The sequence below is a fragment of the Sphingobium sp. LB126 genome (assembly GCF_002795205.1).
In the GTDB taxonomy this organism is placed as follows: Bacteria; Pseudomonadota; Alphaproteobacteria; order Sphingomonadales; family Sphingomonadaceae; genus Sphingobium; species Sphingobium chungbukense.
On record NZ_NETV01000004.1, the window covers coordinates 1 to 56,738 of the forward strand.

Genomic DNA, 56,738 nt, shown 5'->3' on the forward strand with positions numbered 1-56,738 from the left:
AACGCTGCGGGGGGAGCCAGCGCGATCAAGGCCGCCTTCGCTGCCGCTGGTGGGGGCGGTGGTGAAGGCGGCCAAACCGGGATGGGCGGCGGGCAACCGCTGTCGTCTGCGGGCGACATGCCGGGGGCGGCGACAACGGCGGCGCGGCGGTGGGGCGCGGGACGCCCCTTAGCATGGCTATGGGCGGTGATGGCGGTTCACCCCCGGCCAATGACAACAGCCGCCTTCAAGGCGGCTCGGAAGCCGCCAGCGCGGGCGCGGCACGGCTGCAAGCGCCGCTGCGGGCAGCGAGGCGGCCGATCGTGAAGACAGCAACGGCGGCGGCGCTGCCGGTGGGTCGCCTGCGGGGAGGGGGAGGCCAGCTCCGCCAGCTCGCAAGGTGAAGGCACGCCGCAAGTGGCGATACTGGCGGCACGCAACGCACCGGCCTTAGCCGGGCGGCGAAAACCGCAAGCATCCTCGGCGGCGCTGCCGCTGGCATGGCGGTGGATGCTTTGAAAGAGCGGGTGGGCAATACGGTGGGGGGGCGATTGGCGGCCAATATCCGCGTCGGCCGCGTCGGCATCGTCGGGAAGTGAAACGCTCGCTCCCGACCGGCGCGGGCAGTCCCGCCAGCTCGTCCGATTCATCGCCGCCGCCCACGGCGCAATTCGCGGGAGATACCATTTCGGCCGCCCGTGATGCGGGCGACATGGAGACGCCAGAGGATGAAGTTGCGGCCTTCGTCCAGAGAAGGGGGACAGCTAATCATGGCCGCTGATCTGCCTCCGGTTGTCATAGAAGAACGGGTGCAATGCTCGATCGCGGCGGCGCTGCGCTATAACATTCCGGCGAACGTCATGTTGGCGGTCGCGGAGCAAGAGAACGGGCGGCCCGGTGCGCGCGTCCAGAACACCAATAACACCGCCGATCTTGGCTCGATGCAGCTCAATTCCAGCTATATTCAATCGCTGGCACGCTACGGCATCCGGCCCGAATATGTGCTTGCGCCGGGGTGCTATCCCTACAACCTCGCTGCATGGCGTATCAGAAACCATATCCGGGATGACAAGGGCGACCTGTGGACGCGGGTTGCCAATTATCATTCCCGAACGCCGGTCCATAATGCCCGTTATCGGGCGCTGATTATGGCGAAAGGCGCGCGCTGGGAGGCGTGGCTTTCCTCGCGCTATAATACCTACAGCGTGAACGGCGTGCCGGTAAGCGGCGGCGCTCCTGCTACGCGATCGACCTCGATCCCGCTCACGATCACGATCACGGCAGCCGACGCGACGGGCGGGGGCCAGCTCGCAGCGCAACCGGCGATCGTCCAGCCCCAAGGCAGCGCCGACGCCTCGGCGGGCTATGTCGCCTCGATCTTGGCCGCTGCGTTCAATGCCCGCATAACCGATACGTGGCGGGCGCTGGAAGCCAATTACGGGGCCGCCAACAGCTTTCACAAATATGGGCAGGCGGTGGATTTCGTGCCGCGTGCCGGGCTGCACACGATCACGCGCGAGCAAATCCGCGCCGTGATGGCGCAACATGGTATTCGCGTGGCGGAGCTGCTGGGGCCGGGGACCGGGCCATGCCGATCATTGGCATCTGGCGTTCTATACCGGCGATCAGACTCGGCCGCTCGATCGCGCTCAAATTGTCGTCGCCAGAGCGGAACGCGGGGTAGGGGGCCTAACCTCGGCGGCCGTGCAGCCGATGGGCAGCTATGAGGCTGCGCCAGCTCCGCAAGCCCGCGTCATGGCGGCTCGGCCGAACGCCGCGCCTATTTCCGTTGCGGTGAATTTCCGGCGCGACATGCTGCATCCTTCGCCTACCGATCCACGGCGGACCCGCGCTTTATTCCGCGCACAATCACGCCAGCAATTGAAGCGACGGCGCGCTAGGCGCTCATTCGGCAAGCCGGTGTGGGCGCTGATCCCCATCCCGGCCAGCTCCTCAATGAGCCAGTCTCGAAAGTCCGAAATGGATTTCGCGCCTTCGGCCCTCAAGGCGGCAACGTCTTCCTCTTTGAAACTCAATCGTCCTTGCCGATGTGGCGCAGGGCGCGCCAAACGCAATGCTTCTGATAGCTGTAGATCGGCAACGGAGATACCCGCGAACGATCTTTTCCATAGCCGCATCGTCGTTGCGGTGGCGATCTAGCAATGCGTCAAGGTCGGCTATGGACGGATTGGGATCAAGCATGATCGGCCTCGATCTGTAAGCGAGCTGGGCGAGGCGATCGGCAGCAAGCAAGTCGTCGGCCGCTAGGTCGATAGCGAAGGGTTCGCCGGGTTCGGGCGGCCGTCGATCGGCGGCGAAAGCGGCAAGATAGGGTTGCGCCGCGTCGGTTTCGATCCAACGCCAGAAGGCAGGCCTTGGCCGAATAGCCCGGCCTCGAACATATCGAGCCGGGCTTGCGGCGAAATCATCGCACATTAGGCGAAGTGGATCACGGCCGATTCAGTGGTCCGCCCCTGCGGGCGCACGACAATATCGACCTTGCAGCCAAGCCGGGTGAGCATGGCTAGAAGCCGCTCAACCGAGACGCTGCGGAACTGGCCTCGCAGGATGCGCGACAATTCCGGTTGGGTAGATCCCGTAACCTTGGCGGCGGGATCTGCGTCAACTTCCGCTCCTGCATGGCTCGGCCACAGGGTAACGAGCTGGGCTTTCAAAGGTGGGTGTCGGGGTCGGCAAAGCCTAGATCGGCAAAGACATTGCCGCTGCCTTCTCAATGATTTCGTCCTGTGCGCTCATGCTGTGCCTCGCGGGTCTGGTGTTGCCGGTGATGCTCTCGGCGGATTTCAGCCGCGTTCGGATCAAATCCATATCGGCTGCGGCGTGGCTTGCCCTGCTTGGATTTCTTCTGGAAGGCGTGCAGGACATAGACCGCCTCCGCAAATTTGACCGTATAGCCGTGCGGAACGTATCGCTTGGTAGTCGTCGTATGATCTCGACCACGCCAGCGGCCGCCAAAGCCTTTCAAGGGCTTAGTGCTGGGGTGCTGTCGCGCCTGGCTGGGCGCGAGGTCAAGGGCATAATAGCCATTACGTCATGCACATCGTCCGGGAATCCCGAAATATCGCGCTTTGGACGATGCCACCCATCGAACGGCCGTTCAGTATCCATCGCGGCTATTATGCACAAATATACATAGCTCGCAAGCGGAATTATGCGCGTATGGTGCATACTGCGTGAGGCCGATGCTATCAGCGGAACGATTGTCGGCCGCCGCGATCGGGGCGGCTCAATCGAGCGCCCTACGCGACGAATGTATCAACGCCGGGGATGCAGGGCCGCAATTTTATGCTAGAGGCCGGCGCGGCCCACGCCCCCAATTTGTGCGGCCGGTCACTTCCGACGATGGCCGCAAGGACTCGCCATCGTCGGAAGACCAACAAACAATCTAGCCGATGCCACGCGCCGGCCCCTGTCCGGGCAGGCGAGGGATGCTTACCGTTGTAATAAAATTACTGTTCAATCTGGCCCTAGTTGCGCGTGCAATTGCCCTATTGTTGGTCATCGTCCCCCTACAGCGACCGAAAGGAGGACTAGGCTATGGTTGATTCTTCCAATATCTATCGAGAGCAACGGAAAGCGGTTGCCCTAGAGTTCATGGAAAAAGCTCTTGCGATACTCGTTGAGGTCGATGATTCAGCGCAGATTGTTATCTCCAACAATCAATAGATACGTGCATGGGTCACCGCGCATGACATTTCCCGAAGATGATTTTGGGATTGTGTTGATGAATTGCGCATTTGACCGATCGGTCTTGTTCCTGCATCGGCAGAACGGGCTTGCGATCGAGCAAATCGCCAAACGACTAGGCATCGAACAGAAAGAGGCGGCGAACGGCTTTCCGTTGGGCTTGCCTTGTTCGCGGCTCATTCAGCCTGATGGAACATTAATCGCCGGAATCGGGGGGAGGGAGCATCTTGCCGAGTGTGGCGACCAATTCACGGGGCATGTAGGGCTTGGCGATATAGGCAGCGCCGTTCGGCAATTCGCCTGCACCTGGTCGCACACGGCAGAGGTAACAAGGACCGGCATGGATGGCCATCGGTCGCGGACGGCAGCGGCCAAGGCGAGGCCGGTCATTCCGGGGCATTTCAATATCGGTGAATACCGCGCCAATGTCATCGCGGCGTCAGGATCGCCAGAGCGTCGGCCGCTCGCACGCCTCAAAGACGCGATAGCCGCGTCCATAAGAATGTCGGCCGCCATCGTCCTCACTAGGGGTTCATCCTCACAACCAGCACGGCGCGCTGCCCGATCCTAATCCCATTTTCCGGCTCCCCGTCCTTTTCGGCCTTCTCCTGTGCGCATCACGCAACATTCCCGCCCAGCAAGCGAGGATCAAACCTTCATCGGGTGCGGTTTCCCCGGTGATGACAGCGTAAATCCCCAGCACGTTGGAGGTTTCCTCCACCGTTGAGACGCCTTTCCCTTCCAGCAACCCGGCGAGGACCGCTAGCGCCCGCCCATCGCCCGCACCATTGCCGGATCGGAGAGCTTCGCGCCGGGGAATACGTCTTCATCTGGCGTCCCTCGTTCATGCGGCCTGCGCGCCTCCCTTGGGTGCGATCATCATTGGTTTCGGCCGCCTGCTTTGCGGCGTAAGGGCTTCATCGGCCGTTTGAGGGCCGCCCTTGGATCAGGAAAATCAAACACGTCCGCAATGCCAGCGGAGAATGTAATTTGGCCCAATGGTTCATCGTCTTGCGGTTTCGTAAGCGACGTTCGGCCATTTGTTCGCGCAAGCCGTCAAGTTTCTTATGCGCTTCGGACAGGCTGACGCCTCGGAACAGCATACAAACTCCTCTCCACCGTGGCGCGCTACATGGCAATTATCGTCCGAAATCGTAGCGAGCATTTCCGCGATAAGCCGAATGACCCGATCGCCTGCATCATGGCCGTGCGTATCATTGATGCGCTTAAAATGGTCTATATCGCAGAAAGCTACGGTCAGCGGGTCAAAGCTCGCTCTGGCGTCACGATATTCCGCTCTAGGACCGTCTCGAAAGCCCGGCGATTGGGAAGGCCGGTCATGTGGTCAATCTCCGCTCGCGCCGCGCCTGTTCCAGACTACGGCGGAGCGCCTTAGCCTCCTCCTCGCTGCGCCGCATGTCGGTTTCCAGCTTGCGGGTTCGCTCAAGCATCGCCTTCGCCAAATCGGCTAGGCTGGAAAGGATTTGCCCCGTTCCTGAACTGATCCAGCTCGGCCACATGCTGTTCCAGCTCGTCGGTATAATCGGCCGTCGCGCTGCGCGTGTCGTTGGCGTTCTTCGAGAAACTTTCAAGCGTCGTTTCCAACCTCGCCATGAGGTGCTGGATGCCATCGTGCTTGTCGATCGTCTCGTCTGCCGCCGTGATTTCGTCCAGCCATTCCTGTGTCACGGCTAGGCCAGCGGTCACATGCTGGGCGATCTTGCGCGCAAGGGCGGGATTGGACCCGGAAAAGGCTCCGTGCGCGGTGAGAAGATTATTGGGCGTCACGTCCAGCTCATAGGTGAGCAGGAAGGCCGCGATTTCATCAAGCAGATGGCGGCGCGCCTGCTGGAAGACATTGCCAGCGCCGTTTGCGAACGCCGGTTTCCCGTCCACGCTGCGCCCCCGCGCGCGCCGCGAAAACCAAGCCATTCCAGTATCGAGCAGAAGAATTTCCCGAATTGGTCACTTACCCCCAACAAGCAAACCGATGGAGCGACTCGCGCCATTTCCGAAACTGTGCTGTCGGGAGTAGGCCGGAAAGCCAGCGGCACGCCCCCATATTGGAGGCGTGCCCGCTTGGAACGGGTGTTGGAAACCTGATAATCGTCAGGCGCGAACGCTTTAAAGCCGGGTGGCTTCTGGACATGCGCGTCCGCCACCCGGTCGTTAAGCTCGACCGGCTCGATTATCAGAGGGTTTCCACGCCCCGCCCACGTCTCCGCAGGTAGTGCGTGGATAGGCCAAAAGTGCCTCGAAAAGCAATGAATCGTTACGCTAGAGGGACGGGCCGCGCGCTATCGGTCAGCGTCGGCGGGCGTCGTGGCCAGCCCGTCCTCGTAAGCGTCATATCCTCAATGACGCGGAGAATTTCGGAACCGCGCATATGGCACATGCGCCAGCGCGCGCCCGGCGTTGCACCTTCCGCGCGATCGGAAGCAACAATGCCGTCGAACATCGCGCACGCCTCGTCCAGCGTGGCAGTTTCGCCTATCAGGTGCCAACAGCCTTTCATTTGGCCCGCCATGCGGAAGTCCACCGAAAAGCGGTCGCCTTCCGATAATCGTCATACGCCATTTTCTTCGCCCCCGATCCGCTGCCTGCGGCCTCGTCCGCTGCACGTAGCGCCTCATAGAGCGGCGTCTTGCCGATCTTGAGCGCGGCGGCCGCCTGCCGCACCGTCAACCCTTATCCATCATGTCGCGCGCGCGTTTCAGCACTCCCGGCGTGACAACCGACCTACGGCCGCCCTTTCGGCCGCGCGCGGCGGCGACCTCCAACCCGGCTTTGTCCGCTCGCGGATCAGCGACCGCTCAAAGTCGGCCAACGCCGCGAATATATGGAAGATCAACGCGCCGCTGGGCGTCGTCGTGTCCATCCCGGCATCTGTCAGCGATCGGAAGCCTATGCCCGATCACGCAGATTTTCGACAAGCCCGACCAGATGGGGAAGCGAGCGGCCTAGCCGGTCGATCTTCCACACGACAAGCGTGTCTGACGGGCGAAGATAGGCCAGCGCCTCGGCCAGCCCGGCCCGCTCTGCCTTCGCACCGCCTGCAACGTCCGTGAAGATGCGGGCACAACCCGCCTTCTCTAGCGCGTCGATCTGCAAGCCCATGTCCTGTTCGGGCGTCGATACCCGCGCATAGCCGATCAACGCCCCGCCTCGGCGCTGCGCCTATTGAGCGTTCCGGGGTCTGGCGCGCCCATCATCGCCACCCTGCCAGCTCGCAACCGCACGGGGGCACTCACGCGCAACCCGCCCGTCCTGATCCCAACGCGCCACATAGACAGCCTGCCCGGCCTCGATCTGGCGGCATGAGAGGCTGCGCCCCTGCACATAGACCAACGCCAGCGTGCGCCCGTAGGGGTCAACCCCTACGCGCTCGATCGAAAGCGGCCCTGTCATGGTCCGCTGCAACGCCTCTTTGCTCGCCTCGGCCCGCTGCCGGTCGCAAATCGCGCCGGGCTTGGGCACCGGCCTGCACCGGCTGTTGCTCGGATCGTCGGGCGCGTCCACGCCAAGAAACCGGATACGCTCGTCCCGCATCTGATCGTGTCGCCATCGGTCACGGAACAACCCGCCAGCGCGGCGGCGGCGATGAACACCAAGGGCATCAAGTCAGCCTCTCCAACCGATAACCAGAGGCATGATGTTCGCTGGGGCTGGCCGTGGTGATGTAGCGATCATCCCACGGCGCGGCCCTGCCAGCGCCAAATCGACCGGCCCCCGATCTGTTTGGCGATACGGCCCGCCTTCGCCCGCGCGGCGCTATGGCTCGCCATGCGCTCGGTCGTAATCGTCGGTTGCGCCGCGATCACGCCGGATTCGTCCCCGCCATAGGCATGGAACTCGAATTGCAGCATGGGAGGAAAGCTAGTCTTACCCCCGCCCGTCGCGCCGAAAACGGCCGTGTGGCCCATAGCGTCACTCATCCCTTGATCCCCTTCGGAGCATCATTGCTCGCCATTCTCTCCGGCCTGCTTCTTCGCCGCGCGATCCCACTCCCACGCTTCATCAAGCATGATCGGGGCAGGCTTGCCCCCAAAGGCTTGCTCGATAGCCTTGGTGGCGGTGCCTCGATCGACGGCACCGGCATCGCCAGAATCGGAAGGCGGCCGATCGCCGGGGAAGCCCTGCTTCGCCAGCTCCTCGCCTATGATGATGCGGGCGCGGTCGCGCAGCTCGGCGGGCAAGTCGCCCATAATGGCCGTGAGGGCTTGCGAGGCGGCGAAGGCCCGCGCGACCTCGCCCCGCATTTCCGTGAGGGCCTTCGTCTCGCCAGATTCCGCAAGGCGGACATACAGCAAGCCGATTTCGCCCCATGTCGGCGTCAAGTCGATGGTTTCCATAGCAGGCGCTCCTTATCCGTGCCGCGTTTCCAGCTTGTCGGCTTCGGCCTTCGCCCCCGCCAGCTCGCTTTCAAGATTGGTGGTGTAGTCGCTCATCACGTCCCAACCTTCGTTGCCGTAGATGAAGCGGGCATAGCCCTGCCGCTCCATCTTCCCGGCCTCGTCGGGCTTCATGGCGAATAGATAATCCTCGTCGGTGGCGAACATGGCGGCCATGATCGCCTTAACGTCCGTGGACGCCTCCAAGGCGATTTCCTCGCCGTCATAGACCGACACGGCATAGCCGCCCGCAATCAGCCCCTCGGCCGCTTTCCGCGCAATCTGGCGCTCGATCGTCTGCCGCGTCTCAACCTTCATCGCTCTACCTTCCTTCGCCCTGTCTATAGGTCCAGCTCGCCTTGTCTGAACTCGGCGGGTTCCTCGCCCTCGCGCCCTGCCAGAGAATCTTGTCACCCGGCCCCCAGATGGTGACAAAGCCTTGCCCGCTGGGTCGATAGGCAGGCGGCGGCTTCGCCTCGTAGTTATAGCAACTGCTCCGGCCCATCGTGCCCGAAAATGAAAGCGGGCCTCCGGGCCTGTGCATCACGCGGAAGCAATGGCCGCTCGGCTCCTTCACGCGCCGCCCGCGCCCCGTCATTGCCCAATAGCGATAATCGGATTCCTCCCGCTCGCTGGGCGGCGTCCAATGGATGCAGCGCACGCAGGCGGCATCATAGGGCAAACGCGGCGGAGCTGGCGGGGTATCGTCCAGCGCCGGGCCTCCGTTGTGGCCGAAAGGCGGGCGGCCCGTCACGCGGCCTCCCTCTCCGCCAGCTCGCGACGGGCGCGGCGCTTTTCCAGCACGCGGCGCGCGGCGTGCGTCGACTCTAGATCGGGGTGGCCATTGGCGATTTCCTCAAGGGTCGCGCGAGGCGGTGCAATGATCGTTCCCGCGTCGATCGCCGCTTGATAGAGGCTCGCGGTCCTGCCTGCCTCGATCAACAGGCGGCGCGTTTCGCTCTCATACCATCTGCGGAAAGTCTTGGTCGTCGGCGCTGAACGCAACCCGGCGTGGATATGGCCCCGCGCCTCGGCCATCGTCACCAAGCCGCGCTCGCGGGCGAAGGCATCAAGGCTCTGGACGGGAACGGCCCGGTCGTGTCGCGGTCCACGGCAAGCCAGCGCCGCAACTGCTGCCGGTGGATGCCGATCCCTCCGCCGTCCGTCTCTGCGATGCTCGGATGCTGGCCGATCGCGCGGCGCATCGCGTCCCGGTAAATGGCACCCCCTGCGAGGAGGATTCTATCAGCGCCCCGCGCCGCTTCCGCGAAGGCCGCATGATTGGACGTTGGGAGCCGGAGCAATTCAGCGGCCCGGCTCGGCGTCATGCGCTGCTCATAGTCAGCGATCCGCATATCTGCCGGATGAAAGCCATAGCGGGCGGACAGGAACCAGATTTCGGGGCGGCAATCTTCCCCCAGCTCGGCCAGCGCCGCGCGCAGCGTGCGCCACATCGGACCATCATAGCGATCTATGGCGGGCATCGCCTCCTCGCCGGGGCGTTTGGTCGATGAACAGGCCATCACGATAAGCGCGGTCATGGTTGCGTGCCTCTTGTGTCCGTTTTCTGTCCGTAAATCTAATGTGTCCGTAAACTCATTGCAAGCAATAAAAGGCGGACAAAATGCGATTGTCCGTAAAAGGACCGTCTGACGGACAAGGACGCGGAAGGAGATAGTGCTTGGCGAGACGGCGACTGGTGAGCGCGGAAATCTGGGCAGGGCATTATGGCGCGCCGCTCGATGAGCGCGAGATTGCGCGGCACTATACGCTGACCGGTGACGACCTGGAAATTGTCGGCCGCCGTCGCGGCGATGCCACCCGGCTCGGCTACGCGATGCTCCTACTCTATATGAGATGGCCTGGCCGTGCGCTGGAAGCGGGTGAAGTCCCGCCCGCTCCTGTGCTCGCCTATGTGGCGCAGCAACTCGGCGTCGCGCCCGAAGCCTTCGCGGACTATGCCCATCGGGACCAGACCCGTCGCGAACATCTCGTTGAAATCCGACGATCGCACGGGTTCAGGATTTTCGACCGCAAGGCTTTCCACGAAGTTGTCGCATTCTCGATCCCGATCGCACAGACCATCGTCCACCCCGGCCAGATGGCGGGGGTCATCGTTGACGAACTTCGGCGCCGGCAGATCCTCCTGCCTTCTTCATCGGTTCTCGAAGCGGTACTCCGGCGTGCTCGCCAGCAGGCCGAACAGCTTACCTATGAAGTGCTCACGAACGGCCTGCGGCCCGATACGCTGCAGGGGCTGGACGATCTGCTGGCCCGACGAACAGGGCAAGCCGCGACATGGCTATCCTGGCTGCGCAATGCACCACAGTCGCCGGCAGCGCGCAACATCCTACGCCTGATCGAACGGCTCACTCATATCCGCGCGCTGGATCTCGATCGCGCCCGTGCCGACATGATCCCGGCTTTGACTTTTGACAGGCTGGCGGACGAAGGCAGCCGGATCACACCCCAGCACCTTGGCGAACTCAATGCCCTGCGCCGCCATGCGACGCTGGCGGCGCAGGGCATCCGTCTTGAGGAAAGCCTGACCGATGCCACCCTGACGATGTTCGACAAGCTGTTGGGCAGCATGTCGCGTCGCGCCGAGAACCGGACCCGTGACAAAGCCCTCAAGACGGTGCGCGAGTTGCAAGGCCATCTCCGGACGCTCACAGGGTCTTGCCGCATTCTCATCGAAGCGCGCACCAACGGTGTGGACTCTCTGGCGCAGATCGAGGCGCTGGATTGGCAGCGCTTCGCCGTGGCGGTCGCGCGGGCCGAAGTACTCGGGCGACCGGAAACCGTCGATCGCACCGCTGAATTGATCGAGCGGCATCGCACGGTGAAGCTCTTTGCCGGTGCCTTTCTCAACACCTTCGAATTTCGCGGCGCCGGTGCGGTGCAGGGACTCCTGTCGGCGCTTACCATCATCGCGGAGCTATACCGGACCGGCAAACGGCGCTTGCCTGATCGCGTGCCGCTGCGCTTTGTGCCCTCCGCATGGCGGCCGTTCGTCCTGCGGGACGGCATCGTCGATCGCGCCGCCTATGAACTATGCGCCTTGTCCCAGCTACGGGAGCGGTTGCGAGCGGGAGACATATGGGTCTCGGGAAGCCGCCAGTTCCGCGATTTCGATAGCTACCTCATCCCGCCGGCCACCTTCGACGCGCTTCGCGAGAAGGGGCCGTTGCCGCTCGCCATCGAAACGGACTTCGATCGTCATATCGAGGAAAGGCGCGCCAGGCTCGACACGGCGATCGAACAGGTGACGGTCCTCGCCCGACAGGGCGAGCTGCCCCAGGTCAGGCTTGACGAAAGCGGCCTTATCATCTCGCCGCTGAAAGCGGCAACGCCACCCGCCACCGAGATTGCCCGTCGCGCTGCCTATGACCGACTGCCGCGCGTGAAGATCACCGATCTCCTGCTTGAGGTCGATGCCTGGACCGGGTTCAGCGAATGCTTCATCCATCGGCGTTCGGGCCGGGAGGCCGACGACCGCAATGCGCTGCTCACCGTCATCCTTGCCGATGGCATCAATCTCGGCCTCACACGCATGGCGGAAACCTGCCGAGGCGCAAGCCTGCGCCAGCTCGCCCATCTCCACGACTGGCACATCAGCGAGGCCGCCTATGGTGAAGCGCTGGGAAGGCTGATCGACGCCCATCGCGCCATGCCGCTCGCCGCGCTGTGGGGAGACGGCACCACCTCGTCGAGCGACGGACAGCAATTCCATGCCGGGGGCCGTGGCGCCGCAATCGGCGACATCAACGCGCGCAGCGGCAACGAACCGGGCGTTGCCTTCTACACCCATGTCTCGGATCGATATGACCCCTTCGCGACCCGGGTAATCGCGGCGACCGCCGGCGAAGCTCCCTATGTGCTGGATGGCTTGCTGTATCAGCAGACCGGCCTGACAATCGAGGAGCACTACACCGATACAGGCGGTGCATCGGACCATGTGTTCGGCCTTATGCCCTTCTTCGGCTACCGCTTCGCGCCGCGCCTGCGCGACATCAAGCAGCGTCGTTTGCACCTCCTTCCCGGCCAGGAAGCCGGCCCCTTGCTTGCCGGCATGACGGCCGAACCGATCGCATTGGGTCATGTCGCGGCGCATTGGGATGAACTGCTGCGGTTCGCCACATCGATACGCACCGGCACCGCCACCGCTTCGGCGATGCTTCGCCGCCTGTCCGCCTATCCGCGACAGAACGGACTGGCCCTCGCGATGCGCGAGCTGGGCCGCCTCGAACGCTCGATCTTCATGCTCGACTGGCTGCGCGACATTGATCTGCGCCGGCGTACCCAGGCGGGCCTCAACAAGGGCGAGGCCCGCAACGCGCTCGCACGCGCGCTCTTCTTCAACCAGCTCGGCGAATTGCGTGATCGGCGGTTCGAGAACCAGACCTATCGCGCCTCCGGCCTCAACCTGCTCGTCGCCGCCATCATCCTGTGGAACACCCGCTATCTCGAAGTGGCGCTGGCTGATATCGGCACGCCCGACGAAATCGCACGTCACGTCGCGCCATTGGGCTGGGAACATATCTCGCTCACCGGCGACTATAGCTGGAATGTTGAAGATCGGCCCGATCCGGATGTCCTGCGGCCACTGCGCGCCATCAGTTCGTTGCTCGCCGCGTAACGTTCACCATACGTTCGCGCTTAGCGTGCGGATGCGTCACTTTCGTGTAGTCACCCCTTTTGGAGGCAGGCTTGAGCCGGGGCGATCTGACTGAAGCGGAATGGCGTGTTTTGAAGGGTTTGCTGCCTATTGAGCCAGCGAACCGAGGGCGCGGACGCCGTCCTGAAGAGAGCCGCGCGATCATCAACGGCATACTCTGGCGGCTTCGCTGCGGAACTCCGTGGCGTGATGTTCCGCCCAAATACGGCAACTGGAACACGATCTACCGGCGGTTCCGGCGCTGGAGTGAGGCCGGGGTCTGGGAGGCCGTCTCAGTGACGCTGGCCGAGATCATGGCCGACAGCGGCCACTACAGCATCGATAGCACAACGGTTCGCGCCCATGTCTCGGCAGCGGGCGGAAAAGGGGGGCTTGTCGACGAGCTCTTGGCCGCTCGCGGGGCGGGTTCACCAGTAAACTTCACTGTCTGGCTGATGGACGAGGACGACCGCTCGCGTTCCACCTGACTGTCGGCGAAGCTGCTGACTGCAAGGCTTATGACACCCTGATCGCCTTGCCGGAACAGGCACCCAAGGCGCTTCTGGCCGATAAGGGCTATGATGCAGATGCTATCCGCGTCGACCTTGCAAAACGCGACATACAGGCCGTCATCCCGGGACGATCCAACCGCCGCGTGAAGATCCACCACGACCGCGAACTCTACAGGCAGCGCAACCAGATCGAGCGCTTCTTCGGACGCCTCAAAATCAATCGCGCCATTGCCACCCGCTATGACCAACTCGCAGACAGCTTCCTGTCCATGGTCCATATCGCGTCAGCAAAATACTGGCTCAAATTTGTCCACGCCGCCTAGAGGCGCGTGGCGATCACGGCCTTGTCGCGTAAAAGCGATGACCTCCCCGTCGTCGATCGTATTTCTGGGTGACAATCACCCGATCCCGCCGGCTTTGCCGTTACCCAAATCCGATTCTATGATCGACAAACCAGTTTGTGTGCAGAAGATGATCATCAATTGGGCCGGAGCGAACAGACCCTATGCCAGCTTCGCCATGAGCCGCCCGGCGGCCCCCTGTTCGGCGGCGAGATTGCGATTGTAAGCGAGCGGCATGCGCGGGCTTTTCCAGCGCAGCGCGTCCATGATCCCGGCCAGCTCCTCACCGCTGACGAACAGATCCTGGTTCAGCCCCACCCGCGTCGAATGCGCGCTGATCCCCCGGAGCAACCGTGTCAGATCGTCGGCGGTGAGGTCGGGCAGCGCGCCGCGGTCGAACGCCCGGCGGATGATCGTGCGCCAGAGCGGCCCGATCGATCCGGGATGCAGCGCCGCCGCGCCAACATCATAGGCGGTGCGCGCCGGCTGCGCAGGCTTACCCTCCCCTCGCATCAGCACCAGCCTGCCTTCCGCGTTGAGCCGGGCGATCCCCTCCCCCGCCACCGCCGCGCGTGCCTTGATCCGCCGCACCTGCACCCGGCGAAACAGCGGCCCTTCCGCAATGTCCGCCGCCTCGAGCCAGGCGGTGATCGCGCGTACGCTGCGCGCGCTGAGAAATGCCGTCGCCCCCTCCCCTTCGGGATCGCCCTTCGAACGCGGGACCCGCAGCAGCCGCGCTTCGGGATCGGTCGCCTCGAGAAGGTGCTCGACCTGGATCGCGACCAGTTCGGAGGCGCGCAGCCCGGTGTCATAGGCGGTTGTGACCGGACAAAGAAGACTGCATCCGGCCCCATTTCCCCGTTTTGCCGGACGGACAGAATTCGCTGCAGCGGCCTCACTTTCTGACGCCCTTCAGCATGCGCGCCGCGGCGTTGGAGGACGGCGCCAGCTTGCGGCCATAGCGTAGAGCAGTCGCGGTAGAGGTCCAGCGCAACGCCTGCGCAATCGGCCCCGCGTCCTCGCCATTGGCGAACAGGTCCTGGGTCAGCCCGACCCGCAGCGAATGCGTGCTCAGGGCATTGATCGCCTCGGCCAGATCGGCTCCCATGAGATCGACCAGGCCCTGATCGGCGGCTGCGAGCGCCGTCCGCTTGATGATCAGACGCACAGCGGCGGGTGTCAGTGCGTCTTCCCCAATTTTGTATGTCGCGGTGGCAGCGCGCGCGGGCCGCGCGACCATGCGGTCGCGATCGACCTGGGCATGATAGGCCAGATCGCTGATGGTACGTTCGCGCCGGGCTTCGCTTGGCTTTGTCCTGGTCACCGCCACCCTGCGGAACAGGACGCCCGCGCGTATGGAGGCTGCCTCCCGCCACAAAGCCACACGCCGCATCGTATCGGGCGAGAGCCACACCAAGGCCCCTTTCCCGTCCTGGTCGGTTTTCGAGCGTGCCAGCTCGAGCAGAGCTGAGCCGTCCTCTTGCCCTTCAATCTGTTCGAGCGCGACCGCCGCCAGTTCCGACACCCGCAGACCGGCATCATAGCCCAGCGACAGGATTGCCGCATCGCGCAGTCCCACGACATCGCGCCCACAGGCATCAAGCATGACCGCAAGCGTGAACCCCTTGACCGGCTCCGGCCCGACTCCGTCGCCGAACCGCAAGGGGCCGGCCTGGCGCTGCCTGACCCCGGCCCGGCGCCGCAGGCCACGAAGGGCATCGCGGACCACCCGGCACCGACGAGATTGGGAACACCCAGAAGGTGATGGGCCACCGCCAGCGAAGACAGGCGCCGGGACACGGTGGCCGGCTTGAACTTACGCGTCTCGCAATAGTCGACATAGGCCACGAGCCGAGCTTCGCTGGCGGGCAAACCGATCCCGCCCTGCCCTGCCGAAAAGTGCGCGTAGCAATCCAGGTCGACCGCGAGCGCCTTGATGCTGGCGGGCGCCCGCGCCTCGAGACTCTTCTTGAAATTGAGTTCGACCAGACCAGCGCCTTCACCCGTCAGTTCCTGGAGCAAGGCGACGAGCTGGGCTTCGCGATTCCGCGCGGACCCGGAACGCCGACGGGGCAGTTTGGTCTCGCCCGGCGGCAGGATCGTCACGATCTCCCCGGCAACCGCCGCCTTCGGTTGTGCCAGGCGCGGCGCCGGCGCAGACATCGGCAAATCTGATTTCTTGCTCATGGGCCAACCCGGCCTGACGCTGCGGGACAGCCTCCGGCAGGCCAGTCCGGCGTTATTGGCAAGAATCCGGTGTTATTGGGAAAAAAATATCGCCCAAAACCGCGGGCAGCGTGGAGTCCGGTCTTATTGGGAAAACGACACATGGACGGGATTATAGCTGCGAAAATGTGGCTGTCACTATCGATAACAACTCATTATCGTTAGTTCGAAAAAAGGCTGATCAAGGCTGGTGCAGTTAAGTCGATTTAACTAGACTTGGTGGATGGCAGACCCCTCGCCCCCTTCCATCCGCTCCAGTCAGACGAGGATGCGCCCCTCGACGCGCTCATGGCGGCGCGGGTGCAGGCCACGCTTGCCTGGGGCCAACTACAAGGCAAATTATCACATGTGCCTCGCCAAGTGGCCCATCATTTTTGCGCCGCGCTCGTCCGCCTCATGCTCATCGAGGCCCTCGCCCAGTCTGGCTTTTCCGGCGCCGAGGGCTGGTTTTCCGCGTGGTTTTCCGGCCTCGCCCCCGTGCCTGACGTCACGACCCAGATCACCGCCCCGGCAGCGTTGGTCGCCGACACGCTGCTGTCTGAGCTATCCCTGTCCACCTGGGAACCGCTGGGGCAAGCGACCGCGCAGATCCGCGCCGCGGCGCGCTTCGATCAGGACAGGCACCATGCTGAGCCTGAAATCCCGCCGGCGTTCGCCGTCGAGGAAGCCACCAGGCTGTCCGAGTCCCTCGCATTGGGTCCCGAGGAAAATTGGCCGCTCGCCGCGCTGGATCGCCTGCACGACGCAGCCGCAGGCTCGCCGCATTTCGCGCCTGTCGAGCGGAACCGCCAGTTGCTTGCCCTGCCATCCGGGCCGATGGTCTTCGAGCAGGCAAGGTCCGCCATGCCGCTATGGGCGCTCGATCTTGTCGCCGGTCGTCTGATCGCGCAAAGCAACCCGGGCTCCCCTCCCCTCCCCTTACCCGGCACCGTGCGGGCCGAAGCGCTCCGGCCCGAATTGTGGCCGCGCGAGCGTGCCATTCTAGTGGCTGAGGCCGCCGGAAATGCCGCGCGCCGTGTGAGCGAACAACTGGATGCGGCCTATGCGCGGGTGCAGGTTATGCAGGCGGCTATTTCCCGCCTGCGCTCGACGTCGCGCGCGCCGCATCTGTACCGGCTGCTCGCCGGCTTTGGCCCGCTGCGCCCGCTGCAGATCGAGCAGGCCCTGGGCGTATCGAAAAACGGCGCGCGCGATCTTGTGGCAGCGCTCGTCAAAGCGGGCTTGGCCGAAACAACCGCTCCCCGACATCAGGCGGTCATTCGCGCCCTGCCGCCCCCACGCACTTATAATGTCCCGGCAGCAGAGGACGACGTCAGTGCCGACAGCCCTTATGCCGAACATGACGCGATCATGGCCGATATCGACCGCCTGCTCGCCCGCGCGAATGCCTCCTGTCGAGGAAATGATCTGGACGAGTGAGCCGGCTGCAAAACTCCAGGGCGAATGGAAATTTTCGCCTTGGATCCGCTGTTCAAGCAGCGTTGCAGGCCGCTCAGTCGGCAGATTTCAGGCAAATAATTGATTTTGAACCATAAAATAAAAGTGCCCGCAAAGGCCCCCTAGAGCGCGAAAACGAGGCTCGGATAGGCCAAGGGTGCTCGGAGACCTTCAACACGCCCTACGAGGCTCTGAGGGCAAAATTGAGCCAAATGTCCTGTGGCCGGCATGTGTCGGCCGATTTTTGCATCGTGCGGCAGCGCAAGCTCCGTGTCATGCGCCCTTAAACGTCAATCCTGTCAGAAACGCCGCCGCTTTCATCTGGATCGGCGCGAGGCACTGTGTCCCCTCCAAAGCGTCGAAGCCGACGGGAAGACTTGGCAGATGGAGCAGGACGCGAAAGTCTGGATCGGCGAAGCACGCGGCGAGCCGCGCCCGCAAGCGATGGACATCCTCGTGGCAATCGTCCCAGCGATCGCCATCGCAACGCGCGACAGGATCAGTACCGTCCGCCAACCCGGCTTCCTGCAGATACACCAGCGCCTCCTGGAAGCCCCGCAAACAGGTCTGCGCGGAAATCTCACCACCAGCCATCTCGGCGGCGCGGCGGAGACTCACCTCGTGCGCCAGCGCCGCACGGCCCTTTCGCCACACACCCTGCCAATGCACAAAGCTGTAGTTCTCCTTGGCCCGCTCCAGTCGCTTGCAGACCTTGCCCAGTTCCCGGCACTTGCGCTCAAGCTGCCGCAGGCCGATCCTCGCGATCGTCTTCGCGAGGTCCGGGAGTTTGGGGCCAGACGCGCCCCGCGCCCTGCCCGTTGGCGCGCCGCGTCCGGGCCGCGTCGTGAAGCCGAAAATCTGCTCCCATTGGCCGGCTTGGAGTCCGTCTTTACTGTGGAGGGCCGCCAAGAGCAGATGACGGGCAGGTGCGATATGGAAGCAGTTGCCGACCAGCGCCGCCCGATAGCGTGCCGGCATAGCCCCGAAACTGGGGTCACTCCCGCGAACATGGGCGCGCGCAATGGTCCCATTCCAGGCGAGGCGGGTTTTGACCAAGGTAAAGCGGGCCATTTGCGCCCGGGTCCGATCCACATTCTCCTCAAGCAGCTGCCGCGCCGCGTTGCCATGCCCCCGGACCATGATCCCCCGCAGATCGGTCAGCAACAAGGCATGGGTTTCGCAACAGGCGGTCACGCGCAAAATCCAGCTCCGCTCGATCCGCCATGGCTCGGCGGACGCCAACCAATCGCGCCAGCACTGGGCGCAGCCGATCGAACGCAGCGGCAAAGGCAACAGATCGGCCTTCGGGCAGCCCACGAACGTCCCGGAAATCGCCTTCTCCGGTACCATCGTCGCCCAAGCCAACCGCTCAACCATGGCGTGACGCGGTTCCGCCGCGCCAGCGGCTGAGGATGCCAGATCGCGATCGGCCAGCGCCGCGTCGATCCCGAGATGGCGAAACAGTGCCTTGGGAGTGGTGTCATGACACTCGGCCAAGCGCCGCAGCCAGGATTCGAAACATTCTTCGGGCAGCGGCTTCACCCGAAACGCCAAGGGTTCGATGTCCCGGCCGCTCATTCCGGGCTGTAGGGCATGAAGAGCTGCAACGCCTGGCTGATGTCGTCCTGCGTCACCAGCGCACGGTCATGCCGCTTGGCGACCTTTCCTGACCAGCGCAGGATCCGCTTGAAATTTCCGGTCACCCCGCCGCTTTCGCGCCAAATGCGCTCGGCAAAGGCGGGGTCGGCCAGATGGTCGGGCTCTTCCATCCCCATGCCGCGCGCCAGCGCCCTGATCAGGCGCTGCGAGGGCTCGCCTGGCTCCCATAGCGGCAATTTGAGCATGATCGAACGGTAGGCCAGCTCGACATCGTCAGCAAAGATCTGCCGGGCGACATCGAGGCCCGCCACGACCAGGGGCACATTGCCCGCGCTCATCAGGAAACGGAACGCATCGAGGGTGTCGCGCCGCGCGACGCCGCTGGCCGTCAGCATCACGTGGACATTATCGATTGCGACCAGCCTCGTACCCTGTGCGGCCAGGAGATCGACCACCTTCAAATCGGCGGTTTTGTGCGTGTTCGTGCGGATCGGCCAGCCCTGTTTCCAGAGCAAGGCGAGGTTGATCTTGAGCGAGGTCGGACTCGAGGGAATGACCGTCCGCAACACTGGTTGATAGCGCGCCTCGCCCCAATGGGCAGGCTCGGGAAAGGCCTCGGTCAGGCGCCGCTGGGCTTCGCGCAAGATCGAGGTCTTCCCCATGCCGGACTGGCCGGTGAGCACGATGCAGGTCGGGCGTTCCTCGGGGTCGTCATGGGCGACTTCGACAATCGTCTCCACAGCGTTGTGGGCTTCTTCGAAATCGATCCAGAATGGGGATGCGGGCGCCAAGGAAGGCGGTGGTGCAGCCACGCTCATGTCCGCTCCTGCAACCAGTCATCCTCGCCCAGGTCCGCGACCGGTTTCCAGTCAACCGGCGGCCGTTCGGGCTTTCGGGCAACGCGCAGGTCCGCCAGTGTCGTCCCCTCCCCTTCCCGGCGCTTGGCCTGGCGCCTCGCCTCCTTCGTGCGGGCGCGCGCGTCGTGGATTTCCTGGTTGGCGGCAGCAACCGCCCGTGCGGTCGCGGCGCGACCGCCATCGGCCTGATAGGCCCTGCCCAAGGCCCTGACCCTCGCTCTGCCGGCTTCCCAGTCCGCCTCCCAAACGTCTGGATACTGGCCGATGACCGGCAGTTCCACATAGCTGCCGTCCAGGTCGGCATAGACATGCTGGATCGTCCGCTCATCCCAACTGATCTCGACCTTTTGGCCGATTCGGGCGGCGAGCGCCTGATGCCAGTAATGGCGATATTTGATCCGAACGCCCTTGGCATGGACCGTCAAGGACGTCGACGGCAGGAACTGGCGGAAGAGCTGCTCCGCATCGACCGACAGGGGCAGCAGCCGGCCGCGTCTGGCCGCTTCCCGCTCCCACATCTGAGCGGGGCAGAGGCCGCCCAGCGCGCTGTGCGGCGTGTGGTGATAGATCGCGATCTGGCACAGGAGCCATCGCTCGAATTCAGCCAGCGTCATCGCTGCTTCCGCTTCGGCATCGTACCCGTCGCGCGCCGAGACGTTCGATCCCGTCGCACCGGGCAAAAGTCTCAGTTTTCCGACCATTGTGCCGATCAGCCGCTCGATATGCCCGCCTAGATGGGCAGGCCCAGGCTTGCGGACATCGGGGTCTATCCCGTTGCGCACACAGGCCCGTCTGAAGCCCTCCGACCGATGCGGTTTAGCCTGGTCCGCATGCAAGCGGCTGAACAGGCCATACATTGGGTAGCTGACGTCCACTCCCAGATGATTGAGGATCGGCTCCTTGGGCAACATGGCACTCGCAACCGCCCGCCCGCACCGGAATATCGAAGGGTCGCCGAAGCTGACATAGTAGCCGAGGATCGATCGGGTCCAGATTTCGATGAGGAAGGTGATCCAAGGTCTTCCGAGCTGTTCCCGCCTCAGGCTATCGACCAGGATGACATCACCCCTGGTATGATCCATCTGAACCAGGTCGAGAAATCCGTCGCTGCAATATTCGCCGGGGTGTGGCTCATGGGCACTTCTGGTCTTTGATCCCATCGTGGCTTTGGCCCAGACGCGGCTCGGAATTTCACACAGCAGCCGATCGATCGTTTTCTCGCTTGGGATCAGATCGGCGGAAAACCCGTGATTTCCATTATCCGCGTGCAACAGGCCCCATATCTGCCGCGCCGCTTCCGCCCGCGACGGCGACACCATCTTGAGCGCAATTTCCTCGATCAACGTCTCGATCGCAGCCATCACCTCCGGATCAATCCGGTGCGATCCGAGAGTGGGTCCCCGCGGTTTTGGAGCAAGCGTCTCCGCGACCGGATGCGCCCTAAATCGCGCAGCCAATGTCCGTATCTGCCGCTCCTTCAAGCCTGTTGCCTCGGCAATCGCCGCGACCTGAGCTGCCGTCACCGGGCCGGAAAGGGAGATATGTTGCCGGAAGTGCGGGTATAGCGCCAAACCCGCCTCGAGCGATTTGAGACTTCGTCGGGGCGCGGGAGACGGCTTGCGCTCAATCATGGATGGACTCCACAACGATTTCTGCGTCGATGAAAATGTAGCTTACTTTGTCGACCACCGCGACGGACAAATCGAGCGAGACAGAATTGCTTGCAGTATCGTCGCTATAACCTTTTGATTTGACGATGAAACAGCAAAATGCAGTCTACTTTGTCCGCTGACAACTTCTTGTTGCTCGCCGACGATTCCAGCGATCCCGTCGCCCGCGCCTCGCTCAATGTGCTGCGCACCTTGCTCGATGATCGCGCGCAGGCCGAGATGTGGGGCGGAGATGATCTGGTCCGGTTCGGACAGACGTTCAGAGAGGCCCGGAAGAGACTTTGCGTCCCATACCCCTCCCCTACCCTTCTATCAGTCGCTGAGCGCCTCCTGGCAGTCCACAAGGAGCTGGAAATCAGTCCGACGGAGGGTCGCAGCGTCACGACCATCGACGGGCGCACGCTCCACGTCGATCCGAGAAGCTTCGGAACGGTCTGGCTTCTCGCCTGCATGCTCCCCAGCGCGCTGGCTGCCGCTGGCTTCACGCTCCAGCATATTCCGTCCTTTGTGTGGCTCCCAAAGTTTCTGTCGAGCGGCCCTGCCGAGCTAGCGGAGGAACTCGAAGCCGCGCTCGGGCGCACAGCCGCGTTGGGGCTCACAGAGCTCGACAGGCTTGAGCGCATTGTAGCCACCCTGCCCTCAGACCTTGGCGTTACGCGGCGGAGCAAGTTGCCCACACTCATGCGCCTGGAGGCATCATACCCCGGACTGCGCGTGCCCGCGATCGCCCGCTTGCTCGGCATATCTCCACAAGGCGCGGCGAAACTGGCCGCGCAGGCTCGATCGGCGGTTACAGTCCGCTATTGAGGCCAATGCTGGTCCAGGAGGGATCGGATGGCCTCCTCAGCATCCTGGCGTGTCGCTCCGCCCCTGTTCAGCAAGGTTAGACGGACGCCCTTGCGGTCGGCACTCTCGATCCGGAGCACCGGCTTGCCGGCCGCGGTCGAGACCGTCTCGGCCTTTCCTGTCTTCTTGGGGGATCCTGTCTTCTTGGGGGCGTCGACCGCCAGGCTTAGCGCCTTGATAACATCAAGGATCGATTGGGCTGGAGCGCCGGCTTCCCGAGCATCCGCGATCCGGCCTGCTTCGGCGAACGCCCTCGCCTTCCGCTCATCCGGCTTTAGCAGGCCCTTTAGCGCTATGGCATTGCGGACTCCGAGGTCCTGTGGATTGGAAAATGCCCGCGTCAGTTCGGTAGGCAGTCGGGCAAGATCGAGATATCGGGTGAGCCAGCTTTCGCTCACCTTCAATCGCTCCGCCATCGTCCGCTGTCGCCCATCATAATAGAGGTCCAGCGCCCGGAGATAGTCCCTCGCCCGCTCAAGATCGGTAAGATCGTCGCGCGCCCGATTCTCGATGTCGGCCAGGCGAAATGCTTCCTCGTCGCCGATCTCCCGGATATCGACGAGGAACTTGAAGTCCGGATAATTGTGCGAGCGCAGCCAGCTAATCGTCCAATGCCGCCTCGCCCCGCAGATTACCTCGAAGTCATAGTCCGCGTGGCCGGACACGCGCCGCACGATCGCGGGCATTTCCTGGCGACCTTGCGCCTTCATACTCTCGATGAGATCGGCGCAGCGTTCTTCAGTGAGGAGCGCATAGTCGCGATTATGACCGATCCACATGCGACAGCGCGCAGGGTCCACCAACTCGTGGGTTCGGGTTACAATCGCCCCTGACGCGAGGTCTGACAGCCGGTTCGATCGGCCGGTCAGGACGTTTGATGCGATCCCGGTCCGGCGCTGCGGCGCAGGTTCATCCGACAGATCGATCCCTGCCGCCAGATCGGCCGCAAAGCCACTGTTTTTCCTGCTCAAGCGAGCCTCCCTTCACCGAAATTGCACGCGTGCAATTTTCTCCGTTCTTCCGATCTTGCACGCGTGCAATTCGGAATTTTCATGCCAGCGCAGCCCTTCGCAGAGCCGGTTGGTGGCTCGGCCACATCGACCGAATATCGACTTCGATTTCACTGTTTACGCCGTCGAGATAACCCAAGCATCGGTTACGAACGGCCGAACTGGTGGCCGGTCCGTCGAGCTCATAAACAGTCATGAGCCGTGCGGTCGCATTGTCAATCTCGGCCGAATCCTTGAGCGGCGTGCGGACCATCGCGTGGCCGAACAAGGTCCGCATCAACTGTAACAGCTCCTTCTGCATCGACTTGTTTTCGTCGACCTTCGAGGCAACAAATCGGAGGAACTGGAGCTGCGGCGCCATACCTCGCTCTGCAAGCTGTTCGATCGTCTCGTCGAGCATCGAAAGGAAGGCGGCGGTCGAGGAGAAGTCCATGACCGTCGGCGGGACCGGCACCACCAGCGCGTTCGCGGCGCGAAGCACGGACAGGGAGATCGCCCCGAGCGCGGGCGGTGGATCCATCACGATGACGTCGAAGCGATCGGCAATACTGTCGATACCGACCTTGAGGCGGTTCAACAGCGCATCGAACCCTCCCCTCGCCATCCTCGCAGCAAGCTCATACTCGGAATTGAACAGCCTCAGATTGGCCGGGATCAGCTCCAAACCGTCAAAATGAGTCTTGCGGAGCGCGTAATCGAGTGAGGTCCGTTCATCCTCCCGGAGGAACGGATAAAGCGTGTCATCTTCAGTCAGATCGAGGTCAGGCACATAGCCGAACAAAGTCGTCGCGGAGGCCTGGCTGTCACAGTCGACGAGCGCCACCCGATAGCCTCTGATCGCGAGATACTGGGCGAGATGGACAGCAACGGTCGACTTCCCGACGCCGCCCTTGAAGTTCTGGACTGCGATGACGCAGGCCGGATCTCCTGGTGCCCGATATGGCCGGGTCCCGAAGACCCCCCGCATGTCATTCAGCTGTGCCAGCGTATAGCGTTCACGCCGGTTATTATCGCCGCGCGACGGCTCTGGCAGGCGACCGTCCTTCTCTGCGTCGCGAATCGCAGCCGGTGTGCGGCCCACCAGTTCCGCAGCCTTGCTGATAGTGAAAGTCGGTTCACGCCGGTCATCAGCTCGAGCGCTACGCGCTGAATCCCTCAGCTTTTCCAGCACCGACGACGTTCGCGCGGCAAGCGTCGCAACCGAGACGAGACGTTCGGCTTCCTCAATATCGAGTCCGTTAGACACATGCCCACCTTTCGCAATCAAGCAGATGGTACTTCAACTTGCGCTTTTCGGTCAAGAAAATCGCGAATTGCGAAAGTGAGCATCCGCTATTCGTGTATTTTCGCCCTCCTGCGGCCCTATCCTGACTCGGTGGGGGCTACGGGAAAATTGCACGCGTGCAATTTCCTAGATCGGCCGTCCCCGGCGCGTAAGGAAGGCCTCGCAGAATCCCTTCCAAGACTTCTCGAGTTTCGACCCCGAGAGCGTGTTGAGACGATCCCCCATATGCTCACGGTATGCGTCTGCGATCAGGTCGACGTCCCATCCACCGCCGTGGCGCAACCCTATCTCGCGCGCCGCATTCTCGGTCACGCCGAAGTGCAGCTTACCCCGCGGGAAACGCGCCCATGGCTCAGCGTTCACCCCAGCGGAACTTTCTGGGGTGGCAAGAGACGCGGTCACGCGCTTGAGGACGTCAGCCACCGCCGCACTATCTACTGCGTCGCTGCGGGGGAGGGCGCTCTCAATGGCAACGACTTCTTCGACCGCATCCTCCCGGCGCGCCTTCCGCCCGGTTGAGTGCCGACCAAGTTCATCGACCGTCGCGATCTGCGCAGGCGCGTCCTTGGGCGCGAAACGGAACTCAATCTCGGTTACCGCGCGGCCGCGTCGGATCTCCTGCCACTCCACCGTGTAATGGGCGAGCTGATCGATTTCTGTCTTGGCAACGGTCAGGACCTTTCGCCGTAACTGGGCGAAGTCGCCGTATTTATCCGGATCGATCCCAAGCGCCGCACGCAGGCCGACCATATCGACCTTCCACACGGGTTGGCGCCGATGCAGACGAAGCGCACCCTCCTCGTAAAGCTTGAGCGCATAGGCCGACCGGAAACCCAGAACGGCCTGACGGTTCATCACCGCATAGGTTTCGGACTCCTGGATCAGGCGGCGAGCATCCGGCGTGAACTGCCATTCGATCCAGCCCGTCTCCTTACCGCCGTCTCCTGCTTCCTCGACTTCTTCCCAGGAAGCCTGGATCAGGTTGAAACGCTTGGTTGTCCGCTTCCCGCGCCAAGACTTGTCGTCCTCGGCAAACAGCGTGCGATGAAGCTCCTCAAGCATATCGCCGATGCGTTCGTTGCCCTTGTGGCCGCGGCGGATATCCGCCTTTCGCATCCGGTGGGTTATGTCTTGCCACGCATCGCCGCCCGCCGTCAGGATCATCAGCGCCAGCAGGCGCGAGGAGGTGAGACTGAGAGACTGGCCCTTGACGAATCGAACCTCGACGAGCCTACCGGGTTTGACGAACTCGTCGCCGCCTTTGCGGGCGAGGGCAGCGGCCACGCGCATAGACCGGGCGGTCGAAACTTCATCGCCGCCAACGTCTTGCTCGTTTTCCGCTGGTTCTCCCATGCGATTCACCCCAATCTGCGGGGAAAGTTGCCTGTCCTGACCTCGCTCGTCAAGTCAGGACAGGCTAATTGGCGGAAATCGCCCCCAGGAGGTCAGGATAGAATCGCTGTCAGACTCGGTCGAAATTCCAGCGATTCTGCTGAGTCGCACAATCCGAAGGGCACGCCCCAATTGGACAGGTCAAACAGCAAGAAAATACCCACATTACCGTGCCTGGAAAGGCCTCCCCCAAGAGGACAGGATAGCCCCCAAGGGGACAGGATAAGTCCCCCATGCCGACAGGATAAAGCCCCCAAGAAGGCAGCCAATTGCCCCCATCAGGTCAGGAATGACGTCAATTCCCTTAACAAATACAATCAGTTGCTCTCCCTGAATCTATGAATCATTAGAATCTGAGAATCACCCCGCCGCTGGCGCGCCGGGCGTTTTTCAAAATGTGATTTGAAAGAAGTGAGTCGGCGAACGCCTCCCCGACTCGCCCCACCTCCACGATCGCGCCTCAGGATAGGCCATGATGACCCCATGGCTCCAGATGGAAGAGAGGAGGGGGGCTGCCGTGGGCGAGCAAGGAGGATGAACCATGCCCCTCACAGCAAAGCGCCCGACCCAAGAACTCGTCGACCTTGTCGGAACCCTCGGCGGCAAATGGTCCGGCTATGTCGCTATGTGCCGATGCCCCGCGCATAACGACAGCGACCCAAGCCTCTCGATCAGACAGGGTGATCGCGGAATCCTCGTGACCTGTTTCGCAGGCTGCGCCCGTGAAGATGTGCTCCGCGAACTCAGGCGTGTACGATCAGGCCATCACTATCCGATTCCCGATGAAGGCCAGTACCACCGACCCTCGACCGGCGCGCGCATCTGGGACCAGGCTCTCGAGATTACCGGAACGCTTGCTGAGCGCTATCTGGATCGACGCAATCTGCTTCCGGCGCCGCCCGACGTCCGCTATCACCCGCGATGCCCCTATATGCCGAAGCCGAGAACGGTCTATCAACCGGCTCTGCTCGTCGCGGTGCGCGAAATCAGCCAGCTCGTCGCCATTCAGCGGATCTTCCTCGACCCCGCGTCCGCCGACTATGTGCGCAAGGTCATGCTTGGCGTCCCGGGCAGCGGCGCGTGGCGGGGCAGGGCAGGGGGTTCGATCCTCGCCATCGCCGAGGGCTTCGAAACGGCGGACGCCTTCAGCCGAATGCACGACATCCCGTGCTGGGCATCGCTCGGGGCCCGCCGCCTCGACCAACTGATTATTCCTCCCAGCGTCACCACGCTCCTGATTGCCGAAGACAACGATCTGGAGGGACGGCGAGCCGCGGCCAACGCTCAACAGCGCTACATCCGGCCAGGTCTCTCGATCGAACGTGCGCCGCCACCATCCATCTACAAGGATTGGGCCAAGGCGCTTGATGCTAACGAGCGGCTTCGCCGCATCTAGGCGCCGAGCGCCGGAAAAGGGGAGGGGGACCGGGAATGTGTCGCTGCCGAAGGTGCAGCCACGCAGGAGCCTCTAAAAATGTCCAATCTCTTCGACACGGCCGCCCAGGCTGATCGCGAGGCTGTCCGCCTCCTCCTTCCTCATCTCCAGTCCGGCGATCCCGTCCACCGCCGGGTACTAAACCAAGCGATGTCGGCGGCTTTCGGTGGGTCCGATGCCGATGGTCACTGGACCCAGCGCGATAGCTTTGAACTCCTCGAGCACGCGCTTTCCATCCATCTGCAGGCAAGCGGGTCAATTCTCTCCGGAATGGCGGATATCCGTCCCCTGATCGCCCTCTCCGAGCGCTTGCCGACCCAGACCGTCCGCAGCGAAAATCAGATCGAATGGCAGCAATTCTCGACCCCGATTGATATCGCGGGCATCCTCACTTTGCTGGCCGACGTGCAGCCGGAGGATGTCATCCTCGAACCGAGCGCCGGTAACGGGCTCCTGGTCGCGCAGCTCCCGACCCACAAGGCGCTCCATCTCAACGAACTGGACCCGCTTCGTCGAGGCAGGCTTCACGCCGCTTTCCCCTCGGCAATCGTCACAGGCCACGATGGAGCAACGATCAACTCGACACTCGCTTCGTTTGATCGGCCAACGCTGATCCTTATGAATCCGCCGTTCTCACGGTCCATCGGCCGCGGAGCTGACGACTATGCCGCTGTTCGCCATCTGCAGGCGGCACTGCGTCGCCTGGTCCCGGGTGGCCGACTGGTTGCGATCATGCCCGACTGGTTTGGCCCGGGCGCCCGGATGCGCGACCAGTACGAAACCGTTTTGCGCGACGTGACCGTCCGAAGCGCCATTCGCCTGGAAAAATGCTACCAGAAGCACGGGACCTCGATCGCGGTTCGCATCTTCGTCATCGACAAGGTCCCGGGCAAATCGCCGCCCGCGGTCATCCAGCGCGCGTCGATCGCCGATCTCATCGATGTCCTCGTCATTCCCGAACGATCGTCCGCACGGCCCAATGTGGCGGTGCCCGCTCCGAAGCGATCGACGGGGGTGGCCCTCTTCCGCGCGGTCAAGAGCAGCCGACCAGGGCCTCGTGCCTATCACGCCCCGACACGCAACAACGTCCTACCGGTCGAATATTCGAAGCTCGAGGTTGCTGCTCCGCTGCTCGAGCAGACCGGCGTCTATCTACCCTACCGCCCGAGCCGCATTAGCTTCGCCAAGGCTGGTGAGCATCCGACAGCCCTCGTCGAATCCGTTGCGATGGGGTCGATCCCGGCACCGATCCCGGACTACGTGCCATCTCTCCCCGAACGGACCGTCAGCGAACGTCTTCTATCGGCCTCGCAGCTCGAGACCGTTGTCTATGCGGGCCACGCCTGGGCTCAATGGATCCCCGGAAACTTCAAACCCGACAAAGAGGGCGTCGGCCTGATCCTCGCCGAGGACGGTCATACTTATCGCAAAGGATTCTTTCTTGGCGACGGCACCGGCGCCGGCAAGGGACGCCAGATTGCGGCCTGCATACTCGACAACTGGCTGCAGGGCCGTCGCCGCAATATCTGGGTCTCCAAGAACGCCCCTCTCCTCGAAGATGCGCGCCGCGATTGGACGGCGTTGGGTGGGCTCAGCGGTGACATTCAGCCACTTTCCAACTGGAAAATCGATGAGCCGATCGCCCTCGATCAGGGTGTGTTGTTCGTAAGCTATCCGACCCTGCGCTCCATGCGGGGCGATTCGACGCGGTTGAAGCAGATCGTCGATTGGGCCGGCGCTGACTTCGAGGGTGTCATTGCTTTCGACGAAGCTCATGAGATGGGCGGCGTCGCAGGCGGGGAGGGGGCTCTTGGCGCCAAGGACGGATCCCAGCAGGGCATCTGCGGGGTGCTGCTACAGAACCATCTACCGGCGGCACGGATTCTCTATGCCTCGGCCACCGGCGCGTCGGTCGTCAACAATCTCGCCTATGCCGTGCGCCTCGGGCTATGGGGACCGGGCACGGCCTTTCCCGATCGCGAGCAATTCATCAGCGGGATCAGCAAAGGCGGTATCGCAGCGATGGAGCTTGTCGCGCGCGACCTCAAGGCGACGGGTCTCTATGTGGCCCGGGCCCTCAGCTTCGCTGGCGTCGAGTATGAGATCCTGCGGCACGAGCTGACCCCCGCCCAGATCGAGATCTACGACACCTACGCCGACGCCTGGGCTGTCTTATGCGCAGCTGCGCATAAGATGGCTTATCGCGAGGTCGCGATAATGCGCAGGAGCGCGGCGCGGCCCCGCAAAGCGGCGGCACACTTCGCCACGTCCTTCGCATTATTTCACAGGGTGTCGAGCCATTCCATCAGGCTGGCATCGCGTTTCCACGATGGTGGGACGTTGCTCGCCGCCGGCGCGCCTACCTGTTCAAGCGCCTTTCGTTTGGTCTCCAGATTGGCCTGTGCGTAGTGGTTGGTCGTATCGAGGCTGACGTGTCCAAGCCAACTGCGGATGACGGTGATGTCGACCCCGGCAGCGACAAGGTGAACGGCGGTGGCATGCCGGAAGCTGTGCGGCGTCACATGTTTGGACCGAAGCGTCGGCATGGATTTGGCGGCTTCCTCAACATAGGCGGCCAACTTGAACCGCACCCCGGAGGCGCCCAGGGGCTCACCGTATCGATTCACGAAGATTCGCTCTTCTGCCCCACGTGGTTGGCGTTCCAACAACTTCCGGAGCAACGTCACTGTTTCTGGCCAGAGCGGACAGATGCGTTCCTTGCGCCCCTTGCCGTAAAGACGCACGAAGTTCGGTGCGTCGAACCGGATCGCGTCGGTACAGAGGTCGAGAGCTTCCTGGATGCGCGCGCCGCTGTTGTAGAGGAACGAGAGCAACACATGGTCGCGCATCCCCTCGATTGTCGATCGGTCGGGCTGAGCAAGGATCGCCTCGACCTCCCCCGTCTCGAGATAGCAGGGTGCAGCGGTGGGCTCCCGCTTCAGCGGGACGGTCAGGACCTCGGCGCATTGCGCAATGTATTCGGGATCCTTGTCCGCCACGTAGCTGAAGAAGCTGCGGATCGCTGCGAGCCGGCAGTTTCGCGTGCCGATTGTGCTTTTGCGCCCATGCTCGGTATGATGGAGGAACGCGCGCACCTCGCCGGCCGAGACATCGGCCAGCGTGATCCGCGCAACCCCGCCGCCTTTTCGCTCCGCGATAAACCGAAGCAACAATCGCCAGGTGTCGCGGTAAGACCGGATCGTATGAACCGAAGCACTGCGTTGCTCGGCCAACCATTCCTGGAAGAACGCCCGCAACAACGCGGGGAACGGATTGCTCTTCGTCATGGCCGCGCCTCCATTGTGAGGCATCGGACGCCAACGGTACGGAACCGCTCGCTTGCCTCATGCAGCAGGTCCTGCGTGACAGTGATGTAGACCAGCGTGGAGTTGATGTCCCGGTGCCCCATATAGGTGGAGAGAAAGCGCAGTTTGTCCTGCGGATTGACGCCGGATCGATACCATTGAAGGATTCGGTTCACGACCATCGAGTGGCGCAGGTCATGAACGCGTGGTCCCGCCCGCCCCGTCGGGGGCTTGAACCCGGCGCGGCGCATGACGTTGGTAATCATCGTTGAGACCGTCACGGGGGTATAGCGATCATTGAAGTGCTCGTGCCAGAAGAGCCCGGACCGCGGATCCTGCGGGGCGCCGGCGCGCCGCCTTGCATCGATATAGGCCCGTAATTCGGCCATGACGCTGCCGGTTAGCGGCAAGATCCTGGTCTTGTAGAACTTCGTTTCCCGGATCGTGATCGTGTCCGATTGAAGGTCCACGTCACCCAGATCAAGCCCGGCGAGTTCACTACGGCGCAGTCCGGCACAATAGGCCAGAACCACCATCGTGTAGAGGACCATAGGCCGCAGCGGAGCATCCGGCGACGGATACGAGCGGGCAACATCGAGCAACCGCCGGACGTCGGCCGGACTGAAGATATGCGGCCGTCGATGCTCGCGCGCCACTTCCCGCTCTGGCCGGGCGTTGAAGCGTTTTGGCGGGATTCTGGGATCAAGGCGATACCGCGCCTTGGTCAGGATGCGCCCCAGCTTCTGACATTCAGCCGCGTGATTGCGGGTCGGCTTGGCAGTTGCCCAGCGCGCCAGCATTGTCTCAAGCGATGCCCCGGCAAGTTCGGGGTTCGCCTGGAGGAACCGATCGAACCGCAATAGCCAGTGAGCCTGGGTCTCATACTGATAGCCCCGGCTGCGCATCAACGCGACATGCTCGCGCATGAAGTCCCCCAGCACGCTGCCGTAGGGCGCGGGCCGTCGCAATGCGGCCAGGGCTTCGTCGGGATTGGGGGAAGCGAGAGCCCGCCAGATCGGCTTGTTTTGTTTGGCGTTGTACTGACGACGAAGCACAGCAACGGGATTCTCGGCGATCAGCCCGATTTCGACGAGGTGTTCGAGGAAGCGATCGACAATGCAGACCTGGTTGAGCAGCGTCGGCATTCGCCAACGTTTTTCCATTTCCTTCAGCCAGACGTCGAGCATCTGCCGGTCAACCGCGGGATGACGTCGGGCTACATCCTCGAAGCTGCGAAGGAACCAGCGATAAGTCGGTCTGCTTCCCGGCCGGAACTGCGATTTTTCCAGGAAGGCGTCAACAACGGTGCAATCGGGATCGTGCCAGGCGCTCATGACAGCATCTCCGAGCCGGGTACCTCGAGCGCCACGGCTCGGAGATCATCTGTCGCCAGCTTGAGATAGGCATTGGTGGATTCGATTGATCGATGCCCGAGCACGTCGCCGATGATCTTTTGCGGGACCGACGCCCGCAGTAGTTCGACCGCTCGCGCGTGGCGGAAGACATGCGCTCCTCGCTTTCCCGGCGGCTCGACGCCTGCGGCTGCTAACCGCCCGCGGATCATGCCGTACAGGTTTGTCATTGCGATGTAGGGCGCGCAGGATCGGATGAAGATTTCCCGCCCCTCGACCTGGGGGCGCCCATGACGCAGATAGTCGAGCAGCGCCTCACCAACCGGCGCCAATAGCGGCATGTAGGAGTACGCATTGGTCTTGGTGTGACGGATACGCAGGGATTCTCCGCGCCAGTTCACGTCTTCAAGCCGAAGGCGGCATATCTCACCTTCGCGCAACCCATATGTGGCAAGCAGTTGAAGTACCGCAAAATCGCGCATTCCTCGCGGCGATCCGTCCTTCTTCGTCGTCGCCAACACCGCGGCGATTTGGCTCTTGTCCAACGTCGAGGGCACATCTTCATAGGCGTAAAGCATGGGGCCGATGATGTGCGGCGTGAGATCAGTCGGGATGCGTCCCGTCCGATGCAGATAGCGCACCACCGACCGGAGCCGCTCAGCGACATCGGCCAATGATTTGCGCCTTAATCCAGGCGCGCGCATGTCCATGTAGAGATCGACTTCCACGATGCTCAACGTGTCGAGGCTGGCAGCACCGCTCCGTTCGAACTGCCATCGCAGGAAGTTCCGTGCCTCCCACATAAGCGCCGCGATGGTAGCGCTTGCCAGACCGCGCTCGTCGCGCAGCCATGCCTCGTATTCGCAGCAGATCGCCTGCCGGTACACAGTTTCCGGTTCGATTATCTCCGGCTCGGGCGGCCATTTGCCTTGAGCAAGCCGGAGGAGCTTGTTGATTGACGTGCGGGGCAACATGTGCCACCGCGGACAGGGAACTCGGCCATACTGGGCCTGAAAATCCTGGATTGCATAGCAAAAATACTGGTCGACCTGCTGAGGCGTCACAGTCTCGACCTGCATGTCGCACTCGGCCAGATAATCGAGAAATGCGCGCGCGTAGAGTCGATGGTTCGCCACAACCACCGGGTTATAATTCTGCGCCGTGAGCAAATTCGAGAGTTCGGCGATCAATTCGTCGTGCGTCTGCAACATGATTGTTTCCTCAGCTGGTCCAGAGACCACCGAGGTTCGCAATCAAAATAATGTGCAGCAAGATCGCACGACAGTGCAGGAATTCAGCGACTATGCCGCGCTCCTGCGCATTATCGCTACCTCGCGATAATCGATCATCCATCAGAACATGGAGCGGGCGCTCGAACTGACGGGCGTGGTCGACGGACTGGAAAATGCGACACTTAATAGCGGGGCCAAAGCCTCCGCCCGCTCGCGCTTCGAGTCCACCAAGCAGCGCTTCTTCGGCCAAGTGCTGCTCTCGATGAAGCTGCCAACCGTGATTGCCGCCGTCCGGGAGCACCTGAAGGCGAACCAGTCGGTCGTGATGCAACTCGTCACCACCGCCGAATCCATCCTCGACCGGCGCCTGGGTTCGCTCAGTCCGGATGAACGCGCCGAACTGGAGATCGATCTGTCTCCCCGCGAATATGTGTAATGTGGAGCTCCACATTAGACATATTCTTTGCAGTCGCAGTTTATGTCGAGCGTGGCGGCGAGAGACGCAGGTTTCCTTCGGTTTTCCATGATTTCACTCCAGATAATTACGGTTCCCTCGACCTGAACAAGTCGAAGGAACCAACATGCGATCAAGATCATTATTGTCGTTTCGAGCGGCCCGGCTCCGGGTCGAAGACCCGCCCAGTCACGACGCTCTACTCACCGCATTCCTCTCCTCTCTGTCGCTCGACGAGAGGTCAGGCAGTGCGATTCTGTTTGGCGCTGCGGCCCGTCATTTCCTGCATTGGATGGAACTGCATGGGATCGCGATCCGCACGATCGACGATCGGACCGTTCGGCGGTTCGAGAAGCATCGGTGCCGTTGCCACCGGTATTCGGCGCAGCAGCCAGTCTATAAGGCGGACATTGCAGCGCGAGTCAGGCGCTTCGTCCGCTTCCTGGAGGATCAAGGCTACGTCGGTGTCGACGACGGGATCGACGATCTGCCACGGCACCTCGCCGACTATTTCGATGGGATCGATCGCTTGCAACTCGCGCAAGGACCGGCCCAGTCCTATCGATCCGAGGCCGAGCATTTCGCGGCCTGGCTTCGCATTGCGCGACGACAATGGGCCGATATCGATGACACGATCATCGACCAGTACGGCGCGCATGATTGTCGATGTCCGGTCTGGCGCAAGCGAGGCAAGCTTGTTGCCTCGGGCGCGAAGCGGCGGCGGCGAGGCGCTCGGCACTTCGTCGAGTTCTTGCGCGACCGCGGTGTCATCCCTTCAGTCGAACTGGTGTCGGATGACGACCCGCACATGGCGGCATATCTGGCATGGCTCAAGCAACACCGCGGCGCGACCGATGAGACGATCCGGCGCTACCGGGCCGATATCAGGCGGCTCGCGCCTATGCTCGGCGAGCCTTCACAATGGGATGCAGCCGTCCTCAGACGGGCGTTTCAACAACGAAGCAAGGAGACGCCGGGTTCGGCATCACTGCTCGTCACGATAATACGGAGCTATATTCGGTTCCTGGTCGTGCAGGGTATTTGCCGTCCAGCTTTGTTGCACGCGATCCCATCAGTGCAACGCTACCGTCTTTCGACGCTGCCCCGGCACGTTAACCCGGCAACGATCGAGCAGATCATCGGCGCATGTCCGACTGATCGCCCGGTGGAAGTTCGGGACAAGGCCATCATTCTCCTGCTCGCCCGGCTTGGCCTGCGTGCCGGTGATATTCGGGATATGCACCTCGACGATATCGACTGGCGCTCGGGCCACCTGACGGTCAAGGGCAAGACGCGTCGGCCTGATCGCCTGCCATTGCCTCAGGACGTCGGTGACGCGATCCTGGACTACATTGCCACGGCGCGTCCCAAGACCGCCGATCCGCATCTGTTCGTGCGCGCGCAAGCCCCGTTCCGTTCGTTCCGCTCATCGGCGGAGATCGCCGGCATCGTTGCACGCACGCATGAGCGCGGCGGGATCGAAGGCGTGCCGACCGGATCGCACATTTTCCGGCATTCGCTTGCCACCAACTTGCTGCGCGCGGGCGCAGGGCTGGAGTCCGTTGGAACGATCCTGCGCCACAGCTCGCCCGAGACCACCGCCATCTACGCCAAGGTCGACCTGCCGATGCTCATGAAAATCGCGCAGCCATGGCCGGGAGAACCGTCATGCTGAGCACGCAGATTGCCAGATACGTCTCGCTGTATCGCAGCTTGGGGCGGAAGTTCTCGGAACAGGAACGACTGCTGCGCCAATACGCCGCTTTCGCTGAACGCTTCGGTGACCGGCACACCCGAGTGCAGCGCATCTACGACTGGTGCCACACGGCAAGCTCGCAAAACGTGGCTCGCCATAGGTACGACGCTGCTCGTAACTTCAGCCTTTTCGCTCATGCCGAGGACCCAGACAACGAAGTCCCGCCTGTCGGCGTTTTCGGCCGGGGGAAGCGGCCACGTCCCACTCCGACCATAATCGAAGCGGACCAGGTGCGGGCGATCATGGCGGCGGCATTGAACGTTCCGCCCCATGGCACGATTAGCCCATACACGTACCATTACCTGTTCGGCCTGCTCGCGGCGACAGGTCTCCGGATTTCCGAGGCTCTCGCGCTACAGTGCAACGATCTGGTCGAGGATGGGCTGGTCGTCCGCAACGGCAAGTTCGGCAAGCAGCGACTGATCGCCTTGCAGCCATCGACGCGCCAAGCACTCGAAGCCTACATTGCGATCCGCGCGAAGCACCCGGCCAAGTGTAATGACCTGTTCGTCACTATCCGGGGGCGGGCGCCGCACAAGGTGCGCGCCCACGTCGTGTTCGTCAGGTTGGCCCGGCTTCTCGGATATCGTGGAGCAACCGGTACGGCAGGCATGCGACTCCACGATCTGCGACATACGTTCGCTGTTCGCTCGCTTGAGTCCTGCCCGCGTGACAGGGAGGCCATTGCCCACCACATGGCCGGTCTCAGTGTCTACCTGGGGCACGCGTCGATCGCCAACACGTACTGGTATCTCGAAGCCACGCCAGTGCTGCTGCGCGACATTGCGGCTGCAAGCGAGCAACTTTTTCAAGGAGAAGCGGCATGACGGCGCTTGCTCCCCATCTCTCGGCATATCTGCGGGAACATCTGCCGCGCGAACGCGCCGTCAGCCCGCACACGGTGAAGACCTATGCCAACTGCTTCGTCCTCCTCGTCCAGTTCGCTGCCGATCGGCTGAAGCGCCGACCGACCGATCTCGAGGTTGAGGATCTCGGCACAGACATGATCATGGCCTTCCTCGATCATGTGGAGATCGGCCGCGGCAGCTGCGTGCGGACCCGCAATGGCAGGCTCGCCGCGATCCGATCCTTCTTCCGATACATCGAGTACCGGATTCCAGCCTGCCTCGATCAGGCACTCCGTGTCAGAGCAATCCCGACCAAGAAGACAGACAAGGCGCTGATCGATTACCTCGACCGGGCCGAGATCAAGGCTTTGCTCGATACACCCGATCCCCGGACACGCCTCGGCACCCGTGATCGCGCGATGCTGCATCTTACCTATGCTGGCGGACTGAGGGTGTCGGAACTCGTAACGCTGCAACTGGGCGATTTCCCGGACCGCTCCCTGTCCACCATGCACATCATGGGCAAAGGGCGACGTGAACGGGTCCTGCCGCTGTGGAAGGAGACCCAGATCGCATTGCGCGCATGGCTTGCGATCCGGCCTCAAGTTGAGGTCACCGAGATTTTCCTCAATGCCAACGGGCAGCCGATGACCCGCGACGGATTTGCGTTCCGATTGGCCGAGCACGTCAAGACGGCAGCGACGAAGCAGCCGTCGATCCTTGGGAAGCGCGTCACACCCCACGTGCTTCGTCATTCTTGCGCGATGCACACGCTCGCGGCGACGGGGGACATTCGCAAGGTCGCATTATGGCTCGGCCACGCCAGTATCCAGAGCACCGAGACCTACTTGCGCGCCGATCCCGAAGAGAAGCTGCAGATTCTCGCAGCCCACGGTGCCCCTGCGATCAAGCCGGGGCGCTTCAAGCCGCCTTCCGACGCCTTGATCACAATGCTCACCGACGTTCGAAGGCGGGCCTGACCCGTCTTCGAACACTCCCTCTAACCCGCATATTATCTGGAGTGAAATCATGGAAAACCGAAGGAAACCTGCGTCTCTCGCCGCCACGCTCGACATAAACTGCGACTGCAAAGAATATGTGATCGACTATCTCGAACGCGCCTTTCCGACACGGCAGATGCGGGTGTTCACGGACGATACCGGCGCGCAGCGCTCGCTCCCGATGGAGGATGACGCGGGCAATCCTGTCTACAATCCCGAGGCCGAGGCCGCGCGAGCTCGCCTTATCGAACATCTCTGCGCTTTGCCGCCGATTACCTCCGCGCTCGATGGCATCCTCGAGCAGTTCGGACACGACGACGTCGCCGAGGTGACTGGACGAACCAAGCGTCTCGTCTCGACCGCTGACGGGCGGCAGAAGCTCGAAAACCGCTCAGCCAGGACCAGCCAGGCCGAAGCTGCCGCGTTCATGGAGGGCCGCAAGCGGATCCTCGTCTTTTCGGATGCCGGTGGGACGGGGCGCTCATATCACGCCTCGCGCGATGTCCCCAATCAGGAGCAGCGTGTTCATCTGCTGCTCGAGCCGGGGTGGCGTGCCGATCGCGCGATCCAGGGCCTGGGGCGTACCCATCGCACCCACCAGGCGAGCACACCGCTGTTCAGGCCGGTGACTACCGACTGCAAGGGTGAGCTGCGATTCACAAGCACGATCGCCCGCCGCCTCGACAGTTTGGGCGCATTGACGCGCGGGCAGCGCCAGACCGGCGGTCAGAACCTCTTCGATCCCGCCGACAACCTTGAAAGCGAATATGCCTGCGCGGCCTTGGTGAGCTGGTTCCATCTGCTTGTCGGTGGAAAGCTGACCAGCATCTCCCACGCTGAGTTCGAGCGTCGCACCGGCCTTGAGCTCTGTGACAAGGATGGCGTCATGAAGGACGATCTCCCGCCCATCCAGCGGTGGCTCAACCGGATACTCGCGCTGCCGATCGCTTTGCAGAACAGGATCTTCGACGAGTTCCTCTCGCTCGTCGAGACCCGTGTCTCCACCGCGCGCGAGGCCGGTCGCCTGGATGTCGGCGTTGAGACCATCCTCGTCGACACGGCAACCCTGATCGACGACACCTTGCTGCGGACCGATCCGGTAAGCGGCGCGACCTCCCATCTCCTTACGATCGAGATCGCCCGGCGCCGGACGCCCGTTTCACTGGACCGGATACTCAGGATTGGAGACTGCGACGGCACGGCCGAGTTCATGGTCAACGCCAAGTCCGGAAAGGTGGCACTACAAACGCGGGCCCGCGCGCTCATGGAAGAAAAGGAGGGCACGCCCATTCCGCGCATCGAGCTCACGCGTCCGACTCGCCGGGAATATATGCGCGAGGACGACCTCTATGAGAGCGCCTGGGCGCCGATCGACCGCGAGGCCTTCTGTGCGAAATGGCTCGAAGAAACTGAAGAGGCCGCGAACACGGTCGACACCGAAACCATCCGCCTTGCTACCGGTCTTCTCCTTCCAATCTGGTCCGCGCTTCCGAGCGATCATCTCGTGGTCAACAGGATCGCCGACAAGGCTGGCAATTCCTGGCTTGGACGTCTCGTCTTCGACGAGCACGTCGTTCAGCTCTTCACGAAACTCGGCATCGGTCAGGCCGAGACCCTGCCGGCACCCAATATCGTCAAATCGGCCATGTCTGGTCGAAGCGTCGATCTGACGCGCCCGTTCCCGATGACCATCAAGCGTGCGCTCGTGAATGGTTCGTCGCGCATCGAACTGGTCGGCGCGCCGCCCAGCCAGCTTGCTTGGCTCAAGTCGCTCGGCTGTTTCACCGAGGTGATCCAGTATCGCACACGGGTATTCCTGCCCGTTCCGAGCGCGGCCGACGTCGTCGAGCGGCTTATTGCCGGGACCGGCTAGTCCGGTCTCCAGGTTTGACGGTTCGAGCCGCCCTACGCGGGGCGTGAGCATCGTCGTCCTCAGGCAGGCCTGAGAGAAAGGGAAGGGGGAGCTGGGATGGTGTCCGGGATTTGCCGGACGCTAGAAGGAGTGACCCCAGTGATCCGGACTATCAAGCTCAACAAACTGCGTCTCTCGCCCGTCAACGTCCGCACCGCGCCGGACGAGCAGCTTCAGATCGAACCGATGGCGGCGAGCATCGAAGCCGAAGGCGTTCTGCAGAACCTTCTCATCACGCCGGCCAAAAAGCCGCGCGGCATGTTCGAGGTGTTCGACGGCGGCCGCCGGTGGCGGGCTCTGCGCCTCCTTGCCGATCGCGGCACGATTTCGGACGCCGACTTTGACGTCCCGGTCATGGTGCTGACGGGCAACGATGCGGAGCTCTCCGAGAAGTCGACCGCGACCAACTTCCACCAGCTCAAGATGACACCCGCCGAGGAATGCCGTGCGTTCCAACATTTCATCGGCGCGACCGGTGATCTCGATGCCGTCGCCAAGCGCTTCGGCGTCACGCGTCGGTTCGTCGAGGGTCGCTTGCGTCTGGCGTCGCTCGCCGAGCCGATCTTCGAAGCGCTCAGTCGCGGCGAGATCACCCTCGACATCGCCAAGGCCTATGCTTCGACGGAGAACCAGGAGAAGCAGCTCCTCGTCTGGAATGGGTATCAGACGAACTATGTCACGGCCGACACGATCCGCCGCGTCATCGCGAACGAGACGATGAAGGCCAGCGATCCGATCGCAGTCCTGGTCGGCGAGGCGCGCTATCGGGAGGCCGGCGGCAAGATCGATGGCGATCTGTTCACCGACGGCAACGACCGCTGGATTGATCCGGAGATCGCGCATCGTCTTGCCGGCGAGATCATGGAAGCCGAAGCGAAGCGTATCGGCGAGGAGACCGGTCTCGCCTGGATCCGGCCCATCGCCAGCAACTATGCCCACAACGCCGCACATGGGCTGTACCGAGCGATCCTGCAGCAGCCTCCCCTTACGGAGGAGCAGGCAGCGCGCCTGGCCGAGATCGAGGAGCGGCGGACCATGCTCGAAGCCGAGATGGAGGAGGGCGACCTCTCCGACGAGGCGTTCAAGCTGTTGGATCAGGAAGATGATCGCCTCATCGCCGAGGCGGAAACGATCGAAAACCGTCCTCCGGTCCTTCCTGAAGCGATGAAGGGCCATGTCGGCGCCTTCCTGCTCCTCACGCCGCAGGGCGAAATGCGGCTCGATACCCAGTATTACAGCGAGCAGGAGCTGGTGATCGACGAACCTGACGGCGAGGACGACGACGATCAGGGGGACGGTGAGGGCGAGGGCGCCCGCGAGCGGGGCAACAGCAGTTCCGAGCCGAAATACCGACCCGAGGCCGTCGCGCCCGGTGGCAAGCCGCTCAGCGCCCGGCTCTACGACGAGCTCTCGGTCCAGCGCCGCGACATCCTCGCGTCCTGTATCCTCGCCCAACCGGCGCTCGCGCTCGACTATGCGCTGTTCGTCATGGTCGACGCGCGAACGAACTCGGCGTCGCGCTATCTCAGCTCGGTCAAATATGGGACCACCATCCGCGCGAGCAGCCCTCAGGATCCGGTCTCGGGCGACCTGCCGGCGTCCCGCGCCCGCGATTATCTCGCCGAGGCTCGGGACGGGCTGGACGCAGCATGGACGGAGCCCGAGTGCGAGGTCGAGCGGTTCGAGGCGTTCCGGGCGCTCGACGATGACAGCAAGGCTAATTGGCTCGCCTACATCGTCGCGCTCTCGCTCGAGGCAAAACCCGGTTACTCGAACGAGCAGATCGCGCTGCACAACCGCCTCGCTTCGATCCTCGAGATTGACGTCGCGAGCTGGTGGCGGCCGACCTCGGAGAACTTCTTCGACCGGGTCAACAAGGGCAGCATCCTCAGCCTGCTCACGGAGATCGGCGGTCCAGCGCTGACCGTTCGTCACACCTCGCTCAAGAAAACCGAGATCTCGGAGAGCTGTCAGAAGCTGTTCGCCGGTGAGGTGATCGTCGAGCCCGAGGTCAAGGAAGCCGCTCTTGCCTGGGTGCCCAATGCGATGAGGTTCCTCGATCGGACGTCGGAAACCCCCGTCGATCCGACCGCAGAACGAGCTGACGAGGCTCCCGAGGCCGAGGACGAGGCGGCCACTGACGGGGCGGCAACTGACGAGGTAGCGCCCATCGCCGACGAAGAGCTCGGGGAATCTGTGGCCGCCTGATCCGCGATCATGGTGCCGACCCGGCGGGCCGTCCGGTTTCGCCGCCGGCCATTTCCCCACTGAGTGACAGACCGCCGGTGCTCCCCAGCATCGGCGGTCCTCCTTTCCAGCCATGGGATCGACCGACATGCCCACGAAGCAGAAGCCGAGCCGCGATGTCGCGGCCGAAATCACCAACCTGATTATCCGCAAGCTCGAAGAGGGCGTTGCACCTTGGAGTCGCCCATGGCGGGTGAGCGGTGCCGGCGGCCGTCCGCTCCGTCATTGCGGCACGCCCTACACCGGCATCAATGTCCTCTATCTCTGGGCGATTGCGGACGCGCAGGGCTACCGCTCGCGCTACTGGATGACCTATCGCCAGGCAGAAACCTTGGGCGGGAACGTCCGTCGAGGCGAGCAAGGCTCCCTCTCGGTCTACTATTCCAGCTTCAAGAAGACCGAAGCTGACCCCATTACTGGCGCCGAGACCGAGCGAAGCATCCGCTTCCTGCGCCATTACATCGTCTTCAACGCCGATCAGATCGACGGTCTGCCGGCCTATTTCTATCCCGCTGACGAAGATCCGGCACCGACCGATCCTTCTGCCCGCCAGGCTGAGATTGATGACTTCTTCCACGCGATCCCTGCGGACGTGCGCCATGGCGGAGACCGGGCATTTTTCCACCCCACCTTCGACTATGTCCAGATGCCGCATCAACGGTCGTTCAAAACCATGGACCACTATGCCTCGACCCGGGCTCATGAGACCGTCCACTGGTCGGGCGGGACGGCCCGTCTGGCCCGAACCTTCGGAAGGCGGTTCGGAGACAGGGCCTATAGCTTCGAGGAGCTGGTCGCCGAGATCGGGAGCGGCCTCGTCTGCGCCCATCTCGGGCTACCGAACGAGCTGCATGACAACCATGCCAGCTATGTTGCCCACTGGCTCGGCATCCTGCGCGCCGACAAGACCGCGATCATCCACGCCGCTTCCAAAGCCGAGCAGGCGTTCAACTATCTGCGCGCCTTCCGGGCGACCGGGGTCGGAACCGTTTCCGCGGACGTTCGGCCCGGGGCCGCTGAGCAACTCGTAGAGGCCGCCTGACGCGGCGCCTTCCTTCATCCGATCGACAAGGAGTTCAGCCATGGGATGGCTCACCATGCCTTTCGCCTCGATGGGCGGACACCCCACCGCCAAGGCTTATCTCGATGCCCAATTCACCTACACGCGCGAGGTCGATGGCGGCTCCAAAGGACTGCGGGTTCTGGCTTCATCCTGTCCCCAGAACCGCACCTATTATGCGGCCACCCAGGTCATGACCAATGGCGTCGGCGGCGAGATCTTTGCTATCGTCTGCAAGATCCACTGGTGCCCCGGCAGCAAGAGCGGCGAACAGTTCGGCTATAAGGACATGGAGGAATCCATGGGCCCTTGTGAGGACGATTGTCCGCGGAGCATCCTCGATCTCCTGACCCCGACCGAGAATGACCACGCCCAGGACTGGCGTCGCCGTTGCCGCGCCCGGCTCGAGCGCCGCTCCCGCAAGATCGAGGATGGCGACCGGATCAGGCTCGAAACGCCGCTCAAGTTCGTCGACGGACATACCGGGTCGGAGTTCATCGTCGAGAAGCGCGGCCGACGGCTCAGCTTCCGTGATCCCGAGACCTGCCAACGCTACCGGATCACGGGCTTCCGTGACCTGGCATGGCAGTTGGTCCCGGTGACCAAGGTCCATAAGACCATCTTTGCCTGAGGCGCCTAGCCTGTATCAGGCGTCCATCGACGAGGAGCACCCATGTTCGCCCAGACTGACGGCTTGTCACCCAAGCGTTTCCTGCTCTGCAGCCGAGAGAACGCCAACCGCGTGGCGTCGCGATTGTTCGACGAGCGGTGCGAGCCGCTGAGCATCGTGCGCACGGTCAATCCGCTCCAACCCTTCCGCGTCTGCAGCTCGCCGTCGGCCACCGACATGGTCGAGGTGGAGTTGATTTCGTGATGCGGCACACGACCGGCCTCATGCTTGCAGTGCTTGCAATGTCCGCCGCGGGCTCGCCGGCGAGGCCGCAAACTTTCGATGCGCAGGCTCGAGCCCTCGACGGCGATACGGTCGCGGTCGATTTCAGGCTGCTTGGGGTTGATGCGTTCGAGCGCCGGCAGCTCTGTCAGAAGGTCGCCGGCTGCTGGCAATGCGGCAAGTCCGCACAGGATTTCGCGGCAATTGCGCTCCGCTCGAAGAAAGCAACGATCCAGCTGACGCCCTCATCCAGCTACGGCCGCCCAGTCGCGATCGTGACCGTCGATGGACAGGATCTTGGCGAGCGGATGATCCGTGCCGGCCTCGCCGTGCCCGAGACCCAATATCTGCGCGGCGATTCGGCCCGGGCGGCGCGATATCAGTCGGCATTCACCCAGGCGAAAGCCCGCAGGGCAGGCGCCTTTGCCGGGACGTGGCTCGAACCGTCCCGTTGGCGGCATGGCGAAAGGCTGCGCTGCGAGCGCTGACGATTCAGTCGATCAGCGCGGGATCCGCCCACCAGGACGGGCCCTGCTCGAAATCGGCATCCAACTTGACCATCGGCCCGTCTGGCGAATCGCCCACATAGGGATTGGTCAGCGGCATCCGCGAACCTTTCCGCCGCTTCTGCTCGCCCGCGACCCGGCCACGGCGCTCAAGAAGGTCTTCAAGCCATTCGAGATCGTCGAGCATCGCGACGACGCCCCGTCCCGCGAGGCAAAAATAGACGCAGCGCTGGAAATCGTCCGCCCCGTCGTTCGCGAGGATCGCAGTCAGCTTTGCCTTGCCCGAGGGCTCGCCCTCATGGACCCAGGCCACCGCCTGCCGCAGCTCGCGCACTGAATAATAGGCGTCCTCTACGTCCATGCCAATCGACGCGTTTGCGATCATCCGGCGCGTCGGCCGGTTCTCGGCATCCAGCGCCGCGTCACGCAGCGTGATGTCGAGGTCGAAGCGGTCGCGAAATTTGTCTGTCGTCATGGCGAATCTCCTGCGCGATGGAACGTAACGTGAACAGACGAGGCCGTCAACCGCGACCGCCATTCCATGGAGCACCCCATGTCGATCGAGATCATCGTCGGACTTCCGCATCTCGGTGAGGGCCCAATCCTTGCGCGGACACGGTCGTTGCGCCAAGCCGCGCTCATTTCCGCAAACTGCCTCTCGCGCTGGTCCGAGAAACGGGGCTGGCGGGAATGGATCGGATGGCGGCTGCGCGACCTCGCCAACGCTGATGGTCTCGCGGCACTCTGTCTCGATTCCGCCGGCTTCGTCGCCACCGCCCGCTATGGCCTGTTTCCCTGGTCGCTTCGCGACTATGTCGCGCTGGCCGCGGCCTACCCGTTCCGCTGGTGGGCCAGCGCCGATTATTGCGTGGAGGCCGAGATCGCACGCGATCGCGATGAAGTCATCGACCGCATTTCGCGGACCATCCGTGCCAATCGCGATTGTCGCAGACTCGCCGAAGATCATGGTATCGGCGCGACCTTGATGCCTGTCATCCAAGGCCGTCTGCCCGAGGACTATGGGCGTTGTGTCGACGCTCTATGGATGGCGATGAAACCCGGCGCCCTTATCGGGGTCGGCAGCATGTGCCGCCGGCCCGTTCACGGACCCGAAGGGTTGATCGCCGTTATCGATCATCTCGACCAGATCCTGCCGGTGGGCGTGCGTCTTCATGTCTTCGGCGCCAAGGGCGAGGTTCTGCCCTTCCTTCTCCCGTTCAGCCACAGGGTCGCTTCGATCGACAGCCAAGCTTACGGCATCAGCGCCCGCCAGTCGGCACGCAAGGCCGGAGTCTCGAAGACCGACCGCTTTGTCGCCCAACACCTGGAAGACTGGGTCGGCGCCCAGCACAACCGGCTCTCACGGCGGCCGCGACGCCTTCCGTCGATCGGGCATCTGTCGATCGACGTGACGCCGAGCGATCCGTGGGAAGCGGCGATTGCCCAAGCCCGCGCAGAAATCCGCGCCCTGATCGAGTCCGGCGATCTCGACCATGATGAGCTGACCTTCCCGTGGATCGAGCAATGGGCGGCCGACATCTACCGGGACGGCTTCGCCGGCTGACCGGGGAGAAAGGAGAGAGGGGGAGGGGCGGTTGAGCCGATTTGTGCTCGAGACCGGAGATCCTCCCCATGACCTACGACGTTGCCATGCGCCACCAGCAAGCGCTTGATCCTAGCTCGCTGATCACGGTCGGCACCACTCTCCACGCCATCGGCGCCGCGATCAAGGACTGCCGCAACGCTGGCAAGGATGCCGAAACCGATCCTGCCGTGATCCTGCTCGTTCGCCATCTCAATGCGGTGTGCGAGGATCGGCCGTCCAGCCTGGAGCTTCGCCGCACCTGCATCGACCAGATCGCCGAAATTCGCCGGACCCCGTTACTACGAAACCTGGCCTATCGCGGTGTCAGCTATGACGAGGCTGCCAAGCGGCTTTTCCATTCCGAAGGCCGCTCCGCGATGCGGCGCCTGGCCGACGCCCTGGGTCTTTCTGACGGAAGCTACGACATTCGCTCCAACAAGGGCGGCCCCGCGGTCTCCGGCGAAATCACGCTCCATGGCGAGGAGGCCTGGGTGCAGCTCTCGCTGGGCTGTTCGGGCCAAGGCCGGGAAGTCCTCTATCGCCGGGTTCGCGGCCGCGACGACCACTGCGGCGATCGCAATCATTGGGCATCGGTCAATGACCTCATGGCGCCCGACCGTTTCGCCGCCCGCCTGGTGCGCGACCTGCGCCTCACCTCGCCGGTCGAACAGCCCATGCGCCTCTTTGCCTGACGTCGAAGGAGGCCGAGCATACGATCCGTGCCGAGAATATTTCGCCCTTCGATCCCTGCTCGACTGACACCTGGCTAGCCCGTGGAGGCCTGGATCGACACCTTCAATGCCGGCTCAAGGAGGCAGCATGACCGACCAGACGACCCGCATCGCCGAGCTCAACGATCTTTGTCGGCTCGGCCTTGACCGCACGGCGAGGACCGTCATCACCGCCACCTGTCTCGCGGCACTGACCGAGGCCGAAGGGCGCGAAGCAGAGGTCCTCGCCCAGGCCGAGGTGCTTGGGGCCGTTCGCCGCTACGCTTTCGCGCCTCAGGACGGCCCCGAGCGCGCGCGCGGCGAGCTGATCCTTCGAGGCCGAACCGTCCGCTTCACGATCAACTATTACGATCGGGCGCTCGAATGGGGGTCCGAAAACCCGGCCGACCCCAGCGTCACCACACGGGTCATGACGATCATGCTTCCCGGCGACGACTAGGTTGCCTCGTTTCCCCCTTCCAACAGATTATCAGGAGAAATCCAATGCGTCGGATCACGCCGGCGACGCCCGAGCATGGGCAAGCCATAGCGATTGCAGTTGAGCGTTTGCGCGAAGCCCGTACCTTGTTGCGCCAGGCCGGTGCCCGTCAGGCTGCGTCGGCCGCAGGCAAGGCGATCAGCAGCGCCGAGGGCGCTGCGCGTCATGTTCAGCTTCGTATTCGGAGGACATGTGGATGAGCCGTCACCATCTCCAGCCCAAGGCCGATCAGCCCCATGTCGTGCGCGCCATCATCGGTTGGGACCGGCCATTGCAGACGTTTTTCGCGCAGGTCTTCTTCGTCACGGAGGACGAGCCCGAGGAAGGGGAGGCTCTCATCTGGATCGGCACCGAGCCTGGCGAGCTGCTGACACCAGAGGCCGCGATCGCGATTGTCGAGCCGCATGCCATCGTCCCGGAAAATCTCGCCGTCAGGCTAGGGGCCGAGATGCGCGAGACGATCGGCGTCAAGGACGGATCCCACCAGGCCGCGGCGAAGCGTAGCCTCTTCGGATCGGTCCACTAGCGAGACGTCTTGCCGGTTGAACGATGGTCAGTCCCATGTCGCCGATTACAATGGACTCGTAATCTCCGCTATTTATGCTATATGGATTACACGATATAGCGAAACTAGGATTTCACCGATGGTAGCCGCATCCACTCTCGATACACAGGCCCGTGTCGGCACGCCGCGCCGGGCGCGCGGCAAGAAGCGCGCCTTCTACGCGTCGCCGCGCATCGCCGCGGCAGCCGACAATGGTCACGTCGTGGTCGATTTCTCGATCGGACAGGATCCAGACAATCTCGTCGTTCTCAGGGAAGCACTCGCGTTGAGTGCATCCGAGGCCGCGCCCAAAGCGAGCGGAGCCAAGTTGCCGGCAGCCGCGGTCAAGCTTCTTGTCACAGCATTCGAGAAGGTTGCCACACGCTATCTCCAAGACAAATTTTCCACCGAGTTCGAAAAACTCATCTCGGAATATCGGCTGATGCTCCGCGAGAATCTCGCGACGGGTGACGACGCGCAACTCAAGGCCGCGCTCAATCGGGCTCGCCTTCAGGAGCGGATCCTCGCGAGCACGCAGATGGCGGATCAGGCCCAGGCCTGTGAGCTGCTCGGTCTCTCCGGCGCTAATCCCTCGGCCACGATGAAGCGCAAGGAGGAGAAGAACGAGCTGCTCCGCTTCACAATCGATGGTCGAGCTGCCTATCCGCTGCTGCAGTTCGATGTCGAGGGTCGCCGGATCTATCCGGCTCTGAGCGAAATCATCGCCAGGAAGCCCGACCATTGGACCAACTTTCGGCTGCTCCATTGGCTAACCCGGCCTCATCTCGATTTCGAGGACTCGCCTGGCGCGTCGCTTGGTAGTGAACCCGAGGCCGTGATCGCAGCCTTCGAGCGTGAGATCGAGCCCGAGGTCCATGGCTGATGAGGATCAGCCTGAAAATCCCCAACCCAGCCACGATGAAGGTTGGGAAGGAGGACTATCATCTCTTGAAGGCCGGGACCGAATTGCATCGCGTTCATCTCGATGAATTCGGCTCGGCCGAGTTCAACGGCACGAACAAGGGGAATGCGCGCTTCTCGCCGATCCGCGATGCTGGCGGCGCCATCATCCCGACCATCTATGCGGCGCAATCGTTCGAATGTGCTGCATGTGAGATCATCCTGCGCTGCCCTGACAGCCCGCAGCGCAATCGCACGAAGGTCGCGCCCCCCGAGATCGTCTATCCCCATGACTATCGGCTACACGCCCACAGTCATGTGCGCACGAAGCATGACCTCAACCTGGTCAGCATCACGACGACGGGTCAACGCAAGATCGGCGTAAATGGCAACGCCCTCCTGGCTGGTCCAAGGAGCACTTATCCGGTCACGCGGGGCTGGGCGGAAAAGATTCACGCCGCCTGTCCGTCCGCCCAAGGGCTCTATTACACGTCCTACCAATATGGTCCCGAGTTCGCGGTGCTCCTGTTCGGCGATCGTGTGCCGGACAATATCCTGGATGGCTTGAGCAAGCGCGATATCGCCGATCCCGTCTGCCATGACGAGATCCAGAAGCTCGCGGCCAGTTTCTCGATCGACTACGAAGACGTCTGAGCCACAGCGGGGAGACCGTCGATGACGACCGTTGCGACCGACTATGATTCAGCGCGGGCCGCGCTGACCCGGCTTATCCCGATCGCGATGAGCGACACCGGGCAGTCGAAGCGCGTCGCCGATTTTCTGATGGCCTGGTGGAATGGACCCGACCTCGGCCACTTCCAGATAGCCGATATCTTTGGGCTCGACGTCGCGATCGCCAACGACATCACGACCGTCATCGGCTTCCTGGGCCAGAACGATCGCGGTGCGGTCTATATCGATAGCCTCGGATTTGCCGAGGAGATGCAGGACATCATCGCCTTGTGGCGCTCGCCGGCATCGCGGCCAGGGACCTGAGACCCGGGACAGCTCGTAGATGACCTGAAACAACCCGATGGCGCCGCAGTGGCGCCAATCGGAGCGGCGCTGGCGCGCCTTACTCGGCCGAACGGCCGAGGAGAGGAGGGGGGTGAGAGAAGGTGTTCGGACAAGGGGTTCGAGCGAACTTTCTCAGGAGACGACCCATGAACATCGGCACCATCACGCAGAACGCCAGCGGCACCTACACTGGCAAGATTTCGACCCTCACTCTCGCCATCGTGATCGCGCTGCGCACCGTCCAGTCCGCCAATCCGCGCGCTCCCAAATTCGAGATTCTCGCGCTCTCGGCCGCCCGTCAGTGGGTCCAGGTCGGATCGCTGTTCGAACTGTCGTCCAACTCGACCGGCGAGAGCTTCCTCAACGGCAAGATCGAGGATCCCAGCCTCGACAAGCCGCTCTACATCTCGGCCTTCCGCCAGGAGGACGGCTCGTACAACGTCGTCTGGTCCCGTCCCACCCGCCGGCGCGACGCGCCCACCGACACGGTTGCCGCCGACGACGGTCTGCCGCCGCTGCCGGGTGCCGGCGAAACCGCTCCGCCCGCCTCCGGTGACGGTCTGGGCGAGTCCTCGGCCGAAGGCGCTTTCGGCGGCGAGGCACCGGCTGGCGGCGGTCGTCGCCGTGGTCGCACGCCTGAAATGGCTGACTGACCCTCGCCAACCGCTCCTCTCTCGGGCCCGCTTCGCCTTCCTCGCGAAGCGGGCCCTTTTTTCGTTTGATTGGCCCGATCCCGGTAAATCTCCGGGAATTTCTATGCGTGTCCCCAACACCTGGCTAAGTACGAACCAAATAGAGCAGGGGTACAGGGCGGGGCATGCAAATCGCATTATTGGACGCAAAGAAGATCGCGCGCCGTCTGACCGCGCTCATCGAAAAGCATGAACGGATCTCCATTGCCGTCGCGTGGGGCGACCTGACCGATGTCGCCGAGAGCCTGCTCGCCGCCAAGGCCAAGTTCGAGTCCGTCCTTCTTGGCGCCGACTTCTCGGCCACCGATCCCGATTTGATCGACCGCCTTGTCGATGTTCCGGGCGCCTTCGTCGCCAAGAACCGGCCAGGCTGCTTCCATCCGAAGATCTTCTACTTTCAATCCGGCGCCAAGGCCGAGGCGATCGTCGGCAGCGCCAATTTCACCAAAGGAGGTCTCGGACCGAACCATGAGGCCAGCGTCCATGTGAAGGGCCCGGCCGACGATGCCTTCTTCGAACAGGTGCGTGACCAGCTCGCGGGCTATGCGCCGCTTCATCTGCCGATCACCCGCAAGCTCGCGGATAGCTATCGCCTTCAGGCCGAGGCCGCGCGCAAAGCGCCGAGGCCGAAGAACCCGGTCCTGCCCGCCGAGGCCAAGGACTGGGCACGTATCACCTCGCCGCTCGCGATCATGTCCTGGCGGGACTTCGTCAAGCTCGCCCGCAAGGACACGCACCACGACTTCAAAAAACGCATGAAGCTCGTTCGCGAGATCCAGCAGATGTTCGCCAAGAGTGCGTCCTTCGCCGATCTTTCCGTCTCCGAATGGAAGGGGATCGCCGGCGTACTTGGCGGGATCGAAGCCGAGGCCGCCGGTCTCGACGACTTCGATTGGGGCTGGTTCGGATCCATGGGCGGCGCCGGCACGTTCGCCGAGCGGATCGGCCAGCAGAACGCGGCCCTCGCCGCGGCGCTGGATTCGATCCCCAAGCGCGGAGCCGTCACGCAAACCCAGTTCAGCGACTATGTCCAGGCGTTCACCGACGCCTTTTCCGGCTCGTCCCGGACCGCCCGGCTCGGGCCCGCGACCCGTCTGCTTGCCATGAAACGCCCGGACGTCTTCGTTTGCGTCAACGGCGGCAACAAGCCCGGCCTGGCCGTGGCGCTCGATTTTCGTCCCACGATGCTGACGCTCGACAATTATTGGGACTGGGTGATCGAGCCGATCCGCCAAGCGCCCTGGTACAATGCCGCCCGGCCCACGGGCCGCGACATGGAGCTGTGGGACGCGCGCGTCGCCATGCTCGATGCAATCTACTACGCTCCCACCACATAACCGGCATTGCTACCATCCCAGAAACCGAGAAACGTGCATGGCTGACGATCCTTATCCCTGGTCCGGCGACTTCAACGCTCTCGATCCGATCGATCAGCGCGCGGTCGCTGAGCTTGTCGTGAAAGGGAAGGCCGTCACTGGCACGGTCGATGACCTTCTCATGCGCCTCAAGCGGACCCGCTGTGTGGCGCTGCTACGGGAGACGGACACCAACCGCATCGTCGCTGCCGCCGCATGGAAGACCCCGGCCGCGACCTATCGGCGCAAGAGCTTCGCCGCGGCCGCCGTGCCGATCGCGGGGTTCGAGGCTGCGCCTGAACTCGGCTACGTCGTGATCGCGTCCGATATGCGCGGCAGGCACCTCTCGGGCGGGTTCGTGGACGCCATTGTCGCGCAGATCACCGAGCCGACCTTCGCGACGACCTCCAGCAACACCATGCGGAACAACCTCCAGCGCGCCGGCTTCACCCGGGTCGGTAGCGACTGGGAGGGCAAGGACGGCATATTGTCCTTGTGGACGATCGTCCCCGGCTGAGCCGGGGTTCTTCGCGGCAAGCCAGTCACCATCCTCGTCCACCCGGTGTCACGACCGGGGTCTGAAGCGCAGCCAGGTTCCAGGTTGGTCATGCGCTGCCGGCGATCGATGCGTCGTGGGCCGGTGCCCGATTGAGTCCAGCGTCCTTCCTTCGCCTGTTCCCGACACCTGCGGCGAACGGTCCCGGCCCGCAACCCCGTCCGGTCGCCCGTGTTGCCGCTACGCGGCTGCCCGCGCCAGCTCCCTCCAGGGGTTCCCCTTCGCTTGCGCTGCGGTGCAAGCCGATCCCGCACGCCGCTCTTCGGTGTCACCGGCGGGAAGGCCGCTGGACCCAATAAGGAGCACAACCATGAACAACGTCAATCTCGCCGGCCGTGTCGCCAAGGATCCCGAGACCCGCGGCAGCGTCACAACCCTCATCGTCGCAACCGACCGCGTGAAGCTCAAGGACGGCAAAACCTATGTCGACGAGGGCACCGGTTACACCGCCAAGGAGACGGAATTCCACAAGGTCACCTGCTTCAACGGCCTCGCCCGGTCCGGCGCCTCCCGCAAGAAGGGCGACGTCGTCGCGATCAGCGGCAGCCTCCACTATTCGAGCTGGGAGGATCGCGAAGGCATCACCCGCTACGGCTGCGAGATCCGGGCCGACAAGATCGACTTCTTCTGACTAGCACGGGCGGCGCTCCGGCGCCGCCCATCCACCTTTTCGTCAGGAAGCGGGCTCGTCCAGCATCTGCACCGCGGGCGCATAGACCCAGCCTTCGGAGAGCTGGTCGGTCAGAAGATCTCGGTAGACCACGAGGCGCCATTTCCCGCGGGCTTCCTTGACCGCCAGTTGCGTTCCCTCGACCCCGCGCATCAGCACCGGGGCCTTTCCTTGCGGCTCGCGGCGGATCGCCGCGTCGCGCTTCAGTTCGGCCCGTGGCAGGCCCTCGACATAGGATGCGTCGGCCGCCTCGTTGGCCGTCACGATCTTGTCGAGCTTGTCCTGCACCGCTTCGATCTTGACGTTCATCTCCGTGAACGCCTTTTGCTCGGCCGGCGACAAGTCGGCAGGCACCATCAAGTGCCAGATCGTTATCGCGATCAGCATCAGTTCGATCAGCTTGATCGCGCCGACACCCTTGATCTCCTTGAGCGTATTCTCCTGCAGCCCCGAGAAGATCGTGCCGACCAGCGACAGGAGCTGTGCGAACAGGCCGATGCTTTGCGCCTGGCTGTCGGCATGGCCGATCGCCTCGATCAGTCCGTGCGCCTCAAGCACCTGTTCGGCGACGATCACCACCGTGCTCCTGGCGACGACCTCCGCGCTGGCACGCAATGTCATCATATCGAGCATGCGGGCCTGCTCGGCGGCCAGCTTGATGCCGGCGAGGTTCGGCGCAAACCGATCCGAGAGAGCGCGGAACTGCTCGGTCCATTTCGAGCCCGCCATCATCTTCTCGATAAAGGTCCGGTTGGTGTCGACCAGACCGGCGAGCTTGAGGATATCGGCGCCCGTCGACGCGGCCAGGAGCTGCTGGGTCTTGAGGATGGCGAGATCCTTGCGCGCCACGCTCAGCGCGGTGCTCTGAAGCGCCAGCATCCAAGAGGGCGTCGAGCGGGCCTGCAGCGCGGCCATATTGGCCGCATGAAAGGTACTGCTCGAAAGCAGGTTGCTCAGCACTCCGCTGTTCTGAATGCTGGCGATCTGCGCCAGCACACCCGTTTTCTCCAGGTCGCGATAGGCCGCCAACGGTCCTTCGAGCGCCTTCATGCGCTGTTGCAGCTCATAGCCTGGCCCCCGCGCGAGCTTGAGCAAATCGGCCATTTCGCGCTGGCGCTTGTAGAGATCGTTGAGAGGGCTTCCTGGCCCAAAGGGATTGTTCGTCGTCATGTCCGCCACTTGCCAGATTCGTGGGCAGGGTTCGACCACCATTCGCTGCACCAGCGTGAACCGGGGAAGAGGCGGGGCATCCCGTCCGCTGGACGGGCCCGGCGCTCTACTCGCCGGCGGCTCCCGGAGCCCCGGTTTCCGGGTCTCCGCCCTGCCGGGTGACGATCACCTTGCGGGGTCCGGGGGCGAGGGGAGTGCCCTAAAAAATCTCTCTCTTATGACTTCCTAGATATGACGTGCGGGAATCCGAGCCCGTCAAGGATGAGCGGTCCCCCCAATTTTCACGCGCCCGGTCCTCCGCTTCGCTTCGCACCAGACCCGAGAAAATCGGCTCCCCCGCTCCCCGCTGGCGCGGCGTTAACCGGGGTCCGGCTGCGCCGGCTTCCCGGTGAACGTCCCTGACTGCCCCGACCACCGCACGTCCTGAGGAGAGCCTCATCGAGTGGATGAGATCCAACGGAGGCTATCATGACCAATTTCACGAACTTCGCAGACCTTGCCAGCCACATCGCAGCGAGCCGCGGCAACGATGCCCAGGTTGAAACTTACGAGGGTGCGTTCCTCGAGCATGATGAAATGGCGAAGATGACCATCGTCGATCCGGCAGAAAAGGCTGAGATGCCCGATCCGGATCAGGTTCGCGTCGCCGTCGAAATGATGATGGCCACGATGTTCGATGTGCTGCGTGACACCCGGATGGAAGAGTTCGCCCGCGATCTCGCCTGGGGGTTCGCCAACAGCTTCCATGTCGTCGCCAAGCGGATCGAAGGCCGCGAGGATGACGCCGCCAAGAAGCTCGGTGACCTGGCGCGTAACTACGACCCCTCGGAAAGCTACGCCTTCGAACTCGAAGACACGCAGCTTCTCTGCCAGACGCTGCAGGGGTGCCGCGAGGCGATGGAGTGCATGCGCGACCATGCCGCCGAGGTCTACCGCGTCGAAACCGGCAAGCCCTTCTCGCCGGTCCGGGGAAGCCGGGTCTCGTCCGCTCTGACCGCCTCGATGGTCGACGCCCGCGACTATCTGGCTTCACGCGCACGGGAGCGCCGCGAGCAGTTCGCGCCCGAAGGCCCGGTGGTTGCCTTCTCGGGAGGTCAGGTCTGGGAAGATGTCGACCTGCTCTGGGACGGTCTCGACAGCATCAAGGCACGCGTTCCGGAGATGATCCTTGCCACAACCGCACAGGCCAAAGGCTGCGATGCGGTGGCCCACGCATGGGCGGCATCGCGCGGCGTCAAGGTCATCCAGTTCCGCCTCGATAAGAGCCAGGGGAACCGTGCGGCCTTCGTACGCAACGACCGCATCCTGGGTCTGAAGCCGGTCGAAGCCGTCGTCTGCGAAGGCTCGGGTATCCAGCAGAACCTCGCCCAGAAGCTGCGGCAGGCTGGCGTGCCGCTGCACATCGTCCGCCTCGCGCACCAGCGCACCAAGCAGGGCGCGTGAGCCCCGTTGGGAGAGGTCCTGGCTTCGGCCGGGGCCTCTCCTGCTTTTTCTTTTGTCGCTATGCGGCGCTCAGGGGCATCGAGCCCCCTCGCGCCGCCGGGGGACTGACCTTCGGTCGTGGATGAAACTTTCGTTTCGTCGCAGGTGTGGCCGGGTTAGGACGGCTGATGTTCACTGTTCATCACAACGAGATCAAAGACTTTACCGGCGGCGAACTGGTCGAGCTGCTGCGCCGCCTCCTTTATGCCGAAGCCCGCAAGGCCGGTGTTCCGCTGCGCAGCGTCCATGTGCCGCTTCAGATCACCGTTGCCGACGGCGGCCAGGATGCCAGCATCCTTTGGACGGGTGGCGAGGCCTCGACCGATTTCTTCCCCGGGCGCGATATCATCTTCCAATGCAAGGCGAAGGACCGCGGCAACGTCCAGTGGGAACATGAGGTCTGGACGAAGCCCACACAGCCAAAGACGGTCGCGGCCAAGGTCCTCAGCGATGCGGTCCGCGATGTCCTCGCCCGCGGCGGCAGCTATATCGGGATCACCACGACCGCGCTGGTCGGCGACAAGCCCGCCGATCGCGTCCAGGCGATCAAGAAGGGCATCAAGACGGCGGGAGGAGATCCCGCCAAGCTCGCCGCCGTCGACGTTTATGGCGGCAACAAGCTTGCTGCTTGGGCCAGCGCGCACCCGGCTGTGGCGGTTTGGATCAAGCAACGCAACGCGACCATTGAACTCGCCGGCTTCTCCACTCTCGATCAATGGAGCAAGCGCGCCGAAATCGCGGCGCCGGCCTTTGTCGACAGCCCGGATCGGAAGTTCTCGCTTGGCCCCCACGATGCCGACGCGATCGACTTCTCCCAGCTTGCCGCACGCCTTGCCGATGAACTGGACGAGCCGCGCACCTCCGCCCGCATCTGGGGTGCGTCCGGTATCGGCAAGACTCGCGCGCTCTATCATGCGCTCTCGGCCAGCACTGGCCTGCTCGGCGGGCTGACGGCCGCCAACTTCATCTTCTGCGACTATAATGAGGTCGCCTCGCGCCTCTGGGACGTCGCCAACCAGGTGGTGAAAGACGGCGCCGATACGGTGCTCGTGGTCGACGGATGCCCGCTGCGCGAGGCTCGCCGGCTGAACGACATTGCGCGGGGCGAGGGGAGCGCGCTGCGTATCATCACGATCGGCGCCGATGGCATCGACCATGACGACCATTGCGTTATGATCCGCCCGACACCGGCGGACCGGTCGACCATTCGCGGTATTCTCAAGGCCGGACTGCCCAAGGCAAAGGCCGACGAACTCGATTATCTCGCCGAGTTCTGTGACGGCTTCCCACGCATCGCGGTGTCCTTCACCAGGAGTTACGGAAAAACGGGCATCCTCAAGTCGGCCGACGCCGTCGCCCAGCAGATTCTCGATGGTGTCGGCGCCGAGCGCGAAACGGTCCGTGCGCTCGAGTGCCTTTCGCTCTTCAGCCAGCTCTCGCCCGACGAAGATCCCGGCGCGTTCGACAAGATCGCAGAGATGTTGGTTCAGATGAAGGGCGAGCTGATGTACGAAAACCTCGTCATCGCCGCCGGGCAGCACCTGGTCGGTCGCAACTATGGCGCGATGAACGCACAGCCCCGGCCGATCGCCGACTTCCTCGCGCTCCGCCGGCTTGACTATCTGCGGCCATCTACCGTGATAGGCTT

At 63.2% G+C, this 56,738-nt stretch carries 56 protein-coding genes and 4 pseudogenes (1 of these 60 running past the window's edge); 34 read left to right on the top strand and 26 right to left on the bottom strand.

The window, feature by feature from the left end; translation table 11 throughout:
* Positions 1-173 precede the first annotated feature (173 nt).
* The gene (locus CAF53_RS28455) at positions 174-383 is read left to right on the top strand and encodes a hypothetical protein (protein ID WP_242443628.1); all 210 of its coding nucleotides are present in this window, start codon (positions 174-176) and stop codon (positions 381-383) included.
* Positions 384-749: 366 nt separating this feature from the next.
* Entirely contained in the window at positions 750-1,706 is a 957-nt protein-coding gene (locus CAF53_RS24205) for a transglycosylase SLT domain-containing protein (RefSeq protein WP_242443629.1), read from the top strand.
* 708 nt (positions 1,707-2,414) lie between these two features.
* Here the strand turns inward: CAF53_RS24205 and CAF53_RS29255 are convergent.
* Positions 2,415-2,714 (bottom strand): XRE family transcriptional regulator, encoded by a 300-nt coding sequence (locus CAF53_RS29255; protein WP_347337873.1) that lies wholly within the window; start codon positions 2,712-2,714, stop codon positions 2,415-2,417.
* Positions 2,711-2,965, bottom strand: coding sequence for a type II toxin-antitoxin system RelE/ParE family toxin (locus CAF53_RS28465; RefSeq protein ID WP_242443631.1), 255 nt, complete (start codon positions 2,963-2,965; stop codon positions 2,711-2,713). The genes CAF53_RS29255 and CAF53_RS28465 overlap by 4 nt, the downstream gene beginning before the upstream one ends.
* A gap of 572 nt (positions 2,966-3,537) precedes the next feature.
* Between CAF53_RS28465 and CAF53_RS29140 the strand changes: the two genes are divergently transcribed.
* Both CAF53_RS29140 and CAF53_RS27680 read left to right on the top strand, forming a co-directional pair.
* Entirely contained in the window at positions 3,538-3,666 is a 129-nt protein-coding gene (locus CAF53_RS29140) for a hypothetical protein (RefSeq protein WP_277949224.1), read from the top strand.
* Between the two features lie 22 nt (positions 3,667-3,688).
* A complete protein-coding gene (locus CAF53_RS27680) occupies positions 3,689-4,258 on the top strand; it encodes a hypothetical protein (RefSeq protein ID WP_197707568.1) in 570 nt (189 codons plus the stop codon).
* A gap of 432 nt (positions 4,259-4,690) precedes the next feature.
* Here CAF53_RS27680 and CAF53_RS27685 read toward each other — a convergent pair whose 3' ends face one another.
* From CAF53_RS27685 to CAF53_RS24295, 10 genes and pseudogenes are all read right to left on the bottom strand, one after another.
* Positions 4,691-4,948, bottom strand: a complete 258-nt coding sequence (locus CAF53_RS27685; protein WP_197707575.1) for a GGDEF domain-containing protein — start codon at positions 4,946-4,948, stop codon at positions 4,691-4,693.
* 182 nt (positions 4,949-5,130) lie between these two features.
* Positions 5,131-5,583 carry a hypothetical protein gene (locus tag CAF53_RS24250; RefSeq protein ID WP_157801364.1) on the bottom strand — a complete coding sequence of 151 codons (453 nt, stop codon included), beginning with the start codon at positions 5,581-5,583 and terminating at the stop codon, positions 5,131-5,133.
* 615 nt (positions 5,584-6,198) lie between these two features.
* Positions 6,199-6,804 (bottom strand): annotated as a pseudogene (locus CAF53_RS24260) (recombinase family protein).
* A 60-nt stretch (positions 6,805-6,864) separates the two neighbouring features.
* The gene (locus CAF53_RS24265; protein WP_242443632.1) at positions 6,865-7,236 is read right to left on the bottom strand and encodes a thermonuclease family protein; all 372 of its coding nucleotides are present in this window, start codon (positions 7,234-7,236) and stop codon (positions 6,865-6,867) included.
* A gap of 137 nt (positions 7,237-7,373) precedes the next feature.
* Positions 7,374-7,622, bottom strand: coding sequence for a hypothetical protein (locus CAF53_RS24270; RefSeq protein ID WP_157801365.1), 249 nt, complete (start codon positions 7,620-7,622; stop codon positions 7,374-7,376).
* 21 nt (positions 7,623-7,643) lie between these two features.
* Positions 7,644-8,039 (bottom strand): hypothetical protein, encoded by a 396-nt coding sequence (locus CAF53_RS27285; protein WP_157801348.1) that lies wholly within the window; start codon positions 8,037-8,039, stop codon positions 7,644-7,646.
* A gap of 12 nt (positions 8,040-8,051) precedes the next feature.
* Positions 8,052-8,396, bottom strand: a complete 345-nt coding sequence (locus CAF53_RS24280; RefSeq protein ID WP_014194368.1) for a hypothetical protein — start codon at positions 8,394-8,396, stop codon at positions 8,052-8,054.
* Between the two features lie 4 nt (positions 8,397-8,400).
* On the bottom strand, positions 8,401-8,832 hold the full coding sequence (locus CAF53_RS24285) for a hypothetical protein (RefSeq protein WP_242443633.1): 432 nt from the start codon (positions 8,830-8,832) through the stop codon (positions 8,401-8,403).
* Complete coding sequence (locus CAF53_RS24290; RefSeq protein ID WP_157801366.1) at positions 8,829-9,125, bottom strand: hypothetical protein; 297 nt, start codon at positions 9,123-9,125, stop codon at positions 8,829-8,831. Before CAF53_RS24290 ends, CAF53_RS24285 begins: the two co-directional genes overlap by 4 nt.
* Positions 9,119-9,619: a hypothetical protein gene (locus tag CAF53_RS24295; RefSeq protein ID WP_197707569.1), complete on the bottom strand. Its 501-nt coding sequence runs from the start codon at positions 9,617-9,619 to the stop codon at positions 9,119-9,121. Before CAF53_RS24295 ends, CAF53_RS24290 begins: the two co-directional genes overlap by 7 nt.
* A gap of 140 nt (positions 9,620-9,759) precedes the next feature.
* On the opposite strand from CAF53_RS24295, the gene CAF53_RS24300 reads away from it, so the two are divergent.
* Both CAF53_RS24300 and CAF53_RS24305 read left to right on the top strand, forming a co-directional pair.
* The gene (locus tag CAF53_RS24300; RefSeq protein ID WP_011627729.1) at positions 9,760-12,717 is read left to right on the top strand and encodes a Tn3 family transposase; all 2,958 of its coding nucleotides are present in this window, start codon (positions 9,760-9,762) and stop codon (positions 12,715-12,717) included.
* A gap of 119 nt (positions 12,718-12,836) precedes the next feature.
* Positions 12,837-13,570: pseudogene (locus tag CAF53_RS24305) on the top strand (IS5 family transposase).
* Positions 13,571-13,750: 180 nt separating this feature from the next.
* Here the strand turns inward: CAF53_RS24305 and CAF53_RS24310 are convergent.
* A pseudogene (locus tag CAF53_RS24310) lies at positions 13,751-14,413 on the bottom strand (integrase); the annotation flags it as partial.
* Positions 14,414-14,483: 70 nt separating this feature from the next.
* The gene (locus tag CAF53_RS28470) at positions 14,484-15,251 is read right to left on the bottom strand and encodes a tyrosine-type recombinase/integrase (protein ID WP_242443634.1); all 768 of its coding nucleotides are present in this window, start codon (positions 15,249-15,251) and stop codon (positions 14,484-14,486) included.
* Positions 15,252-15,487: 236 nt separating this feature from the next.
* Here CAF53_RS28470 and CAF53_RS28475 point away from each other — a divergent pair, with 236 nt between their 5' ends.
* Positions 15,488-15,763 (top strand): hypothetical protein, encoded by a 276-nt coding sequence (locus tag CAF53_RS28475; protein ID WP_242443635.1) that lies wholly within the window; start codon positions 15,488-15,490, stop codon positions 15,761-15,763.
* 270 nt (positions 15,764-16,033) lie between these two features.
* The gene (locus CAF53_RS24320; protein WP_157801367.1) at positions 16,034-17,233 is read left to right on the top strand and encodes a hypothetical protein; all 1,200 of its coding nucleotides are present in this window, start codon (positions 16,034-16,036) and stop codon (positions 17,231-17,233) included.
* Positions 17,234-17,524: 291 nt separating this feature from the next.
* On the opposite strand, the gene CAF53_RS24325 is transcribed toward CAF53_RS24320, so the two are convergent.
* The 3 genes from CAF53_RS24325 to CAF53_RS24335 are packed head-to-tail and all read right to left on the bottom strand — an operon-like array spanning position 17,525 to position 21,338.
* Positions 17,525-18,829: a TniQ family protein gene (locus CAF53_RS24325; RefSeq protein WP_046765158.1), complete on the bottom strand. Its 1,305-nt coding sequence runs from the start codon at positions 18,827-18,829 to the stop codon at positions 17,525-17,527.
* Positions 18,826-19,668 carry a TniB family NTP-binding protein gene (locus tag CAF53_RS24330; protein WP_046765159.1) on the bottom strand — a complete coding sequence of 281 codons (843 nt, stop codon included), beginning with the start codon at positions 19,666-19,668 and terminating at the stop codon, positions 18,826-18,828. The genes CAF53_RS24325 and CAF53_RS24330 overlap by 4 nt, the downstream gene beginning before the upstream one ends.
* Positions 19,665-21,338, bottom strand: coding sequence for a Mu transposase C-terminal domain-containing protein (locus CAF53_RS24335; protein ID WP_046765160.1), 1,674 nt, complete (start codon positions 21,336-21,338; stop codon positions 19,665-19,667). Before CAF53_RS24335 ends, CAF53_RS24330 begins: the two co-directional genes overlap by 4 nt.
* Positions 21,339-21,476: 138 nt before the next feature.
* Between CAF53_RS24335 and CAF53_RS24340 the strand changes: the two genes are divergently transcribed.
* Positions 21,477-22,184, top strand: coding sequence for a hypothetical protein (locus tag CAF53_RS24340; RefSeq protein ID WP_100239887.1), 708 nt, complete (start codon positions 21,477-21,479; stop codon positions 22,182-22,184).
* Here the strand turns inward: CAF53_RS24340 and CAF53_RS24345 are convergent.
* From CAF53_RS24345 to CAF53_RS24355, 3 genes are all read right to left on the bottom strand, one after another.
* The gene (locus CAF53_RS24345; RefSeq protein WP_029624404.1) at positions 22,178-23,194 is read right to left on the bottom strand and encodes a ParB/RepB/Spo0J family partition protein; all 1,017 of its coding nucleotides are present in this window, start codon (positions 23,192-23,194) and stop codon (positions 22,178-22,180) included. The genes CAF53_RS24340 and CAF53_RS24345 overlap by 7 nt on opposite strands.
* A 79-nt stretch (positions 23,195-23,273) precedes the next feature.
* Positions 23,274-24,479: an AAA family ATPase gene (locus tag CAF53_RS24350; RefSeq protein ID WP_010124628.1), complete on the bottom strand. Its 1,206-nt coding sequence runs from the start codon at positions 24,477-24,479 to the stop codon at positions 23,274-23,276.
* 165 nt (positions 24,480-24,644) lie between these two features.
* On the bottom strand, positions 24,645-25,808 hold the full coding sequence (locus CAF53_RS24355; protein ID WP_100239888.1) for a replication initiation protein: 1,164 nt from the start codon (positions 25,806-25,808) through the stop codon (positions 24,645-24,647).
* A 643-nt stretch (positions 25,809-26,451) separates the two neighbouring features.
* Between CAF53_RS24355 and CAF53_RS24360 the strand changes: the two genes are divergently transcribed.
* Together CAF53_RS24360 and CAF53_RS24365 are read left to right on the top strand one after the other, a co-directional pair.
* Positions 26,452-27,306 (top strand): toprim domain-containing protein, encoded by an 855-nt coding sequence (locus CAF53_RS24360; RefSeq protein WP_010124626.1) that lies wholly within the window; start codon positions 26,452-26,454, stop codon positions 27,304-27,306.
* Positions 27,307-27,384: 78 nt separating this feature from the next.
* Positions 27,385-29,520: pseudogene (locus CAF53_RS24365) on the top strand (strawberry notch-like NTP hydrolase domain-containing protein); the annotation flags it as partial.
* A gap of 107 nt (positions 29,521-29,627) precedes the next feature.
* On the opposite strand, the gene CAF53_RS24370 reads toward CAF53_RS24365, so the two are convergent.
* Genes CAF53_RS24370 through CAF53_RS24380 form a run of 3 tightly spaced genes read right to left on the bottom strand, consistent with a single transcriptional unit; the run spans position 29,628 to position 33,213 of the window.
* Complete coding sequence (locus CAF53_RS24370) at positions 29,628-30,632, bottom strand: tyrosine-type recombinase/integrase (protein ID WP_066704306.1); 1,005 nt, start codon at positions 30,630-30,632, stop codon at positions 29,628-29,630.
* Positions 30,629-31,984, bottom strand: a complete 1,356-nt coding sequence (locus tag CAF53_RS24375) for a tyrosine-type recombinase/integrase (protein WP_066704304.1) — start codon at positions 31,982-31,984, stop codon at positions 30,629-30,631. Before CAF53_RS24375 ends, CAF53_RS24370 begins: the two co-directional genes overlap by 4 nt.
* Positions 31,981-33,213, bottom strand: a complete 1,233-nt coding sequence (locus CAF53_RS24380) for a site-specific integrase (protein WP_066704301.1) — start codon at positions 33,211-33,213, stop codon at positions 31,981-31,983. Before CAF53_RS24380 ends, CAF53_RS24375 begins: the two co-directional genes overlap by 4 nt.
* 148 nt (positions 33,214-33,361) lie before the next feature.
* Here CAF53_RS24380 and CAF53_RS24385 point away from each other — a divergent pair, with 148 nt between their 5' ends.
* The 10 genes from CAF53_RS24385 (at position 33,362) to CAF53_RS24430 (ending at position 43,892) form a co-directional block, all read left to right on the top strand.
* Positions 33,362-33,670, top strand: a complete 309-nt coding sequence (locus CAF53_RS24385) for a methylase (RefSeq protein ID WP_100239889.1) — start codon at positions 33,362-33,364, stop codon at positions 33,668-33,670.
* 145 nt (positions 33,671-33,815) lie between these two features.
* The gene (locus CAF53_RS24390) at positions 33,816-35,363 is read left to right on the top strand and encodes a tyrosine-type recombinase/integrase (protein ID WP_011540750.1); all 1,548 of its coding nucleotides are present in this window, start codon (positions 33,816-33,818) and stop codon (positions 35,361-35,363) included.
* Positions 35,357-36,271: a tyrosine-type recombinase/integrase gene (locus CAF53_RS24395; RefSeq protein WP_011540751.1), complete on the top strand. Its 915-nt coding sequence runs from the start codon at positions 35,357-35,359 to the stop codon at positions 36,269-36,271. Before CAF53_RS24390 ends, CAF53_RS24395 begins: the two co-directional genes overlap by 7 nt.
* A complete protein-coding gene (locus CAF53_RS24400) occupies positions 36,268-37,272 on the top strand; it encodes a tyrosine-type recombinase/integrase (RefSeq protein WP_024310637.1) in 1,005 nt (334 codons plus the stop codon). The genes CAF53_RS24395 and CAF53_RS24400 overlap by 4 nt, the downstream gene beginning before the upstream one ends.
* A 118-nt stretch (positions 37,273-37,390) precedes the next feature.
* Positions 37,391-39,166: a strawberry notch C-terminal domain-containing protein gene (locus tag CAF53_RS24405; protein WP_242443637.1), complete on the top strand. Its 1,776-nt coding sequence runs from the start codon at positions 37,391-37,393 to the stop codon at positions 39,164-39,166.
* Positions 39,167-39,304: 138 nt separating this feature from the next.
* Positions 39,305-41,413: a ParB/RepB/Spo0J family partition protein gene (locus tag CAF53_RS24410; RefSeq protein ID WP_010124624.1), complete on the top strand. Its 2,109-nt coding sequence runs from the start codon at positions 39,305-39,307 to the stop codon at positions 41,411-41,413.
* Between the two features lie 127 nt (positions 41,414-41,540).
* Positions 41,541-42,494 (top strand): zincin-like metallopeptidase domain-containing protein, encoded by a 954-nt coding sequence (locus CAF53_RS24415; RefSeq protein WP_037495727.1) that lies wholly within the window; start codon positions 41,541-41,543, stop codon positions 42,492-42,494.
* A gap of 40 nt (positions 42,495-42,534) precedes the next feature.
* Positions 42,535-43,143 (top strand): hypothetical protein, encoded by a 609-nt coding sequence (locus CAF53_RS24420; protein WP_100239891.1) that lies wholly within the window; start codon positions 42,535-42,537, stop codon positions 43,141-43,143.
* Between the two features lie 42 nt (positions 43,144-43,185).
* Positions 43,186-43,386 (top strand): hypothetical protein, encoded by a 201-nt coding sequence (locus CAF53_RS24425; RefSeq protein ID WP_010124620.1) that lies wholly within the window; start codon positions 43,186-43,188, stop codon positions 43,384-43,386.
* Positions 43,387-43,406: 20 nt separating this feature from the next.
* Positions 43,407-43,892 carry a thermonuclease family protein gene (locus CAF53_RS24430; RefSeq protein WP_242443652.1) on the top strand — a complete coding sequence of 162 codons (486 nt, stop codon included), beginning with the start codon at positions 43,407-43,409 and terminating at the stop codon, positions 43,890-43,892.
* Positions 43,893-43,896: 4 nt separating this feature from the next.
* Here CAF53_RS24430 and CAF53_RS24435 read toward each other — a convergent pair whose 3' ends face one another.
* On the bottom strand, positions 43,897-44,385 hold the full coding sequence (locus CAF53_RS24435) for a hypothetical protein (protein WP_010124618.1): 489 nt from the start codon (positions 44,383-44,385) through the stop codon (positions 43,897-43,899).
* A 78-nt stretch (positions 44,386-44,463) separates the two neighbouring features.
* Here CAF53_RS24435 and CAF53_RS24440 point away from each other — a divergent pair, with 78 nt between their 5' ends.
* The 3 genes from CAF53_RS24440 to CAF53_RS24450 all read left to right on the top strand — a co-directional run bounded on the left by CAF53_RS24440 (position 44,464) and on the right by CAF53_RS24450 (position 46,665).
* The gene (locus CAF53_RS24440) at positions 44,464-45,474 is read left to right on the top strand and encodes a hypothetical protein (RefSeq protein WP_100239893.1); all 1,011 of its coding nucleotides are present in this window, start codon (positions 44,464-44,466) and stop codon (positions 45,472-45,474) included.
* A 68-nt stretch (positions 45,475-45,542) separates the two neighbouring features.
* Entirely contained in the window at positions 45,543-46,187 is a 645-nt protein-coding gene (locus tag CAF53_RS24445; RefSeq protein WP_010124616.1) for a hypothetical protein, read from the top strand.
* A gap of 127 nt (positions 46,188-46,314) precedes the next feature.
* On the top strand, positions 46,315-46,665 hold the full coding sequence (locus CAF53_RS24450; protein WP_010124614.1) for a DUF3768 domain-containing protein: 351 nt from the start codon (positions 46,315-46,317) through the stop codon (positions 46,663-46,665).
* On the opposite strand, the gene CAF53_RS27290 is transcribed toward CAF53_RS24450, so the two are convergent.
* Entirely contained in the window at positions 46,662-46,871 is a 210-nt protein-coding gene (locus CAF53_RS27290; RefSeq protein WP_010124613.1) for a hypothetical protein, read from the bottom strand. The genes CAF53_RS24450 and CAF53_RS27290 overlap by 4 nt on opposite strands.
* 29 nt (positions 46,872-46,900) lie before the next feature.
* Here CAF53_RS27290 and CAF53_RS24460 point away from each other — a divergent pair, with 29 nt between their 5' ends.
* From CAF53_RS24460 to CAF53_RS24495, 8 genes are all read left to right on the top strand, one after another.
* Positions 46,901-47,230 (top strand): hypothetical protein, encoded by a 330-nt coding sequence (locus tag CAF53_RS24460; RefSeq protein WP_029624402.1) that lies wholly within the window; start codon positions 46,901-46,903, stop codon positions 47,228-47,230.
* Positions 47,231-47,348: 118 nt separating this feature from the next.
* Entirely contained in the window at positions 47,349-48,131 is a 783-nt protein-coding gene (locus CAF53_RS24465; protein WP_010124611.1) for a hypothetical protein, read from the top strand.
* A gap of 65 nt (positions 48,132-48,196) precedes the next feature.
* Positions 48,197-48,802, top strand: coding sequence for an RES family NAD+ phosphorylase (locus tag CAF53_RS24470; protein ID WP_242443638.1), 606 nt, complete (start codon positions 48,197-48,199; stop codon positions 48,800-48,802).
* Positions 48,803-48,823: 21 nt separating this feature from the next.
* Positions 48,824-49,144 carry a hypothetical protein gene (locus CAF53_RS24475; RefSeq protein WP_010124609.1) on the top strand — a complete coding sequence of 107 codons (321 nt, stop codon included), beginning with the start codon at positions 48,824-48,826 and terminating at the stop codon, positions 49,142-49,144.
* A 167-nt stretch (positions 49,145-49,311) separates the two neighbouring features.
* The gene (locus CAF53_RS24480; RefSeq protein ID WP_010124607.1) at positions 49,312-49,818 is read left to right on the top strand and encodes a DUF736 domain-containing protein; all 507 of its coding nucleotides are present in this window, start codon (positions 49,312-49,314) and stop codon (positions 49,816-49,818) included.
* A gap of 164 nt (positions 49,819-49,982) precedes the next feature.
* Positions 49,983-51,194 (top strand): phospholipase D family protein, encoded by a 1,212-nt coding sequence (locus CAF53_RS27690; RefSeq protein ID WP_010124605.1) that lies wholly within the window; start codon positions 49,983-49,985, stop codon positions 51,192-51,194.
* A 37-nt stretch (positions 51,195-51,231) separates the two neighbouring features.
* Complete coding sequence (locus CAF53_RS24490; RefSeq protein ID WP_010124604.1) at positions 51,232-51,729, top strand: hypothetical protein; 498 nt, start codon at positions 51,232-51,234, stop codon at positions 51,727-51,729.
* A gap of 349 nt (positions 51,730-52,078) precedes the next feature.
* Positions 52,079-52,399 carry a single-stranded DNA-binding protein gene (locus CAF53_RS24495; RefSeq protein WP_010124603.1) on the top strand — a complete coding sequence of 107 codons (321 nt, stop codon included), beginning with the start codon at positions 52,079-52,081 and terminating at the stop codon, positions 52,397-52,399.
* 42 nt (positions 52,400-52,441) lie between these two features.
* Here the strand turns inward: CAF53_RS24495 and CAF53_RS24500 are convergent, their stop codons facing one another.
* Positions 52,442-53,608 carry a hypothetical protein gene (locus CAF53_RS24500; protein WP_100239895.1) on the bottom strand — a complete coding sequence of 389 codons (1,167 nt, stop codon included), beginning with the start codon at positions 53,606-53,608 and terminating at the stop codon, positions 52,442-52,444.
* Between the two features lie 468 nt (positions 53,609-54,076).
* Here CAF53_RS24500 and CAF53_RS24505 point away from each other — a divergent pair, with 468 nt between their 5' ends.
* Together CAF53_RS24505 and CAF53_RS24510 are read left to right on the top strand one after the other, a co-directional pair.
* Positions 54,077-55,051 (top strand): DUF2493 domain-containing protein, encoded by a 975-nt coding sequence (locus CAF53_RS24505; protein WP_100239896.1) that lies wholly within the window; start codon positions 54,077-54,079, stop codon positions 55,049-55,051.
* Between the two features lie 167 nt (positions 55,052-55,218).
* On the top strand, positions 55,219-56,738 hold the start of the coding sequence (locus CAF53_RS24510) for an AIR synthase related protein (protein WP_100239897.1). Its footprint extends 2,299 nt past the window's final position; the window shows 1,520 of its 3,819 coding nt (coding positions 1-1,520); its start codon is at positions 55,219-55,221; its stop codon lies off the right edge, out of view.

Coding starts and splice junctions, on each gene's coding strand:
- CAF53_RS24445 (WP_010124616.1), top strand. CDS start 45,543: ATGACCTACGACGTTGCCATGCGCCACCAGCAAGCGCTTGATCCTAGC.
- CAF53_RS24205 (WP_242443629.1), top strand. CDS start 750: ATGGCCGCTGATCTGCCTCCGGTTGTCATAGAAGAACGGGTGCAATGC.
- CAF53_RS24335 (WP_046765160.1), bottom strand. CDS start 21,338: ATGATTGAGCGCAAGCCGTCTCCCGCGCCCCGACGAAGTCTCAAATCG.
- CAF53_RS24380 (WP_066704301.1), bottom strand. CDS start 33,213: ATGTTGCAGACGCACGACGAATTGATCGCCGAACTCTCGAATTTGCTC.
- CAF53_RS24375 (WP_066704304.1), bottom strand. CDS start 31,984: ATGAGCGCCTGGCACGATCCCGATTGCACCGTTGTTGACGCCTTCCTG.
- CAF53_RS24395 (WP_011540751.1), top strand. CDS start 35,357: ATGCTGAGCACGCAGATTGCCAGATACGTCTCGCTGTATCGCAGCTTG.
- CAF53_RS28455 (WP_242443628.1), top strand. CDS start 174: ATGGCTATGGGCGGTGATGGCGGTTCACCCCCGGCCAATGACAACAGC.
- CAF53_RS24415 (WP_037495727.1), top strand. CDS start 41,541: ATGCCCACGAAGCAGAAGCCGAGCCGCGATGTCGCGGCCGAAATCACC.
- CAF53_RS27285 (WP_157801348.1), bottom strand. CDS start 8,039: ATGGAAACCATCGACTTGACGCCGACATGGGGCGAAATCGGCTTGCTG.
- CAF53_RS24390 (WP_011540750.1), top strand. CDS start 33,816: ATGCGATCAAGATCATTATTGTCGTTTCGAGCGGCCCGGCTCCGGGTC.
- CAF53_RS24475 (WP_010124609.1), top strand. CDS start 48,824: ATGACGACCGTTGCGACCGACTATGATTCAGCGCGGGCCGCGCTGACC.
- CAF53_RS24460 (WP_029624402.1), top strand. CDS start 46,901: ATGAGCCGTCACCATCTCCAGCCCAAGGCCGATCAGCCCCATGTCGTG.
- CAF53_RS24450 (WP_010124614.1), top strand. CDS start 46,315: ATGACCGACCAGACGACCCGCATCGCCGAGCTCAACGATCTTTGTCGG.
- CAF53_RS24425 (WP_010124620.1), top strand. CDS start 43,186: ATGTTCGCCCAGACTGACGGCTTGTCACCCAAGCGTTTCCTGCTCTGC.
- CAF53_RS24430 (WP_242443652.1), top strand. CDS start 43,407: ATGCTTGCAGTGCTTGCAATGTCCGCCGCGGGCTCGCCGGCGAGGCCG.
- CAF53_RS24435 (WP_010124618.1), bottom strand. CDS start 44,385: ATGACGACAGACAAATTTCGCGACCGCTTCGACCTCGACATCACGCTG.
- CAF53_RS27680 (WP_197707568.1), top strand. CDS start 3,689: ATGACATTTCCCGAAGATGATTTTGGGATTGTGTTGATGAATTGCGCA.
- CAF53_RS24360 (WP_010124626.1), top strand. CDS start 26,452: ATGCCCCTCACAGCAAAGCGCCCGACCCAAGAACTCGTCGACCTTGTC.
- CAF53_RS24490 (WP_010124604.1), top strand. CDS start 51,232: ATGGCTGACGATCCTTATCCCTGGTCCGGCGACTTCAACGCTCTCGAT.
- CAF53_RS24465 (WP_010124611.1), top strand. CDS start 47,349: ATGGTAGCCGCATCCACTCTCGATACACAGGCCCGTGTCGGCACGCCG.
- CAF53_RS24400 (WP_024310637.1), top strand. CDS start 36,268: ATGACGGCGCTTGCTCCCCATCTCTCGGCATATCTGCGGGAACATCTG.
- CAF53_RS24500 (WP_100239895.1), bottom strand. CDS start 53,608: ATGACGACGAACAATCCCTTTGGGCCAGGAAGCCCTCTCAACGATCTC.
- CAF53_RS24385 (WP_100239889.1), top strand. CDS start 33,362: ATGGAGCGGGCGCTCGAACTGACGGGCGTGGTCGACGGACTGGAAAAT.
- CAF53_RS27690 (WP_010124605.1), top strand. CDS start 49,983: ATGCAAATCGCATTATTGGACGCAAAGAAGATCGCGCGCCGTCTGACC.
- CAF53_RS27290 (WP_010124613.1), bottom strand. CDS start 46,871: ATGACGCGCAGCGCCCTCGGCGCTGCTGATCGCCTTGCCTGCGGCCGA.
- CAF53_RS24505 (WP_100239896.1), top strand. CDS start 54,077: ATGACCAATTTCACGAACTTCGCAGACCTTGCCAGCCACATCGCAGCG.
- CAF53_RS29140 (WP_277949224.1), top strand. CDS start 3,538: ATGGTTGATTCTTCCAATATCTATCGAGAGCAACGGAAAGCGGTTGCC.
- CAF53_RS24325 (WP_046765158.1), bottom strand. CDS start 18,829: ATGAGCGGCCGGGACATCGAACCCTTGGCGTTTCGGGTGAAGCCGCTG.
- CAF53_RS24440 (WP_100239893.1), top strand. CDS start 44,464: ATGTCGATCGAGATCATCGTCGGACTTCCGCATCTCGGTGAGGGCCCA.
- CAF53_RS24330 (WP_046765159.1), bottom strand. CDS start 19,668: ATGAGCGTGGCTGCACCACCGCCTTCCTTGGCGCCCGCATCCCCATTC.
- CAF53_RS24420 (WP_100239891.1), top strand. CDS start 42,535: ATGGGATGGCTCACCATGCCTTTCGCCTCGATGGGCGGACACCCCACC.
- CAF53_RS24265 (WP_242443632.1), bottom strand. CDS start 7,236: ATGCGGGACGAGCGTATCCGGTTTCTTGGCGTGGACGCGCCCGACGAT.
- CAF53_RS24480 (WP_010124607.1), top strand. CDS start 49,312: ATGAACATCGGCACCATCACGCAGAACGCCAGCGGCACCTACACTGGC.
- CAF53_RS24280 (WP_014194368.1), bottom strand. CDS start 8,396: ATGAAGGTTGAGACGCGGCAGACGATCGAGCGCCAGATTGCGCGGAAA.
- CAF53_RS24355 (WP_100239888.1), bottom strand. CDS start 25,808: ATGCGCGTGGCCGCTGCCCTCGCCCGCAAAGGCGGCGACGAGTTCGTC.
- CAF53_RS24270 (WP_157801365.1), bottom strand. CDS start 7,622: ATGAGTGACGCTATGGGCCACACGGCCGTTTTCGGCGCGACGGGCGGG.
- CAF53_RS24495 (WP_010124603.1), top strand. CDS start 52,079: ATGAACAACGTCAATCTCGCCGGCCGTGTCGCCAAGGATCCCGAGACC.
- CAF53_RS24295 (WP_197707569.1), bottom strand. CDS start 9,619: ATGACCGCGCTTATCGTGATGGCCTGTTCATCGACCAAACGCCCCGGC.
- CAF53_RS24370 (WP_066704306.1), bottom strand. CDS start 30,632: ATGACGAAGAGCAATCCGTTCCCCGCGTTGTTGCGGGCGTTCTTCCAG.
- CAF53_RS24340 (WP_100239887.1), top strand. CDS start 21,477: ATGCAGTCTACTTTGTCCGCTGACAACTTCTTGTTGCTCGCCGACGAT.